The sequence below is a fragment of the Streptomyces xingningensis genome (assembly GCF_054957865.1).
In genome coordinates this window covers 1-57671 of the sequence record NZ_JBDJPF010000019.1, presented here as the reverse complement: position 1 = coordinate 57671, position 57671 = coordinate 1, and the positions used below count along the sequence as shown (strand labels likewise).

Sequence of the window (57671 nt, the reverse complement as noted above, 5' to 3'; positions counted from 1 at the left end):
GCGCTGTGGGCGGGGCTCGCCGCCGGGACCGTCCAGTGCGTGGTCTCCGACCACTCGCCCTGCACCGCCGACCTCAAGGTGCCCGACTTCGGACGGGCCTGGGGCGGCATCTCCTCCCTGCAGCTGGGCCTGCCCGCCGTCTGGACCGAGGCCCGGCGGCGCGGACACGGCCTGCCCGAGGTGGCCCGCTGGATGGCCACCGCCCCGGCCGCCCTCGCCGGGCTGGCCGCCAAGGGCGCCATCGAGCCGGGCCGCGACGCGGACTTCGCGGTCCTCGCCCCCGACGAGACCTTCACCGTGGACCCGGCCGCGCTCCAGCACCGCAACCCGGTCACCGCCTATGCGGGCCGGACGCTGTACGGCGTCGTACGGTCCACCTGGCTGCGCGGCCGCAGGATCCACCACCACGGCGGCTTCACCGAGCCCACCGGCCGACTTCTGGAGAGACCACACTCAATTTGACTTCATCCCCCTCGTAAACGAGGGGGATTCCTACGGCTCGCGCCGTAGGGGTTCCTGTTTCATTGCCGATTGCCCGCCTGGAGAACTCCGTTGAGGTCTTACACCGGCTCCACAGGCCGAAACCGCCAGCCCGGCGGCCTTCAGGTTGCGCGCCGCGTTCACGTCGCGGTCGTGCAGGGTGCCACAGTTGTCGCACATCCATGTGCGCATGTTCAGTGGCATCTTGTCTTGCAGGGTGCCGCAGACAGAGCACAGTTTCGAGCTGGGGAACCACCGGTCCACGGCGATCACCTCGCGCCCGTACCACTGGGCCTTGTACTCCAGCATCGTCCGGAACCGTGTCCACGCCGCGTCGCTGATCGCACGCGCCAGGCAGTGGTTCTTGAGCATGTTCCGGACGGTCAGGTCCTCGATCACGATCGTTTGGTTCTCACGAACGAGACGAGTGGTCAGCTTGTGCAGGTGGTCACGGCGCCGGTCGGCGATCCTCGCGTGGATCTTCGCGGCCTTCCGGCGGGCCTTGGCCCGGTTTGCGCCGTCACCCCTGGCCTTCTTCGCCAGGATCCGTTGGGCCTTCGCGAGACGGGAACGGTCCTTGCGCTCATGCCGAGGGTTGGCGATCTTCTCGCCGGTGGAGAGCGTCAGGAGATGGCCGAGCCCAGCATCGACTCCGACGACTTGGCCGGCGGCGGCCAACGGTGTCACGCCGGAGTCGTCGCACAGCATCGAGACGAACCAACGGCCCGCCGCGTCCTGCGACACGGTCACCATGGACGGCTTTGTCCCCTCGGGCAAAGACCGGGACCACACGATGTCGAGCGGTTCGCTCATCTTCGCCAAGGTGAGCTTGCCATCGCGGAAGCGGAATCCGGAGGTCGTGTACTCGGCGGACTTCCGGGACTTCTTCCGCGACTTGAAGCGCGGGTACCTGGCCCGCTTGCCGAAGAAGTTGGTGAACGCGGTCTGCAAGTGCCGAAGCGTCTGCTGGAGCGGGACCGACGACACGTCATTGAGGAACGTCAGTTCCTCGGTCTTCTTCCACGCGGTCAGCATCGCCGATGTGGCGTTGTAGTTGACCCGCTCCTGGCGCAGAGCCCATGCCTCGCTGCGGGCCTGGAGCGCCAGGTTGTAGACCTTGCGCACACATCCGAACGTGCGCGACAGCTCGGCCGCCTGCGCATCAGTCGGATAGAAGCGGTACTTGAACGCCCGCTTCACGCACCTCGCAGTCACGCCCGCAAACTAGCGGGCCTGCGACTCAAGGCCAAATCTGCGAGTCAGAGCACTGCGATCCGCCCTGGCGGCGAATCGCAGTTCCTTGCCCTGCTCTGCAGGAGTCCGATTCCTCCCCCGCCTGAAGGCGGGGGTTTCCTCGGAGGTATCAGATGACGGAGATACCGGGCAGTTCACGGATTCCCGCCTTCACCGGCGACGCCCAGCCCTACCCCGGCGGCGACCCCTACGCCGACTACCGCACCGCCGACTTCCCCTTCGCCCGCTTCCCCGACCTCGCGGACCGCCGCCTGGGCGGGTCGGTGCTCGCCGCCAATGACGAGTTCTTCGCCGAGCGGGAGAATCTGCTGACGCCCGCCGCCGCCCGTTTCGACCCGGACCGCTTCGGCCACAAGGGCAAGGTCATGGACGGCTGGGAGACCCGCCGGCGGCGCGGTGCGAGCACCGACCACCCCCATCCCACGGACCAGGACCACGACTGGGCGCTGATCCGGCTCGGCGTACCGGGTGTCATCAATGGCCTGGTCGTCGACACCGCCCACTTCCGCGGCAATTACCCCCAGTCGGTCAGTGTCGAGGCCACCGAACTGCCCGGCACTCCCTCGCCCGGGGAGCTGCTCGCGGCCGGGGTGAGGTGGACGGTGCTGGTCCCGCGCACTCCGGTGGGCGGCCATGCGGCCAATGGCTTCGCCGTCGACAGCACCCGGCGCTTCACCCATCTGCGCCTCAACCAGCATCCCGACGGGGGCATCGCCCGGCTGCGGGTGCACGGCGAGGCCGTGCCCGACCCCGCCTGGCTCGCGGCCCTGGGCACCTTCGACCTCGCCGCGCTGGAGAACGGCGGCCAGGTCGAGGACGCCTCGGACCGCTTCTACTCCCCGCCGCTCAACACCATCCGGCCCGGCAGGTCCCACCGGATGGACGACGGCTGGGAGACCCGCCGGCGCCGGGACAAGGGCCACGACTGGGTGCGCTTCCGGCTCGCCGGGCGGTCGGTGCCGCGCGCCGTCGAGATCGACACCGGCTTCCTCAAGGGCAACGCCGCGGGCTGGGCCGCGCTGTCCGTACTCGACGCCACCACCGGCGCCGACCCCGCCGACCACACCACCGGCTGGACCGAACTCCTGCCCCGCACCCGGCTCCAGCCCGACACGGTCCACCGCTTTGTGCTCACCGGCGACCGGGTGGCCACACATCTGCGGATCGACATCCACCCCGACGGGGGCATCGCCCGGCTGCGCGTCCATGGCTCGCTCGCCTAGGTGAGCGAACGGCGGCCCGGGCTCAGTTGAGCGGGCGGCTCATGAAGAGGGCGCACTCCCCCTCGGAGACGGTCCCGGTGTAGAGGGCGCTGTCCAGGCCGGTCACCGTGAAGCCCAGGCGGCGATAGGCCCGCACCGCCGGGGCGTTGATGCTGGTGACCTCCAAGCCCGCGGTGTGCGCGCCCAGTTCGCGTCCCCGGGCGAGGGCCCGCTCCATCAGCTCCCGGCCGATGCCCCGGCCGCGGTGGGCGGGGGAGACCCTGAGGTCGGCGATCCACAGCCGGTTGTTCCACTCCTGGTGGACGAAGGTGATGACGCCGCACGGCCCCGAGCCGTCGTGGGCGACGATGAGGTGGGCGTTCCCTTCGGGGTCGTCGTCGTGCTCCGGATACACCTTGCGCAACGGAGGGTCGACGGGGACGGTGCGCAGCCGGAAGCCGTCCTCGGAGACGGTGACCTCGATGACGGTGTCGGTGGTGAAGGAGTTGTCGAGGGCGGCGATGGCCCGCTTGTCCTCGGGGGTCGCCGGACGGTAGTGGACGGTGAGGTCTTCGGAAATCGGCATACCTGCACCGTACAACGGGGCGGTCATTCCTCGGCCAGGGTGTTCCAGAACATCAACTCGTAATCCTGGAGCAGCCGTCCGTAGCGGTGGGCGAGCCGCTCCGACAGCAGGCCCGCGGCGAGTCCGTCCGCCACCGCGGCGGCCGCGCGCTCGGCGCCCCGTGGATCCGGGGCGGCGAAGAGGTCGAAGAAGCCGCATGCCTCGTCGTCGAGGCCGTAGTGGACGCGCAGCGCCCGGCCGACGGTGGCGCAGTAGCCGCTCCAGGCGGCGAAGTTGGCGGTGATCGCCACCACCGCGTCCACCGGCTCGGCGCCCAGCGCCAGCCAGGCCGTGTACGCCGGATACGCCTGGCAGCCCGCCTTGGGCTCATACGCCCGCACCGCCGCCTCATCCAGCCCGCAGGCCGTGATCAGTGCTGCCAGCCGCTCCAGCGCCAGGCTCTCGCCGTGTGCGAGCGGACGGAAGAAGGCGGCGATCCCGGGCTGCCCGGCGGAGCGTTCGCACAGCCGCCCGTAGCTGCGGAAGTCGCTGGTGATGATGTGGTGTTGCTCCAGTGCGAGGGTGGCGATGACCTCGCGGGGCGCCCGGCCCGCCGCGATCGCCGGGACGAGCCGGTTCGCCCCGGCCCGTGGGGCCGGCTTCCGCACCGCGTCCGCGAGCACTTCCTGGGCCGTACGGGTCATCGCTCCGCCTTTCACAAGGAACGGGCAGCCGGGAACGGGCCGGTGAACGGGCCGGAGAAGTCAGGATATCGGCGGCCCTTATGCCTCGCCGCCCAGATAGAAGAGCAGGAAGAAGAAGGCGGCGATGAAGTGGACGGCGACCAGGTAGATGGCGACCCGGACGGCCATGCCCATCGGGGCCCGGTCCTCTTCCTGGAACCTCTTCGCGGTGTCGCTCACGGTGTCCTCCTTCGGTTCGGCCCGGTGTCGCCGAGGCACAGCTCGGCCACGCCGCTCTGCATCAGCGTGTGCAGGAACAGCAGGTCCACCCCGCCGGGCGAGGCTGCGGCGATGCGGTGCGGGGTGAGCGAGTCGAAGTGCGCCGCGTCGCCGGGGCCGAGCAGATGGGCGGTCTCGCCGAGCGTCAGCCTGAGCCGCCCCTCGGTGACGTACAGCCACTCCTCCCCGGGGTGCACCCGCACCAGCTCCTCCTGGCTGCCCCGGCCCCGGGGCACATGCAGCCGCAGCGCCTGCATCGCCCGGCCCGAGCCGCCCGCCCGCCAGTACGTCCAGCCGCCCGCCCGCTGGGCCTCCATCCGGTCCGCGCGGACGATCGGATCCCGCTCCGGGGCCACCTCGCCCAGCAGGTCGGATACGGTCGTCCCATAGGTGCGCGCCAGCGCGAGCAGCATGGGCAGCGAGGGGGTCCGCCGGCCGGTCTCCAGCCGGGACAGATGGGCGGGGGACAGCCCGACCAGGGCCGCCGCGGACTCCAGGGTCAGTCCGCCGCGCAGCCGCAGGGCGCGCAGCCGCGGGGCCACATCGGGCAGTTGGCCCGCCACGGGGTCGGTCGGTTCGGGTGCGGCGCTCATGGTTCCGGTATAGCCAGCACATGCCTGAGAGGCAAAATTTTTTGCCTCTTTGGTAAATGGTCATGATTGGTGAACGTTGCGGAAACATTAAGCAGTTGTCGTTGACATGACATGTGCTACGCGCGTCATCCTGGGCGCATGAGAATCCCCCATCGCATCGCGCGTACCGGCGTGCTCGCCGCCGTGGCCACGACTCTGCTCCTCGGCACCCCGGCCGTCGCCGCCACGGCCACCGGCTCCGAGGTCGCCTCGGTGGCCACCGTGAAGAGCATCGGGAACGTCTGCTACTCCGCCCTGCCCTCGGAGGCTCACCACACCCTGGACCTGATCGACAAGGGCGGCCCCTTCCCGTACCCCAAGGACGGAACGGTCTTCTCCAACCGGGAAGGCGTCCTGCCCAAGCAACGCAGCGGCTATTACCACGAGTACACCGTGGTCACCCCCGGCGCGCCCACCCGTGGGACCCGTCGGATCATCACCGGCCAGAAGCACCACGAGGACTACTACACCGCGGATCACTACCGGACGTTCCGTCTGGTGAACTTCGGGTGCTGAACCGGTAGTCGACCGACACGGGCTGTGCCGTCGCCTCCCGTGGATGCCATGCTCCGGCATCCGCGGGAGGCCTTGGCGTGTGCCGACACGCCCAAGGGGGACGTATATGTCCGGACAACCGGACCTCCGGACTTCCCGTCAACCGGTCGCGCGGCTACGCTCCCTGCGTGGCGCAGCACCAACCCCTCCGGTTCACCCTCGACCGCGGCAGTCCGATCCCGCTCTACTTCCAGCTGGCGCAGCAGCTGGAGGCCGCCATCGAGCAGGGCCGGCTCGCCCCCGGCAGCCTGCTGGGCAATGAGATCGAGCTGGCGGGGCGGCTGGGCCTGTCCCGGCCCACCGTCCGGCAGGCCATCCAGTCGCTCGTCGACAAGGGGCTGCTGGTGCGCCGCCGCGGCGTCGGCACCCAGGTCGTGCACAGCCAGGTCAGGCGCCCGCTGGAGCTGAGCAGCCTCTATGACGACCTCGAGGCCGCGGGCCAGCGCCCCGGGACCCGGGTGCTGCGCCGGCTCGTGGAGCCCGCCACCGGGCAGGTCGCCGCCGCCCTCGGCATCCCCGAGGGCACCGAGGTGGTGCTCATCGAGCGGCTGCGCCTCGCGCACGGCGAGCCCGTGGCCCAGCTGCGCAACCACCTGCCCACCGGACTGCTCGACCTCGACGGGGGCGTGCTGGAGGAGACCGGGCTCTACCGGCTGCTGCGGACGAGCGGGATCACCCTGCACAGCGCCCGGCAGACCATCGGCGCCCGCGCCGCCACCGGGTGGGAGGGGGAGCTGCTGGCCGAACCGGAGGGTGCGCCGCTGCTGACGATGGAGCGGACGACCTATGACGACACGGGCCGCGCGGTGGAGTTTGGAGCACATCTGTACCGGGCGTCGCGCTACTCGTTCGACTTCCAGCTGCTCGCTCGCCCGTAAGAATGTTCTGACAAACTCTTGACGCAGTGTGGCGTGCGCCACTAGAACTCCGGTACCGCCGAAGCCCCGGCGAACGGCGGTGACGGATGGTGACGGATACTTGGGCGGTTGGGCCCGCAGGACCGGGGTCCGGCTGGTCGTGACAGACAGTGGAAGGGCAAGGCCGCGTGACAAGGGTTCGGACAGGCGTACGTGCGATGAGCGCCGTGCTGGTTGCGGTGGTCGCCGCCACGCTGGCGGGGTGCAGCAGTACGGGCGGCAAGCGCGCGGAGGAGCGGGCCGCCCGGGCCGCCCAGGGGCACGCCGCGGTCGACACCCCCCGGTGGACCTTCGCGATGGTCACCCACTCGGGCGATGGCGACACCTTCTGGGACATCGTCCAGAACGGCGCCAAGCAGGCGGCGGTCAAGGACAACATCAAGTTCCTCTATGCCCACGATGTGGAGGGGAACAAGCAGGCCCAGGACGTCCAGGCCATGATCGACCAGAAGGTCGACGGGCTGGTCGTCACCCTGGCCAAGCCCGATGCCATGAAGGACGTCCTGGAGAAGGCCAGGAAGGCCGGCATTCCGGTGATCACCGTGAACTCCGGCTCCGAGGAGTCGAAGAAGTTCGGGGCGCTCTCCCACATCGGCCAGGACGAGACCATCGCCGGCGAGGCCGTCGGCGACGAGCTCAACAACCGGGGCCGGAAGAAGGCGGTCTGCGTCCTGCACGAGCAGGGCAACGTCGGCCATGAGCAGCGCTGTGACGGGGTGCAGAAGACCTTCAAGGGCACCTTGGAGAAGCTCTACGTCGAGGGCACCAACATGCCCGGGGTGCAGTCGTCCATCGAGGCCAAGCTCCAGGCGGACCAGGGCATCGACGCCGTGGTGACGCTCGGCGCCCCCTTCGCGCCGACCGCGGTCAAGGCCGCCCGGCAGGCGGGCAGCAAGGCGGAGGTGGACACCTTCGACCTCAACGCCAAGGTCGCCGAGTCCCTCCAGGACGGCTCCCTCGGCTTCGCCGTCGACCAGCAGCCCTATCTCCAGGGATATGAGGCCGTGGACCTGCTGTGGCTCTACCGGTACAACGCCGATGTCCTCGGCGGTGGCCGGCCGGTCCTCACCGGCCCGCAGATCATCACCAAGGACGACGCCAAGGCCCTGGCCGAATACACCAAGCGAGGCACCCGATGAGTGCCCCCGCGGTCGACGACCGCCCGCCGCACCGCTCCTCGCTGCGGCGCCTCATCGGCCGCCCCGAGCTGGGTGCGGTGGTCGGTGCCGCCGCCGTCTTCGTCTTCTTCTCGGTCATCGCCGAAAGCTTCCTCCAGGCCTCCAGCCTGTCCACCGTGCTCTATGCGTCCTCGACGATCGGCATCATGGCGGTGCCGGTGGCGCTGCTGATGATCGGCGGCGAGTTCGACCTGTCGACCGGTGTGATGGTGACCAGCTCCGCGCTGATCTCCTCGATGTTCAGCTATCAGATGACGGCCAACGTCTGGGTCGGCATCGGGGTGTCGCTGCTGGCCACCCTGGCGATCGGCTTCTTCAACGGCTTTATGCTCACCCGCACCAAACTGCCCAGCTTCATCATCACGCTCGGCACCTTTCTGATGCTGACGGGCCTCAACCTCGGCTTCACCAAGCTCATCAGCGGCACCGTCTCGACCAAGAGCATCGGTGACATGGAGGGCTTCGACTCCGCCCACGCGCTCTTCGCTTCCCATCTGACGGTGGGCGACGTCGACCTCCAGGTCACCATCCTGTGGTGGTTCGGCCTGGTCGCGCTCGCCACCTGGGTGCTGCTGCGCACCCGCGCCGGAAACTGGATCTTCGCGGTCGGCGGCAACGCGGACTCGGCCCGCGCGGTCGGCGTCCCCGTCACCCGCACCAAGATCGGGCTGTATATGGCGGTCGCCTTCTGCGCCTGGATCTCCGGCCAGCACCTGCTGATGTCCTATGACGTGGTGCAGTCCGGCGAGGGGGTGGGCAACGAATTCCTCTACATCATCGCGGCCGTCATCGGTGGCTGTCTGATGACCGGCGGCTACGGCTCGGCCATCGGCTCCGCGGTCGGCGCCTTTATCTTCGGCATGACCAGCAAGGGCATCGTGTACGCGCAGTGGAACCCGGACTGGTTCAAGTTCTTCCTGGGCGCGATGCTGCTGCTGGCGACCCTGCTGAACGCCTGGGTGCGCAAGCGGGCGGAGGCGAGCACATGACCACGGGCGCTTTGGTGAGGCTCACGGACGTGAGCAAGTTCTACGGGAGCATCCGGGCCCTCGAGGAGGTGTCGCTGGAAGTCCACCCCGGCGAGATCACCTGTGTGCTGGGCGACAACGGCGCCGGCAAGTCCACCCTGATCAAGATCATTGCCGGGTTGCACCGGCATGACGCGGGCACCTTCGAGATCGAGGGCGAGGAGATCCGCCTCGACTCGCCCCGCGAGGCCCTCGACCGCGGCATCGCCACGGTCTACCAGGACCTCGCGGTGGTTCCCCTGATGCCGGTCTGGCGGAACTTCTTCCTCGGCTCGGAACCGACCAAGGGCCGGGGCCCGCTCAAGCGGCTCGATGTGGCGCTGATGCGCGAGACCACCCGGGCCGAGCTGGCGCGGATGGGCATCGAGCTGCACGACGTCGACCAGCCCATCGGCACCCTCTCCGGCGGCCAGCGGCAGTGCGTGGCCATCGCCCGCGCCGTCTACTTCGGCGCCAGGGTCCTGGTGCTCGACGAACCCACCGCGGCCCTCGGCGTCAAACAGTCCGGCGTGGTGCTGAAGTATGTCGCCGCCGCCCGGGACGCCGGCCTGGGCGTGGTGCTGATCACCCACAACCCGCACCACGCCTATCTGGTCGGCGACCGGTTCGTGCTGCTCAAGCGGGGTGCCATGGCGGGCAGCCACGCCAAGTCCGAGATCGCCCTCGAGGAGCTCACCCGCCAGATGGCGGGCGGCAGCGAGCTGGAGCAGCTCAGCCACGAGCTGGAACGGGCACCGGTTCCCGATGTCATCGGGGGCAAGCGGACGGACATCCCCGGCGAAGCCTGAGCCCCCTCGGACATCCCTCGCCGGGACCTGCACGGTTATGCGCCCCACACCGCCGGTGAGGCACAATCGGCCAAGCGGGTACCGGCCCGCGGAACGCACCCACGAGGCTCCGGCCTCCCGAGACCACCGCAGGGACGACGACCTCGTGCGAGCACGCCCCCGTTCATTCGCCATGCCCCACCCTGTGGAGGCCGCACGATGAGCATGTATCGCGAGCGGGTGTACCGGGGCTCGGCCAGAGCCACCGTCCTGCGCACGGTGGGCACCCGCGAGCGGCGATCGCACCTGACCGCGCCGCGCGTCCCCACCGTCGGCATCGACATCGGCGGCACCAAGGTGATGGCGGGTGTGGTCGATGCCGACGGCAACATCCTGGAGAAGCTCCGCACCGAGACCCCGGACAAGTCCAAGAGCCCCAAGGTCGTCGAGGACACCATCGTCGAGCTGGTCCTCGACCTCTCCGACCGGCACGATGTGCATGCGGTGGGCATCGGCGCCGCCGGCTGGGTCGACGCCGACCGCAACCGGGTGCTGTTCGCCCCCCATCTGTCCTGGCGCAACGAGCCGCTGCGCGACCGGCTCGCGGGCCGCCTGGCCGTGCCCGTGATGGTCGACAACGATGCCAACACCGCCGCCTGGGCCGAGTGGCGCTTCGGCGCCGGCCGGGGCGAGGACCACCTGGTGATGATCACGCTCGGCACCGGCATCGGCGGTGCGATCCTGGAGGACGGACAGGTCAAGCGCGGCAAATACGGTGTCGCGGGCGAGTTCGGCCATATGCAGGTGGTGCCCGGCGGCCACCGCTGCCCCTGCGGCAACCGCGGCTGCTGGGAGCAGTACAGCTCCGGCAACGCCCTGGTGCGCGAGGCCCGGGAGCTGGCGATCGCCGAGTCCCCGGTCGCCTACGGCATCATCGACCGGGTCGGCGGCAGCATCTCCGAGATCACCGGCCCGCTGATCACCGAGCTGGCCCGGGGCGGCGACGCCATGTGCGTGGAGCTGCTGCAGGACATCGGCCAGTGGCTGGGCGTCGGCATCGCCAACCTCGCCGCCGCCCTGGACCCGTCCTGCTTTGTCATCGGCGGTGGTGTCAGCGCCGCCGACGACCTGCTCATCGGGCCCGCCCGGGACGCCTTCCGCCGCCATCTGACCGGCCGCGGCTACCGCCCGGAAGCCCGCATAGTCAAGGCCCAGCTCGGCCCCGAGGCGGGCATGGTCGGCGCCGCCGACCTGGCCCGGCTGGTCGCCCGCCGCTTCCGCCGCGCCAACCGCCGCCGAGTGGAACGCTATGAGCGCTACGCCCGGGCAGGCCGCGGGTGACGGGCACCATGGCGGACCGCGAGCGCACGACCGGCCGGCCGGACCGGCCCGGACAGGACGGCCGGCCGCAGCGCCGCTGGCTCAGGCCGGTCCTCGTCTTCCTGCTGATCGTCATCCCCGCGGGCTACCTCTACATCTCCGCGATGCAGAGCCGCGGCGGCGGTGGCGACTACAAGCAGGAGCAGGCGGCTGCCACCGGTCTGGAGGAGGGCTGGCCGTCGCGGCTCCAGCGCCGGCTCTACGAGGTGACCGTGCCGGCCTACGCGGAGAACGTCTCCCACTTCGAGACCAACTCATGGAAGTCCAGCTCGCTGTTCCTGCAATTCACCACGACGCACGAGAAGTTCGAGCAGTGGCTCGCCGAGCGCGGCGTCCATGTCTCGGACCTCGAGAACGGCGAGGTGACCATAGACGAGGACGAGGCGAGCCTGGTCGGCTGGACCTTCGGCGGCAAGCACCACTGGGCGGGCACGGTCCGTGCGGAGGACAAGCCCAGACCCAGCCTGGAGATCACCGCCAATCTGGACAATCCGGAATACCCGCAGGTCTACGTGGTCTCCACAACCGCCCCCTGACGCGAGCCCGTTGACGTCTTATGGGGCGCCGTTCCGCCGCGCCAGCAGGCGGTAGGCGTCGGTCAGGCGGGCGCCGGGCGGGAACCGTCCGGTGAGGTGGTCGGCGAGCTTTGCGCAGCGCAGCAGCGGAGCGCCGAGCCCGAACGCCGCGGTGCGCAGGGCTCGTTGGAGCCGGGTCGGCGGCGCGGGATGCCAGGGTGCGTCCTCCCGTGGCGCGCTGCGGTGCACCAGGAGGAACGCGGCCAGCAGCAGGTTGAGCGGGGTGCCGTTGTGGCAGCGCTGCCGGGCCACCACCGTGAACCCCAGGTCCTCAAGGTGCCGCTGCAGGTTCGCCAGTGGCATCAGGTGCAGGTGCTGCGGCTGGAACCACGGAAACCACCAGCGCCCGAGCAGCCGGGCGAAGCGGCATTCGGGATCGGGTACCTCGATGAACAGGTGCCCCCCCGGGCGCACGACCTGGGCCGCCGCGCGCAGTTCCGCTTGCGGGTGGACGGTGTGCTCCAGGTAGTGCTGCATGCTGACCATGTCGTACTCGTCGGCCAGCTCGGGGGCGAGCTCGGGGAACAGGCCCCGGTAGGCGCGGCCGATCCGGCCGTGCCGGGCCGCCAGTTCCACGCCCTCGCCGCGGTCGAGGCCGTCGAAGGCGGTGCCGGGGAACCGGTCGGCGGCCGCCGCGCAGAAGTGGCCGTGCCCGGTGCCGACGTCCAGCCAGGTCTTGGGCTCGGCGTGGGCCGCGACAAACTCCGCACGCTGCCGGTAGGCCTTCTGCAGTCCCGCGAAGATCCCCTCCATTCTGGCCGCCCCGAAGCCGTCGTAGAAGTCGCGGTAGTAGAACTCCAGGCCCTGCTGGTTCAGTTGGGGATTCTGGAAGATGTGCCCGCAGTCCCGGCAGCGGTCCAGGGTGAAGGTGCCGGGCTTGTGCTGGAGCAGGTCGGTGGTGCGCAGCCGGAGCCGGAGGCGGCCGGATCCGCACCAGGGGCAGCCGGTCCGGCGTGGACCGAGGAATCCGGTCACGCCGCCGGCGAGCGCGGACCGGTAGCAGGCCCGCTGTTCCGCGGTCGGTTCAGGCAGGGGTCGGGACATCGGACGGCTCCCTGGGGACGAGGTGTTCGAGGTGGGTCGCCGCGGCGGCCGCTCCGCCCGCGGCGCGGAAGGACCGGGCCACGCGCCGGGCGGCGGCCCGGTAGCCCGGTTCGTGGAGGACGGCGTCGAGCGCCGCACCGATCCGGTCCGCGGCCGCGCGGCCGTACCGGACCCGCAGCCCCGCCCCCGCCCGGACCACCTGCCCGGCGATCGCGGGCTGGTCGTCCCGGATCGGCGCGAGGACCAGGGGGAGGCCGTGCCACAAGGACTCGCAGACGGTGTTGTGCCCGCCGTGGCAGATCACGGCGGAACACCGTTCCAGCAGGGCGAGTTGGGGAACGCGGGCACATACGAGCACCCCGTCGGCGGAGCCCCGGACGCTGCCCGACGGGTCGACGATCACCGCCTGCAGCCGCTCCGAGCGGCCCCGTACCGCTGTGGCGCACTCGGCGAGGAAGCGGGCCCCGGCGTCGGCGTTCAGGGTGCCGAGCGTGATCAGCACGGTGGCACGCCGCCGGTCCAGCCACCGCCAGGGGAAGGGGCAGGCGGTCGGGCGCGGTTCGATCGACGGGCCGACGAGCCGGACCTGCCTGCCGAAGTGCTCTGCCGGGCCGGTCAGTTCGGCCGTACTGAACACCAGCGCCAGCCGGTCGGACAGGCGCGGATCGGCGCTGCCGTCCGGGGCGCCGATCCGCCGCCGCAAGCCCTGGATGCGCTCGGCGAGCTGGGCCGCCACCTTCGGCAGGTGTCCCAGCACGGTGAGTTCCGCCGAGGTGGTCGCCGAAGTGGCCCAGGGGACACCCAGCTGCTCGGCCACCAGCCCTCCGGCGTAGGCCTGTTGATCGGCGACCAGGACATCGGGCCGGAACCGTTCGACCGCCGCCCGGACACCGGGAGCCATGGACACGGCCAACGGCCCGAGATACCCCTCCCACAGGAATTCCAGTGCCGCCGGTCCGGCCGGCCGCCGCTGGGCGCGCCACGGAGCGCCGGGCCCGTCGGGTGTCTCCGCGGAGCACGGGAACACCAGCGCCCGCTCGCCCACCATCGGTCTCACGGCCTCCGGTGCGCCCGCCCACGCCACCCGGTGACCGCGCCGGACCAGCTCCGCCGCCACCCCGACCGTCGGGTTGACATGCCCGGCCAGCGGCGGCACCACAAACAGGAAGCCGCTCAAGTCCCGGTCTCCCGCAGGCACGACACGACATGGGCGACGACCTCGCCGACCGTGAGGTAGATGATCCCGCTGAGGTCGAGGTCCGCCAGGAAGCCGGTGAAGTCCACCCGCGGGCCGTAGCGTGCGGCCAGCCGGCCGCCCAGGTCCATCAGGTCGAGACTCTCCAGCTCCAGGTCCTTGTGGAGCTGCGTGCTCTCGGTGATCTCCGTGTCGGCGAGGTCCTCGGCGTAGGTGCCGAGAACGGCCCGCAGCATCCCGGCGATGTCATCGAACACCACCGTCGCGTCCACGGCGGCGGAACTCGGTTGTGCCTGCTCGCTGTTCAAGCGTCCTCCTCTTCCCCGGCTCCGGTCGTCCACGCGACGACGTACTCCCTGGCCGGCAGCCCGGGCGGGTTGCCGATGCACCGGCAGTGCACGAGGTATGAGCGTCCTGCGGCTGCCACCCGCAGGGTGTCCGCCCGGGCGGCGGTGACCACGAAGTCCTGCGGGCGCCCGCGCAGACCGGTGCCCTCCGCCTTCGACACCGCCTCCTTCGCGGCCCAGAACCGGGTGAACCACAGGGCCTCCGGCCCGCCCGCGTCCGCACCTGCCGTGGCGAGCAGCCGGCGTTCCGCCACGCCGAGCGCGAAGTCCCGGGTGTGCACCGGCCGTTCGGCGACCTCCTCCACGTCGATGCCGGCGCCCGGGCGCCCGGACCGGGTGCGGGGCCGCACCAGGGCCACCCCGGTCTCCGCGCGGTGGGACAGCGTGACGTCCAGTTCCGGCAGGCTGCGGCCGTGCACACCGGTGACGTACGGCCGGCCGTGCGGGTCGTTGCGGACCTGGATCTCGGCCGGGAAGACGGGCCCCGCGCCGTGCTCCCAAAGCCACTGCCGGACCGCGTCCTTGACCGCGATCCGGCCGAGCAGCCACTGCCCGCGGGCGCGCGGCGACTGCTGCTCGTAGCCGAGCCGTTCGGCGCGGCACAGGTGGTGGCGCATGAACAGGTCGCGGGAGGCGGTGTCCTGCCACCAGTCGTGCAGCAGGACCCAGCCGCCGGGCTGTGGCCGCGAGAGCGTGTACCGCTCGGGGCGGCGTACCGCCTGCCTGGTCTCCGGGCGGCCGGCGAAGCGGCGGTCCTGCCAGCCGGTGATCTCGGCCCACACCCGGCCGTCCGCGACGAGCTGTGCATCGGCCTCGACCACGGCGTCCGTCAGCGAGACGATGCGCACCAGGCACTCCAGCCGGGTACCAGGGCATGGCTGCGGGCCGAAGAAGCGGATGTGCCGCATCGCCACGGGGAACACCATCCAACCCTCGCGGCAGGTCGCCATGATCCAGTAGCCGAGCAGCTGGCCGACGTTGTCCAGCAGCGCGCCGGGTGCGGCGGGAGCGGTGATCACACCCCGCACCTGCCGCTCGCCGATCGCGGTGAGTTCGGTGACCCCTTGGTAGGCGGGGCCGTGGAACATCCAGCGCTCCGCGTAGAGCACGTCCGTGGTGTGGCCGGGAGCCCGTTCCGCCGCCGGGTCCGTGAACCACGGGGCGGGAGGCTGCGGATGGTGCGCGGCCACCTCCACCGTGCCGTGCGCGCTCTTCCCGAAGGCGACGTCGAACCGGTCGCCGCTCTCCCGCGACGGTGTGCCCGTCACGGGAATGTCGACGGGGGCGGCCGCGCTCACCCACCGGGTGAAGCGTGCGTGGTGCACCGCGACGGCCCGGACCCCCGGGAGGTGCCGTTCCGTGGCGTCCATGAGGTGCTGGACGATGGCGGTGGCCGGGACGACGGGCCACCTGTCCGCCAGGTCGGGCCAGCCGTCGCGCTGGGGGAAGAAGCAGTGGTCGAGGAGGTGGGGCATGGCCTCCGCGGACACCCGGAGCTCGCTCCGCCAGGCGCCCCCGCCGGGGGTGCTCGCCGTGATCAGCTCGGCGGCCAGGTCCGCGGTCTCCCGTAGCAGGGCGCCGAGTTCGGCCGCCGGCGGAAAGCGGTCCGCCAGGGCGTCCAGGCCGGCCGAGCCCGCCGGACCCATACCCGCCCGCGTGAACTCCCGGCGCAGCTCCGTCAGTTCCCTTCCGCCCAGGGACACCAGCGTGCTGCCGAGAGCGAGCCGGACCGGGCGGCCGCCGACCCGGGGTGCGGAACCGGACGGCGGGGCAAGCAGGGGGCCGACTGCGGCCCCGTGGCTCCACAGGGCCACGGCCACTCTGCGGAGTTGGGCGATGCCGTCGCGCCGCGGCGAGCCCGCGGCCACCGCGAGATGCGCCCGGTCCCGCAGGGTGTCGGTGACGAGCGAGGTCAGCTGTCCGGTGCCGACCTGGACGAAGGCCCGGAAGCCGGCCGCGTGCAGCGCCTCGACCAGGGCCCGGAAGCGCACCGGCTCCAGCAGGTGCCGGACGAACAGCGCGCGGATCCCCGCAGGGTCCGGCGGGTAGGGGGCGGCCGTGGTGCCCGACCAGACGGGCACGGCAGCGGGCCGCAGCCCCAGGCGGTCCGCGGCCGCGGTGATCGGCGCGAGATACGGGGCCAGCATCGGTGTGTGGAACCCCGACCGGAACGGCAGGATCCGACCGGTCACGCCCTCGGCCCGCAGCCTCGCCACAAACTCCGCGACCTCGGCGCCGGGGCCGCACACCATGCACTGGCGCGGGGCGTTGTCGTGCGAGAGCACCACGCGGCCGTCCGCCCGCTCCGCCAGCGCGGCCTGTGCCCGCCGGGCGGAGGTGCCCAGCACGGCGAAGACGAGGCCGGGCAGTTGCGGGCCGCCGTCCGCCCCGAGGCTGTCGAGCAGCCCGTCGACGGCCTCGCGCGCATACATGCCCGCCATCGCCATCGCGTTCCACTCGCCGACGCTGTGCCCGGCGACGGCATCCGGCACGACCCCCATCCGCCGCAGGGCGCCGTCGAGCAGCCGGCCGACGGCGAACACACCGGTCGCATGCGGCCCGAGATCGCCGGCGCGGACCGGTGCGCCGGGGCGGGCGGCCACCGGGCGCGGCAGTCCGAAGTACTCGGCGACCCCGTCCACCCGGGGCGTGAACTCCGCCTCCAAGCCCGGGAAGACAAAGGCGATACGGCCCGGGGAGCCCGGGCCCAGCAGGGGAGCGGGCGTGAACCAGATGTCGTCCCGGCCGCGCCAGGGACGCCCTTGGGCCACCACCCGGGCGGCCAGTGCCCGTCGGCGGGCGGTGGGGCCCACGATGCCGAGCCGGGCCCTCCCGGTGCCACTCGGGGTCGCCGCCGTCAGGGAGCCGTCCGCCGCGAGCAGCGCCGCGAGTTCCCGCGGGGTGTCCGCGGCCAGGGCCAGTACGCGCTCCGGCTCGCTCACCGCGACCGCGGGCCGACGGGCTCCGCGGCCGGGGGAGGGTGGCTGTTCCAGCACCACATGGGCGTTGATGCCGCCGAAGCCGAAGGCGCTCACCGCCGCGCGGCGCAGGCCGCCGCCCGGGCCGCCCGCCCAGGGTTCCGCCGCGCCGATGGTGCGGAAGCGGGTGCCGGCCAGCGCCGGATGCGGGTCCTCGCAGTGCAGCGTGGGCAGCAGCATCCCGTGGTGTACCGCAAGGGCCGCCTTGATCAGGCCGGCTGCCCCCGCGGCCGGCATGGCATGGCCGATCATCGACTTCACGGAGCCGAGCACGGCCCGCTCCCCGGCCTGGTGGGGTCCGAACACCTCGGCCAGCGTGGCCAGTTCGGCCGCATCACCGGCCGGTGTCGCCGTGCCGTGTGCCTCCAGCAGCCCGAGGGAGCCCGGCTCGCGCGGATCGATCCCGGCGGCCGACCACGCCTGGCGCAGGGCCCGCACCTGGCCGCCCGGATCCGGGGCGGCGAGCCCCGCGGCGCGGCCGTCGCCCGCCACCCCGGTGCCGCGGACCACCGCGTAGATGCGGTCGCCGTCCCGCTGTGCGTCCGCCAGCCGCTTGAGCACCAGGATCCCGGTGCCCTCGCCGATGAGGATGCCATCGGCCTCCCGGTGGAACGGGCGGCTGCGCTCGCTCGGCGAGAGGGCGCGCAGCCGGTCGAAGACGCTCCACAGGGTGATGTCATGACAGTGGTGCACGCCGCCCGCGAGCATGACATCGCACCGGCCGGAGGCGAGCTCCCCGACCGCCTGGTCCACCGCCAGCAGGGACGACGCACATGCGGCGTCCACCGTGTAGGCGGGGCCGCGCAGGTCCAGGCGGTTGGCCGTCCGGGAGGCGGCGAGGCTGGGCACCAGCCCGATCGCCGACTCGGCGCTGTCGGCGCCGAGTTGCCGGGAGAGCGCGGCCCGCACCCGGGCGAGCCGGTCCGGCCCGAGCTCGGGCAGCAGTTCGCCGAGGGTGCGCACGATCTGGCGGGGGACGCACATGCGCTGGTCCTGCTGAATGCGCCCGGCCCCCGGATACCCGCCGCGGCCCAGCACCACCCCCACCCGGTCGCGGTCGGGCAGCCGGTCGTCGCCGCCCGCGTCGGCGATGGCGGCGGCCGCCACCTGGAGTGCGATCAGCTGGTCGGGTTCGGCGCCGGGCACCGAGGACGGCGCGATGCCGAACCGGACGACGTCCACCTCGGCGAACTCGTCGACGAAGCCGCCGCGCCGGCAGGACAACCGATCGGCACGCCGGCCGTCGCCCGGGTCGAAGTACTCGGCGTCGAACCGTCCTTCCGGAACCTCGCTGATCGCATCCGCCCCGGTCACCAGATTCCGCCAGTACGCCGCAAGGTCGGGGGCGCCCGGGAACAGCGCGGCCATGCCGGTGATGGCGACGGGGATCGCCCGGCCGCTCGCCATCGTCACCACCCCGAGGCGGTATGGACGACGGCACCGGACTGCGCACCGCCCGGGGCGAGTTCCCGCAACAGCGCGAGCGCACCCTGGTGCGGATCGATCAGCCCGATGCCGCGCTGCGCATAGGCGCGGCCGAGTTCCGGGGTCACCATGCCCGGGTGCGCGCCGGCGGGCGCCCATGGCCCCCAGTGCACGGTCAGCACCCGGCAGCCGGTGCGGGCCGCCCAGCGGGTGCCGAGCTCCTCCAACGCGTCGTTGGCCGCCGCATAGTCGGCTTGGCCCTTGCTGCCGGCCACGGCGGCGATGCTCCCGAAGAACACGACGAAGGAGGGGAGGGAGGGCAGTTCTCCGAGGGCCGCCAGCAGTGCGGCCGCGCTGTCCGCCTTGGTGTCGAACACCCGCCGGAACGAGTGGGCGGACTTCTCCTCGATCAGCCGGTCCTCGATCACGCCGGCGCCGTGAACGACCCCGTCCAGCCGGCCGTGTTCGGTGTGGATCTCCTTGACCGTACGGTGCACCGCCTCGGCATCCCGGACGTCGACCGAGCGGTAGCGCACCCGGGCCCCCGTGCCCCGCAGGGCGTCCAGGGTGGCGCGGACCTCGCGCTGCGCGAGGATCCGTGCGCTCTCCTGCTCGATCTCCGCGGGAGTGCGGCCGCCCCGGGTGGCGAGCACGGTGCGCAGCTCGACCGGACCGGCTGCCCCGGCGGTGTCCGGATCCTCCGGGCCGGCCGGCTCGGGAGTGCGGCCGAGCAGCTCGATGCGGCAACCGGCCGCCGCGGCAAGGGCGATGGCGCAGCGCGCGGTGATGCCCCGCGCCCCGCCGGTGAGAAGGACCACCGAGTCCGCATCCAGGCCGATGGCCTCGGCCCCTGCCAGGTCGCCGGGGCCGGGCAGCGGGGCCTCCCGGAGTTCCAGGCCCTCCCGGCCGGCGCCGGTGTGCAGCACGGCCGGCGCCTGCTCGCCCCCGGTGAGCAACTCGCCGGTGACGGCGTCGGCGAGGGTGCCCGTGGGCCAGCTGCCGGGCAGTGCCACAAACCGGGCCACGGTCCGCGGATACTCGGTGGCCACGGTACGGAACAGCCCCCGGAGACCGGCCGGCGTCTCACCGAGCGGGCCGGTGGTCCCCGCGGCCAGCAGCCATCGCGGGCCACGCCGCAGGGCGGCCTGGAGCACGGGGAACACCGACGCCGCGGACTCCGCGGCGGGCACGGACAGGATGACCCCGTCCACCGGGCCGTCCCCCTCGGCGAGCAGGTGCCCGGCCGCCAACGCCACGCTCTCGGCGCCGTGTTCCGCCAGCCGGGCCGCGAGGGCTTCGGCGAACCCGCCGCCGCCCAGCAGGGCGAAGCGCTTCCCGGCGAGGGCCGGGGCGTTCGCGTCCGGAAGCCTGGCGAGCGGCACCCGGTGCGGCAGGAGCCGTCGGGGAGCATCGCCGGAGGGCTGTTGCGACACCGGCGGCGCGGCGGACGGCGGGACTGCCGCCGGACCGGCATCCGCGAGCCGTGCGGTCAGCCATGCGGTGACGGCGGCAGCGGTACGGGCCTTGGCGAGCTCGTCGAGCTCTCCGTCGCCGAGGGCCGCCGTGTCCTCGTCGGCGCCGCCCAGCCGCCGGGCGAGCTCGCCCGCGATCTCGGCGCGCTTGATGGAGTCGATGCCGAGATCCGCTTCCAGATCCAGAGCCGGCTCGACCATGTCCGGCGGATAGCCCGTGCGTTCGCTGATGACCTCGGAGACCATCCGCAGCACGTCGCCCTCCGTGCGGGCGGCCGGGACGGTGGCGGCCGGAGCGGGCTGGGGTGCGGGCCGCGACGCGGGCCGGACGGGGGAGGGGCGGCCCAGGGGGTGTCCGGTGGGCCGGTGCGGGCCCTGCGGTGTCCGGTGCGGCACCGGCTCACCCGGCGCGCTGCCGAAGAAGCCCAGCAGCACGTCCCGTTGGGCGGCGATCACATCCCGGCCGGCTCTGAGGAACTCGGAGATCAACTCGTCCGGCCGGCCCTGCGGCACGGGCACGGCCGGTCCGGCGATCCGCCGGGCCGGTGCCAGGCCGCCGGGCACGGGTGCGCCGTCCGCGGTGCGGACCAGCTGCCCGTCGACCGTCCAGCCCGGCCGCTCGGGCGGCTCCGGGCCGGCCTCCACGGCGTCCCGGCCGCGGAAGAGCCACTCGGTGCGCACCGGCAGTCCGGCGGCCGCGAGCCGGGCGAGCGCGTCGAGGAGACCGCGCAGACCGCCCTTGCCGTCCCGCCCCTCGAAGGCGACGGCATGGTGCGGGCGGTCCCCCAGGATCGCCCCGACCAGTTTGCTGAGCACCGTGCCCGGACCCGCCTCGACAAAGGTCCTCGCCCCCGCCGCATACATGGCCTCGATCTGCTCGGCGAAGCGGACCGGTGCTCCGATCTGCCGGGCCAGCTCCGTGCGCAGCACCTCCGGGTCGCCGCGGTGCACGGCCGCCGTGCGGTTGGACCAGACGGGGAACTCCGGCTCCCGCAGCGGGCGTTGTGCCAGCGCTGCCGCGAACCGGCCTTCGGCGGCGGCCACCAGCGGACTGTGGAAGGCACCCGCCACCGGGAGGCGGGTGGCGGAGTGCCCGGCGCCGCGCAGCAGGCCCAGCACCGTGTCCACCGCACCCGCGGGACCGGAGAGCACGCACTGCTCCGGCGCGTTGTGGTTGGCCACGACCACCCGGCCCGCGTACCCGGCCTGCCGCACCGCCCGTTCGACGGCGGCGGCACCGGCCGACACCGCGGCCATGGCACCCGGGCCTTCGGTCGATGCCACGGCGGCATCGTGGATCGCGGCCGCCCGCTCGGCGCTCAGCCCGAGCAGCGTACGGGCGTCCATGGCACCCGCCGCACACAGCGCCACCAGCTCGCCGTAGCTGTGCCCGGCCGCCATGTCGGGGCGCACCCCGGCCTGTTCGAGGAGGGAGTGCGCGGCCAGGCCGGCGATTCCCAGCACGGGCTGCGCCGCCCGGGTGTCGGTGATCCGGGCCTGCTGCTCCGCCCGCCCGGCCTCGTCGAAGGCGGTCGGGGGGTGGAGCAGGTGCGCGTGCTCGCGGTCGAGTTCGAGGTAGCGGTGGAGCGGGGGAAAGGCGACGAAGAGGTCGGCGAACATGCCGGGTCGCTGGCTGCCCTGGCCGGGAAACAGAAAGGCCACCTTGCCGGGGTCCGCCGGCCGCCCTTCCGGGTCGGCCGGATGGACTCCCGGTCCGGGGGCGCACCGGCCGTCGAGCGCCTGCCGCAGCCGGCCGGTCAGCCCGTCGAGATCCTCGGCCACCACGGCCGCCTGCACCGGACCGTTGTCGGCCGCGCAGTGGCGGGAGACGGTGAGCGCCAGATCGCGCAGCCGCCAGGGCCGCCCGGCGGCGTCGTTCGCCTCGGCCAGCCGCAGTGCCTCCGCGATCCCGCGGTGCGCCGCGGCCCGGTCGGCGCCCCGGAAGACGAACAGCTCGGCGGGCCAGGCGTCCAGGCCGTGGGCCGGGGGAGCGCCCTTGCCGTGGGCGGCCAGGACCACATGGAAGTTGGTGCCGCCGAAGCCGAACGCGCTGACTCCGGCGATCCGTTCGGCGGGCGGGGCCACCCAGGGCCGGGCGCCGGGGTGGAAGACGAACGGGCTGCTGCCGGCCCTCCAGAGGGGGGTCGGTTGCACGAGGTGCGCGGTCGGCGGTTTGATGCCGTTGTGCAGCGCCAGCGCGGTCTTGACCAGGCCCGCCAGACCGGCGGCGCACTTGGTGTGCCCGATCTGTGCTTTGACGGACCCGAGCGCGCAGCTCCCCGGGCGGGCGCCGGCAGCGGTGAACACCTCGTCGAGCACGGCCAGTTCGGTCCGGTCCCCGGCCACGGTTCCCGTGCCGTGGGCCTCGACGAGGCCGACGTCGGCGGGTGAGACACCGGCATGGTGGTAGGCCCGCTGCAGGGCGGCCCGCTGGCCCTCGGGGTGTGGCGCGGTCAGGCCGGCGGACCTGCCGTCGCTGGAGCTGCCCACCCCTTTGATCACGGCGTAGATGCGGTCGCCGTCCCGTTCCGCGTCGGCCAGGCGCTTGAGCACCACGCAGGCCACGCCCTCGCCGAGGGCGATCCCGTCGGCCGCGCTGTCGAACGGGCGGCACCGGCCGGTCGGGGAGAGCGCCTGCACCGAGGAGAAGGCCGCATAGTCGGTGATGCCGTTGTGCAGATCGGCGCCGCCGCAGAGCACCAGGTCGCTGGTGCCCGTCGCCAGTTCCGTGCAGGCGGCGTGGACGGCGGCCAGCGACGAGGCACAGGCCGCGTCCACGGTGTAGTTGGCGCCGCCGAGGTCGAGCCGGTTGGCGATCCGGCCGGAGATGACGTTCGCCAGCATGCCGGGGAAGGAGTCCTCGGTGAGTGCGGGCAGCTGTGCCGCCAGGTCCGGGGGGACCGTGCCGAGGTAGGAGGGCAGGACGGCCCGGAGGGTGTAGGTGTGGGACAGGTCGCTGCCGGCCTCGGCGCCGAAGACCACGGAGGTGCGGGAGCGGTCGAAGGCCCTGCCGTCCCGGTCGCCGTACCCCGCGTCGGCCAGGGCGCGGTGGGCCGCCTCCAGTGCGAGCAGCTGCACCGGCTCGATGCTGCCCAGCGAGGCGGGCGGAATGCCGTGGCGCAGCGGGTCGAAGGGGATCCGCGGCAGGAAGCCGCCCCATTTCGAGGCGGTGGCCGGGCCGTTGCCGTCCCCGGTGGCCGTCGCCTGCGCACCGCGGTAGTGGAGGGCGGGGTCCCACCGGTCGGGCGGTACCTCGGTGACGGCGTCGGTGCCGCTGAGCACCTGGGCCCAGAAGACGGCGAGGTCGGGGGATTGGGGGAACATGCCGGCCATGCCGATGACGGCCACGTCCAGCGGCTCCGGAACGGGTCGCCGGCAGGCGCCCGCGGCGGGATCCGCGGCCAGGACTGTGCGCAGCTCTCCGGCCCGCCGCTCCAGGAAGTCCGCGGCGTCCGCCGTGACCGCGCGGTGCAGGGCACCGACCGTGGTGACCGCCGAGCGCAGCACCGCGACATCACCGGCCATGAACAGGCCCTCGGCCAGCTGACGTTGCTCGCCGACCGGCACCAGGCCGCCGTCCGGCCCCCGCTCGACGCCCTTGCTGGCGATCCGCAGCCGTCCGACGTTGATCCGTTCGAGGCTCTCCCAGCGCTCGCGGGCCGGCACGCCCTGGGTACGGAGCTGTTCCCGGAGCTCGCGGAAGTCCTCGGCGTACGGCGTGGCGATGCAGCGGGTGGCGTGCCCCGGGGCGGTCTCCAGCAGCGCGGAGCTCTGGGCCGTCAGCATCTGGCGCTGGAACAGCGGCTGGACGGCGCCGCTGGTGACGGCCTCCTCGGTGAACAGGTAGGCCGTCCCCATCAACAGGCCGACGGCGACCCCGCGCCGCACCAGCGGGGCGGCCAGTGCGGCGACCATGGCCGCGGACCGCTTGTCGTGAATGCCCCCGGCGAAGAAGACCTCGATACGCTCCGGTGCGCCGGATCCGGCCTCGTCCAGGAAGTCCTCGATGGCCGCCGTCTGAGCCTCCCACAGCGGAAAGCTGTTGCGCGGGCCCACGTGCCCGCCGCACTCTGCGCCCTCGAAGACGAACCGGCGGGCCCCGGCCCGCAGGAACCGGTGCAGCAGCCCGGGCGAGGGGACGTGCAGAAAGGCGGCGATGCCTGCCTTTTCCAGGGCGGCGGCCTGGGACGGCCGGCCGCCCGCGATGACGGCATGGCTGGGACGGACCTCCAGGATGGCTTCCAGCTGGGCGTTCCTGACCTCTTCCGGGGCGAAGCCGAGGATTCCCACCCCCCAGGGCCGTCCGCCGAGGGCGGTCCGCGTCTCGCGCAGCAGGGCCAGGGCCCGGTCCCGTCCGGCCAGGGCCAGGGCGATGAAGGGCAGCGCCCGGCCCGCCGCCACGGCCGCGGCGAACGCGGCCCGGTCGCTCACCCGGGTCATCGGCCCCTGGGCGACGGGCAGTTCGGTGCCGAGTGCGGCGGCCATCGGTGAACCGGCGCGCAGCGCCGCGGGGACGGGCCCGGTGGGGCAGCAGTCCCGGACGGCATCCCGCAGAGCGCCCCCAAGGGCCCGTACGGTCCGGTCCACGGTGCCCCATCGGTCGGCGAAGTGCGCGGCGAGAAAGGCATCCTGACCCACCATCAGCTGACCGGTGCGGTCGCCGGGCCGGCCGCGCAGCATCCGGTGACCGTCGACGACCACGGTCTCCGTGCCGTCCGCGGCGCGCAGCGCGGCGGCCGCCCGCCCGTCGAGACCGGACTCGGCGAGCAGGGCCAGCTGGCTGTCCAGGACGACCCCGGTCGCCCCGCCGGCCAGGGCGGCAGCGGCGGTCCGCGGGCCGATGCCGCCGCAGGCCCACACCGGGACGGACACCCCCGGCTCCGCCAGCAGTTGCTGGAGCAGGACGAACGTGCCGAGCGATCCGACCCGGCCGCCGCTCTCGCCGCCCCGGGCGATCACCCCATGCGCTCCGGCCCGCACGGCCGCCAGGGCCTCGTCCACGGTGCCGACCTCGGCCAGCACCCGGTACGGGCCGTGTGGACCGGAGACCGGCCAGGCCGAATCCGGGCCGAGCACCACGGTGTGCGGGGCGCTCTCGCCCTCGGCGAGACCGGTGGTGAGATCGGCGGGCGTGAACCGGCAGCCGGCGCCGACCCGCACGCCGTACGGGCCACTGCCCGCCGTCCACCGGCGGACCTGCTCCAGCGCCTCCCCGGCACTTCGGCCCCCGCTGCCGAGGTCGAGCACGCCGAGCCCGCCGGCGCTGCTGAACGCCGCGACGAGCCTGGCATCGGGTTCACCGAGCGGGCTGATCCCGATGAGAACGTCGCGGAAGCGCGCAGCGGTCACCAAGGGATTCCTCCGCAAGTCTGCGAACGGGGAACTGCGGATTCCATGAGAGCCCGCTGTGCGGCGCAGGCGACAGAGCGCACCGGACGGGCGGCACGCGCACGCCCACGGCTCTGCGCACTTGCGGAATCCCTCAGGTGCTGCGCGGCCGTGCGTACCGGCTCCTGGACGGGAACGGCCTTCGCCGGGTGACGTGGGAGTGGCGGCCCCGTTGCGCGGAGTTGGTGTGCGGCTGCGGAAGGCCACACACCAACTCGATGACCGGCCGGGCCGGTTCAGCTCGTTTCGGCGGTCGGCGCCGAGACGGCGGAGGCGAAGTCCGGCTGCACGCCGAGTTGGGCGAGCATGACGCTCATGCCGACGTAGCAGTTGAACTCCTTGATCTTGCCATCCTCGACATACCAGAAGTCGGCCGTCGGGATGTCGAGCTTGGCGCCGGTCGGCCGGATGGCTCCGGCGGGCGTCTCGAAAGGCCCGGTGAAGCTGCCCTGGATCGTCAGTTCCACGGCGACGGTGTTGCCCATGACGTGGAACCGGTGCAGTTCGCGGTGGATGTCGGGTGCCAGCTCGCCCATGAAGACGACCGGGTCGCCCAAGTGCTCGCCCTGGTAGCTCTCTCCGGCGACGACGTTGTTGAACACGCCGTCCTCGGCGAACAGCGCCTTGAACCCCTGAACATCCAGGACGCTTCCCTCGGCCGCGCGATACGCGGCCCGGACCACCGCTTCTGCGTCGTCGGTCATGACACTTTCCTCCTTCCAACAACGTTACTCAAATGCTTGATTGAGATTGTTGGCGGGCGTCCAGACGTTGTCAAGCAGTCATTTGAATTCTTCTGGTCCCGGCGATGGCCGGCCTGGTCAGACGCTGGCCGGGCGCCCGTGGAGCGCCCCGGCCACCACGGGAACGAGCAACTGCTCGACCTCCTCGGCGGACTTGGGGGCCAGGTCGGCGCCGATGGGCGCCAGCGCCAGCCAGTTCAGCAGTCCGGCCACGCAGCGCGTACGGAAGATCAGCTCCTGCTCGTCGACTCCGGGAAGGTTCACCGTCAGCACCCGCAGGGCGTCGGCCCGGGTCCGCTCGAATTTGCCGGCCAGCCGATCCCACCCCTGGGGCGGGTCGATGCCGACGCGCGCCACGGTCCGCATGAGAGTCAAATCCCGTCCCCCGGCCGCGAGGGCGCGCACCATCGGCCGGGCGAACGCGGCGGCCAGCTCGTCCAGCGTCGAGTCGGGGCCGAGAGGGGCGAGCGCCTGGATCTGCGCATCCAGATACTGCTCCAGAGCGTGCTCGATCGCCGCGTCGCAGAGCGCCTTCAGCGAGCCGAAGTGGTAACTCACCGCGGCCACATTGGCTCCGGCGCCCTGCGCGATCTCGCGCAGGGTCACACCCTCCTGCCCCCGCTGCGCGAGCAGCTCCAGCGCAGCCGCCAGCAGGCCGTCTCGTGTCCGCCGGCCTGCCTGTCGGCGCAGATCCGTCTTCTCCGTCCTCACGGACAGAACTCAAACGCCCGCTTGACTTCATTGTCAAGCGGCCGTTTGAAATGGCGAGAGGGCACCCGGGGTGCCGTGCCGCTACGCCGTCAGGCGGGCGGTGAATCCGGTATACCGGCCCCCTGCTTGCTCTGCAGTTTCCCCAGCGGGGCGGGGTTTTCCTCCAGTGCGGTGGCCGCCGCCTTCCAACTGGTGTCCTCGGGATAGAGGGTGCTGCGCAGGAAGGCCGTGGTGAGTTGCTGGACCAAGGTGACGCGGGCGGGACTCTCATCCGTCGTCTCGGCGACCTCGTATCCAGGGATTCCGCCGAGCGAGTGCTCGGCCTCGAACAGCGTGAGCAGGCTTTTGTTTCCCGGGCTGTAGGTGTAGGGGTCGGTGAACCAGTCCGGTCCGCGCGTGGACAGGTGGGACTGGTCGTTGTCCCCGGCGACGATGAGAGCCGGTGTGGTCATGGTGTCGAAGGACGGCTTCATAAAGGGGAGGTTCTCGGCGGCGAACGGGGTCAGGTCGTCGCCCAGGCCGGTCAGGGCAAGCAGCACACCCGCCTTGACGCGGGGGTCGGACATGTCCTCGCCGGGTACGGCGTCGGAGTCGAGGACGCGCGCGCCCAGCAGCGTGCTCGCCGTCTGGGCTCCCCAGGAGTGGCCTGCCACGGCGATGCGGTCGCGGTCGAGGCGACCGGCGAGGCCCGGCACGGAGGTTTCCAGAATGTCGAGTCCGTCCAGCACGCGCTTGAGGTCCTCGATACGGAAGCGCCAGATCCGCGGCGTACGGGGATCCTCGGCAGGGAGGCCGAGCGTCCTGGAGTCGAGGTGGGTGGGCTGCAGGACCACGAAGCCGTGGGCGGCCCAGAAGTCCGCCAGCGGGGCGTATCCGTTCATCGACCAGCCGAAGCCGTGAGAGAAGACGATGACGGGCAGATCGTTGCCGGTCGCGGGTGCCGACACGCGGACCTGAAGGTCCTCGCCGCGGTCCGGGGCGGACAGAACGACTGGCTTCGCGGATACCACCAGGGTGGGCGCACCCGCAGTCTTCGGCGCGTTCGTGGTGTTCGAGTCGGGCATGGAGGTGCCTTCCGTTCGGTTCTTCGCAGTCTTGGCGCGGTGAGGCCGACGGTCGGTGACGCCGCAGGCCGGGCAGGGCGGGAGCGAGGAGCGTTTCTCTGCGCGGCCGCCCTCTGGTCTGCCATCATGAATGAAACGGAACCTTGTTCCGGTTACGATACGGAACGCTGTTCCGTTTTGCAACACCATGGAAGGACGCCGCGGTGAACAACAACGGCAAAAGCGCGGGAAGTTCGGCCAGGTCCAAGCGCAAGGACGCCCGGCGCAACCAGCAGACCCTGCTGGACGCGGCCGCGGCGGTCTTCGTCACCTCGGGCGTGGAAGCGCCGGTGCGCGACATCGCGGCCAAAGCCGGGGTCGGGACGGGCACGATCTATCGCCACTTCCCCACCCGGGCGGACCTCGTCATCGCCGTCTACCGCCACCAGGTCGACGCCTGCGCCGAAGCAGGCCCAGCCCTGCTGTCGACCAGCCCGACACCCCATGCCGCCCTGGGGCAGTGGGTCGACCTCTTCGTCGACTTTCTGGTCACCAAGCACGGCTTGGCCGCCGCGATGCACGGGGACGGCACCGGCTTCGAGACGCTGCACGCCTACTTCCTCGACCGCCTCCTGCCGGTGTGTACCCAACTCCTCGACGCTGCCGCCGCCTCCGGTGAGATCCGCTCCGGCCTCGACGCCTATCAACTCCTGCGCGGCATCGGAAACCTCTGCGTCAGTGCCGACAGCGACCCTCGCTACGACGCCCGCCGACTGGTCACGCTCCTCGTCGCAGGACTCCGTCAACCGCACTGACCGTGGCGCTCGCCAATAACGGAGCCCTTCCCGACGGAGGCCGGCCAGTACCACAGCACCTTTGCCGTACAACAGCCGTACAACATCTGGCGGACCGACCACCGCATCCCGATGTCCCCGCGCGGGATCGCGGTGAAGCAGAAGTTCGCGTACCACCTGCACCACAACTTCTAAGTCACCACCAGCTGATACCCGGCGCCCGCGCACCGCAGCCGCATGCCTCGGAGTGCCCGGCGCAGCCGATGTGCCGTGGCTCCGTACCGGCACCGAGCGCGCACTCCCTGTCCTTGCACACCAGGACATAGTCGGTGAGATCCGTTGAGATGACCAAGCCGGTCCCCGACGATGTATTGCGGGCCACCCGGACTCCCCAGTGCCTGCTGGCCCGGTGCATCGAGCAGTTGACCGGGCAGGTTCGGGACCCGGAACAGCGCCTGGCCCGGCTCGTCGAGCACCAGGCCCCGCAGCTGCTCGCCCGGTGGGCATTGGCCCGGACACGGCCGTCACGTTGTTGATCACGATGGGGGACAATCTGGAGCGCCTGAGCTGCGAGGCGTCCTTCGCCGCGCTGTGCGGGGTCAGCCCCATTGAGCACTCCTCGGGCTGCCGTCATTACCGTCGGCTCAACCGCGGGGGCGACCGGCAGTCAATGCCGCCCTGCACCGGATCGTGCACACCCGGCTGCGTTTCGACCCGCGCACCCGTGACTGCTGTGCGTGAGCGCCGCCTCAAGGAGGGCAAGACCCGGCGCGAAATCGTCCGATGCCTCAAGCGCTACGTCGCCCGGGAGGTCTTCGACCTGGTCAGACCCTCACCACCCTGCCCCCCGTCATAGGGGCAGCTGATACATGAGAGGGTCTGGCGGGTGAGTGAGACACCGGTGAACACCCTGCAGTACCGCTTTGACGGGCCAGAAGACGCTCCGGTCCTGATCCTGGGGCCCGCGCTGGGTACCACATGGCATATGTGGGACCGGCAGATACCGGAACTGACCCGCCACTGGCGCGTACTGCGCTTCGATCTGCCCGGCCACGGCGGCGCGCCCCCGCTGCCCACCGCCACCGTCGGGGAACTCGCCGACCGGCTGCTCGCCACCCTCGACCAGCTCGGCATCGAGCGCTTCGGCTACGCCGGCTGCTGCATCGGCGGCACTCTGGGCGCCGATCTCGCGCTGCGGCAGCCGCAGCGGCTCGCCTCGCTCGCCCTGGTGGGCTCGGCCGCCCGGTTCGGCCCGGCCGAGGGCTGGGGCGTACGGGCCTCCGAGGCCCGGGCGCACGGGCTCGGCCCGGCCGCCAGGTCCGCCCCCGAGGGCTGGTTCACCCCGGCGTTCGCCGCGGCCCAGCCCGCCATAGTGGACTGGGCCGTACAAATGGTCCGTACGACCGATGTCCTCAGCTATGCGGCCGCCTGCGAGGCGCTCGCCGCCTTCGACATCCGGGCCGGGCTCGACCGCATCGGCGTGCCCACGCTGGTCCTGGTGGGCGCCGAGGACCAGGTCACCCCGCCCGCCGACGCCAGGGTGCTGGTCGCGGGCATCCATGACGCGCGACTCGCCGTGGTGCCCAACACCCGCCATCTGGCTCCGGTCGAGCAGCCCGCGGCCGTCACCGATCTGCTGGTGCGCCACTTCACGGCGACGCAGCCGCCGGTGCCTCCGCGGACGGGTGGGTCTGCTCAGCCGCCGCCGTCCGCCGTGATGCCGACGGCGCTGCTGACGCCTCCACCGGCACCGGGTGCGCGTGGGGCTACCGGGGCGGAGGGCGGCCCCGTGGTGCCGGGTGCGGCTGCCGGGCCCGGCTTGCCGGACATGTCCGGTGCGCAGGGCGCCCCTGGCGCGCCCGCCGCCTTTGGCGCGGACGGCGCCTCCGGGATGCCGTCCGCCGTCTCCGGCGCACCCGATGCCGCCGCACCGTCGGCCTCCTCGTTCGTCGGCGGCCCGCCGGTGGGCTGGCCGCCCGGCGGGCCCGCCCCTGCCGGGCCGTTCGCCGGCGGGCTCGCGTCCGAGCCCGCACCGGAGGGCAGCGGCCCGGGCGGCCATGCCCCGGTGCCCCCGCCGGCGGGTGTGTTCGGCCCGCCGCCCGTCACCGGTGTGCCCGGCCCGGCCGCGCCCGGCGACGACCAGGCCCAGGCCGGTCCTCCGGTGTTCCCGTCCCACGGGCCCGCACCTACGACCCCGGGCCGGATCCGGCCGGCCGTCCCGGACGACGGATCCGCCGTCCCGGCTTCGGAAGCGACCGCGTTGCTGGGCATCACCCCGGCCCGGACGGGAACCCGGCCGCCCACGCCGCAGGGCCCTTCCGGCCCCGTGGCGGAGGCGTTCGGCCCGGCCCCGGCCGGACCCGGCGCAGATCAGCCCCGAACGCCCGCGTCGTACGAGGCACCCGTCGTCCCCGCCCCGGAGGCGACCGCCCGGGAGGATGCCGAGGCCGACGCCTACCGCCGCGGCATGCGGCTCCGCCGCCATGTGTTCGGGGACGCCCATGTCGACCGGGCCGAAGCCGACAAGGACGGCTTCACCGCCGACTTCCAGGACTTCGTCACCCGCTCCGCCTGGGGTGAGACCTGGGCCCGGCCGGGGCTCGACCCGCGCACCCGCTCGCTGCTCACGCTGACCGCCCTCACCGTCGGCGGGCATCTGGAGGAGCTGGCCCTGCACACCCGTGCCGCGCTGCGTCTCGGCGTCACACCCGACGAGATCAGGGAGACGCTCCAGCACACCGCCCTCTACTGCGGGCTCCCCGCCGCGAGTGCGGCCTTCGCGGTCGCGCGACGCACCGTGACGGAGGAGGCGGAGCGGACGGAGCCGCGGGAGCGGCAGGCGTAGCAGGATGGGGGCCATGAAGCTGACCAAGCACAGTCACGCCTGTGTCCGCCTGGAGAAGGACGGACGGACGCTCGTCATCGACCCCGGCGTCTTCAGCGAGGCGGACGCCGCCGTCGGTGCCGATGCCGTGCTCATCACCCATGAGCACCCGGACCACTTCGACGAGGACCGGCTGCGGGCCGCCCTCGAGGCCGACCCGGCCGCCGAGTTGTGGACACTGCGCAGCGTCGCGGAGCAGGTGTCGGCGGCCTTCCCCGGCCGGGTGCACACCGTCGGCGAGGGCGATGCCTTCACCGCCGCGGGCTTTGACGTCCAGGTGCACGGCCGACTGCACGCCGTGATCCATCCTGACCTTCCGCGGATCACCAACGTCGGCTATCTCGTGGACGGTTCGGTCTTCCACCCCGGCGACGCGCTGACCGTTCCCGGGCAGCCGGTGGACACCCTGATGGTGCCCGTGATGGCGCCCTGGAACAAGGTCGCCGAGGTCGTCGACTACGTCCGGGAGGTCCGGCCGCGCCGCGCCATCGACATCCACGACGCGCTGCTCACCGACCTCGCCCGGCCCATCTACGACCGGATGCTGGGCCCGGACGGGCCGGGGGTCTCCGGCGCCGGGCATGCGCGGCTGGCGGCGGGGCAGAGCATCGACCTGTGACGGCCGGAGAGCCGGGCGCCGCAGACCTGACGGCCGGGGAGCCGCGACTGTCCGACCCGGCCGTTAGGGTGGCCGCATGCGCATCGCCACCTGGAATGTGAACTCGGTCTCCGCCCGTCTCCCCAGGCTGCTGGCCTGGCTGGAGAGCAGCGGCACGGACGTGCTGTGCATACAGGAGACCAAGTGCGCCGCCGATCAGTTCCCCACCGAGGAGCTGCGTGAACTCGGCTATGAATCCGCGGTCCACGCCACCGGCCGGTGGAACGGCGTGGCACTGGTCTCCCGGGTCGGGCTGGCGGGCGTGGTCGAGGGGTTGCCCGGCGGTCCCGCGTATGAGGGCGAGCAGGAGCCGAGGGCCATCTCCGCGGACTGCGGCCCGGTGCGCGTCTGGTCGGTCTATGTGCCCAACGGCCGTGAGGTCGGCCATGACCACTATGCGTACAAGCTCCGCTGGCTGGAGTCGCTGCGTGCGGTGGCCGCCGCCGAGGCGGCCCGGGAGCGGCCGTTCGCGGTTCTCGGCGACTTCAACATCGCCCCCACCGATGAGGACGTCTACGACCCGGCCGTTTTCGAGGGCGCCACGCATGTCACGCCCGCCGAGCGCGCCGCGCTCGCGGCCCTGCGCGACGCCGGCCTGTCCGATGTGGTGCCCCGCCCGCTGAAGTACGACCACCCGTACACCTACTGGGACTACCGTCAGCTGTGCTTCCCCAAGAACCGGGGCATGCGCATCGACCTCGTCTATGGCAACGCCCCCTTCGCCGAGGCGGTCAAGGACGCCTACGTCGACCGGGAGGAGCGCAAGGGCAAGGGCGCCTCGGACCACGCTCCGGTCGTCGTCGACCTGGAGATCCAGTCGTCGACCTGAAGATCTGAGGACCCGGTCTCCCGGCCCTGCCCGGGCGCCCGCCCGCTACACCAGCTCGTGCAGGTCCACGGCGTCGGCGAACACCTTCATCCCGGCGTCATTGGGGTGCAGATGATCGCCGCCGTCGTAGCGCGGCAGCATCCGGTCCGGGTGTTGTGGGTCGCGGATCGCGGCGTCGAAGTCGAATACCGCGTCATAGGTCCCGGAGTCCGCCCGGATGTCGGCGTTGATCGCGGAGCGCTGTGCCTCGGCCGCCTCGGTGCAGTCGTGGAAGCCACCGCAGGGTGCGATGGTCGCGGCGATGACCCGGATGCCGCGCTCGTGCGCGCGCGCCGCGACCGACCGGAGCACGGCGATCACCTGGGAGGCCTTGGTGTCCGCCCGGATGTCGTTGACGCCCTCGAAGACGATGACCGCGCGGGCCGTGGTCTGGGCCAGCACATCGCGCTCCAGCCGGTGTCCCGCGCTGACTCCGCTCAGCGTGCCGCTGGCCCCGTTGCCCGGGTAGCGGTCCTTGACCACCTGGTTTCCCGAGATCCCGCTGTTGAGCACCCCCAGGGCGGGCACCGCGTGCTGCGCCCGCAGCCGGCGTGCCAGCAGGTCCGGCCAGCGGCCGTTGGCCTCGGGCGTCGAGCGCTCGCCGTCGGTGATCGAGTCGCCCAGTGCCACCACCGACCCCGGCCCGCCGCCGACGTCCACCCCGGTCAGCAGCGGCCAGGTGGACAGGGTGCCGGGGTAGCCGGCGGCGCCCAGGTCGGCCGTCCGGTCTCCGCTGTCATCGGCCGAGAGGAAGGAGCGCTGGTTGGTGTAGTTGTGCAGCGGCACCGCCCGTACCGTCCCCGGCAGGTGGATGCTCACCAGCAGGTTGGCGTCCGGGGGCACCCGGAATCCCACCGGGTCGCTGAACTGCTGGGCCCCGGCGGGGATTTCGGCCTGTGCCCGGCCGTCGAAGGTCAGTGCCCTGGGCCGGTCCACGGCCGCCGCACCCTTCCGCTGCAGGGCCACGGTCGCATGGCCGATCCGCACCGGCTGCGGGGCAAAGGTGTTCTCCAGCCGGATACGGGTCCGGGGGCCGCCCGCGCTGCCGTGCACCACCAGTCGCAGGGTCCGGTTGGTCCAGGGTCCCACCGTGGTGTACCCGGAGGTGGGCGCCGCCCAGCTGCCGGTCCACCCGTTCGTGGGGGCGCGCAGGGCCATGGAGAAGATGTGCAGGCCGGGCGCGGTGGGCAGCACCAAGGAGTCGATCTTCCGGCCGCGTGCGACGGGCACCGTCACCGCGTACAGCCGGGTGGTCTCCTTGCGCTGGCCCTCGCGCGCATTGAGGTGGGGGAGACCGATGGCCTTGGTGGTGAGCGGACCGCGGCGCCAGTCAGGCGCGGCCAGCCGGTAGCTGCTGTGTGATCCATCGGCGTAGCGCACCGTGCCGGTGCCGCTCGTCCCGCCGCCCGGTCCCGCCTTGGTGGCGCTCGCCACCAGGAAGGAGAGCGCCTCTCCGCTGCCGCTCAGCCGCACGGGCTGTCCGGCGGCGCGTACATTGTCCGGTTTCCCGGCGGGGGAGCGTGGCCAGCGCAGTGGTGCGCCGTCGATGTGCAGTACGCGCCCCGGCGTCCATCCGGCCGCCCTGAGGTCCTGGGCGGAGAAGGAGTCGCCCGCACCGTCGAAGTCCGCCGTCCGGGGGCGGGCGTTGTCGCTGACCGCCGCATTGTCGAAGAGCCGCTCCAAGGGGAGCGGCTCTGCTCGCTGTTCGGCGGTGCCGGCGAGGGCGGGAGCGTTCGCCATGGCAATGGCGCAGCCGGTGGCCGCCGCGACGACCGATGTGGCCGTCCACCGTCTGCGGCGTGTTCTTCCGATCGTCGATGCCCCGAGCATGTGCGTCATGCCTCCCGGCGTTCCCGGCTCCGACAGTGGCGGGATGAAGCTAGGGAGACATCGGGGGAACGTCAAGGAGGCCGAACGGTCATGCACTCCGCAGCGTGCCGGTGGTGGGGCCATCTGCGCGAGTGCGATCCTGGCAGTATGAACATTCCCTTTTTGGACGGCTGGCGCAAGCGGCACGGCATGGCGCGTGGGGTGGCCGTGCCCGCCTCCGGCGACTGGGACCCGGAAGGCCTGGGCGGGTTGCTGTCGGAGTGCGAACTGCTGCGCGCGCAGGCGCAGTCGGCGGGCGTCGCGCTCGATGACTCGCCGTCGTCCTTGGAGGCGCTGGACCAGCTGCAGCCGCGCTGGCGGGAGGACGAGGAGCTGCAGTCCTGGCTGGGCAATGACGCGGGCCTGTATCTGGGCACGGTCGTCGTCCGTACGGTCACGGGCGCCGCATGGCAGATCTGGTCCAATGGCCAGCCGGTGGTGCGGCTGGCCAACGGCCGCGAGATCGATGTCGTCGAGGCGGGCCACGCCTGGGCGGCGGACGGCGCCCCGGAGCTCTCGCAGCTCTATGCGGAGCTTTCGGAGAACTGAGCGGCCGCGTCCCGCGCCTCCCTCAGCTGATGAACCGGATGGTGTACTCCAGCTGCCAGCGGTCCGCGCGGACCACGATGTCCGAGGTCTCCACCGCGCGGTCGTCGCCGTCGAAGTGGGTGCGCTCGACGACCGTGACGCACTGGCCCGCGGCGCAGCCGAGCGCCTCGGCCTCGGGCGTGGTCGCCGGCCGCGAGCCCACCAGCTCCCGCGCCCGCACCACCCGGATCCCGATGGCCGCCAGCCGTCCGCGCACCCCGCGCCGGGCGTACGGCCCCCGCTCGGGGTGGACCACATCGGTGCCCTCGGTCACCGAGAGCGGTTCCCAGCTGGTGGCGAGCTGCACCGGATGCCGGTTGGCCAGGTATTCGTACTCGGTGCACAGCACGGGCTCGCCCGGCGCGATGCCCAGCCGGTCGGCGATCGGCCCCGGGGCGGGGAGCTGGCTGGAGGAGGCCTCCCAGGTCAGGGCGGCGCTCCTGATCATGGCGCGGTCCGGGGAGCGGAGCTCCACGGCGTCCTGTCCCTGGTATCCCCGGATCTCCGCGGCGAACGGCGAGTCGACCGCGCCCGTCGAGCGCAGCAGGGTGCCCAGCGGGGAGCGGTCGCTGACGAACACGCCCCGCCCGAACCGGCCTTCCGCGTAGCCGGCGGCCTTGAGCACCCGCACCGCGCGGTCCACGGTCTGGTCGCTGGCCGCATAGGCCCGTTTGAGCTCGGAGCGGGAGGGGATCTTGGCGCCCACCGGGAGCGAGCCCTCGTCGATGCGCCGCCGCAGGTCGTCCGCGATGCACAGATATACGGGCCTGCTGTCGCCCACGCCGGGCTCCCTTCCCCCATGTTCCCCCAACCGAACCCACAGGCTAGGTACCCAGGCTCGGTCTGGGTACCTAGGGCAAATGGCGGTCAATACGGCTTTGATCCCCTATTCATGCGTGTCACCGGTGAAGTCCCGTATTCGGGTGGATAGTTTGCTCCGACTGCGAGAGGGCGAGCGCCGAGAGTGAGTAGCTGAGCATGGCCGTCGACCCGCTGATCGAACTGCGTGGCGTCAACAAGCACTACGGAAGCCTGCATGTCCTGCAGGACATCGACCTCACCGTCGGCCGCGGGGAGGTGGTGGTGATCATCGGCCCCTCCGGTTCCGGCAAGTCCACCCTGTGCCGGACCATCAACCGGCTGGAACCAGTGGACTCCGGCACCATCACCCTCGACGGGCAGCCGCTGCCCGCGGAGGGCCGGGCGCTCGCCCGGCTGAGGGCCGAGGTCGGCATGGTCTTCCAGTCCTTCAACCTCTTCGCCCACAAGACCGTGCTGGCCAATGTCTCGCTGGCCCAGGTCAAGGTCCGGGGCCGCGGCCGGGAGGAGGCCGACGGGCGCTCGCGCGAACTGCTGGAGCGGGTCGGGCTGCTCGCCCACGCCGAGAAGTACCCCGCCCAGCTCTCCGGCGGCCAGCAGCAGCGGGTGGCGATCGCCCGCGCGCTGGCCATGGACCCCAAGGCGCTCCTCTTCGACGAGCCGACCTCCGCACTGGACCCGGAGATGATCAACGAGGTGCTGGAGGTCATGCAGCAACTCGCCCGGGACGGCATGACGATGGTCGTGGTCACCCATGAGATGGGCTTCGCCCGCTCCGCCGCCAACCGCGTGGTCTTCATGGCGGACGGCCGGATCGTCGAGGACCGCACCCCCGAGGAGTTCTTCACCGCCCCCGAGAGCGACCGGGCCAAGGACTTCCTCTCCAAGATCCTCAAGCACTGAGCGGGGTGACGACACAGATGACGACACAGATGACGACACGGATGAGGCCCGTCCGCCGGTGCGCCGTCCTGGCGCTCACCGCACTCGCGCTGCTCGCCGCCGCCTGCGGCAAGTCGGGCAGCCCCCCGGTCAAGGGGCCCAAGCCGGAGAGCCTGCCGGTCTACCGCGTCGACACCGGCTTCCGGCTGGAGTCCTCGCCCACCTGGCGGGCGGCCAGGAACCGCGGCCATCTGGTGGTCGGGGCCAAGGAGGACCAGCCCTATCTGGGCGAGAAGGACCCGGCGACCGGCGTCTACTCCGGCTTCGACATCGAGATCGCCAAGATGATGTCCGCCTCGCTCGGCTTCGCTCCCCGGACCATCGCCTTTCGCACCATCGCCTCCGCCAACCGCGAAACCGCCCTGCAGAACGGCCAGATCGACTACTACGTCGGTACCTACACCATCAACGACCTGCGCAAAAAGCAGGTCGGCTTCGCCGGCCCGTACTACATCGCCGGGCAGTCGCTGCTCGTCCGCAAGGACGAGCACGGCATCAACGGGCCGCAGGACCTGGCCGGAAAGCGGGTCTGTTCGGCCGTCGGCTCCACCCCGCTGATGCGCATCCAGCGCGACTATCCCAAGATCCAGGCCGTCGCCTATGACACCTACTCGATCTGCGTGGACAACCTCCTCAGCTACCAGGTGGCCGCCGTCACCACCGACGACACCATCCTGATGGGCTTCGCCGCCAAGGCCCCCGACGAGCTGAAGCTGGCCGGCCGGCCCTTCTCCAAGGAGCCCTACGGCATCGGCGTCCCGCGCGGGGACACCGCCCTGCGATTCGCCCTGGACGACGCCATCGAGACCCATGAGAAGAACGGCGACTGGAAGAAGGCGTACGACGCGACGCTCGGCCTGTCCGGCGTCCCCGCCCCGCGGCCGCCCGCCGTCGACCGCTACCCGGCGAGCTGAGGCCCCAGTGAACGTACTCACCGACAACTACTCGCTCTATGGCAAGGGCCTGCTCGGCACCGTCGAACTCACCGTCTACGCCTCGCTGCTGGCGCTCGTCCTCGGCTTCGCGATGGCCTCCTTCCGGGTAGCCCCGGTCGCCTCGCTGCGCGCCCTCGGCACCGCCTGGGTGGCGGTGCTCCGCAACACACCGCTGACCCTGCTGTTCTTCGCGGTGCTGCTCGGGCTGCCGCGCTTCGGGCTGGTGCTGCCCTTCCAGCTGTTCGCGGTGCTCGCCCTCGGCTGCTACACCTCGGCCTTCATCTGCGAGGCGGTCCGCTCCGGCATCAACACCGTGCCGGTGGGCCAGGGCGAGGCGGCCCGCAGCCTGGGGATGACCTTCGGGCAGACGCTGGGCGCCGTCGTCCTGCCGCAGGCCTTCCGCTCGGTCATCCCGCCCATCGGCTCCACGCTGATCGCGCTCGCCAAGAACTCCGCGATCGCGGGCTCCTTCAGCGTCACCGAACTGCTCAGCACCTACAAGACCTTGGGCGAGCTGGGCTACAGCACCATCTGGACCTTCGTCTGGATCGCCGTCGGCTATCTGATCGTGACCCTGTCCATCAGTGCGGTCTTCAACGTGCTGGAGAAGCGCTGGGGAGTCGCCCGATGACCGGTACCGCCCTCTATGACGTCCCCGGCCCGCTGGCGGTCCGCCGGCACCGGCTCTACGGAGTGCTGGCGACCCTGGCCATCCTCGCCCTGATCGGCTATGTGATCCATCTCCTCCTCGTCACCCACCAGTTCACCGCCGCCAAGTGGACTCCCTTTGAATACCGGGGAATTCAGGAGCTGTTGCTGCGCGGGCTGGGCAATACGCTCAAGGCCTTCGGCTATGCCGCAGTGCTCTCCCTCGCCCTCGGCGCCGTACTCGCCTGCGGCCGGCTCTCCGACCACCGGGTGCTGCGCTGGAGCGCCACGCTGCTGGTGGAGTTCTTCCGGGCGATGCCGGTGCTCGTGATGATCTTCTTCGTCTTTGTCGCCCTGCAGGTCCAGCCGTTGCCCGCGCTGGTCACCGGGCTGACGCTGTACAACGGCTCGGTGCTCGCGGAGGTCTTCCGCACCGGCGTCGACTCCGTGGAACGCGGCCAGCGGGAGGCGGCGTTCGCGCTGGGCATGCGCAAGACACAGGCGATGACCCATGTCCTGGTGCCACAGGCGGTGCGGGCGATGCTGCCGACGATCATCAGCCAGCTGGTGGTCGCGCTCAAGGACACCTCGCTGGGCTTCCTGATCACCTATGAGGAGTTCCTGCACGCGGGCAAGCTCATCGCCGGCAATCTCGACTACGACCTGCCGTTCATCCCCGTCGTCATGGTCATCTCCCCGATCTACATCGGGATGTGCATGCTGCTGTCCTGGTTCGCCACCTGGGTGGCCAGGCGGGAGCGGCGCAGCCCCAAGACCGAGGCGGTGGAGGTCGCCCCCGCCGAGCCGGGCACCCTGCTGGTGGGCCCGGCCGGGCACCCGCACACTCAGGACCCGGAGGGGTGACTCCGATACTCCGGATGTGGTGTCCGATTCGTTCAAGACGCGATGGATCTTCCTGACTAGCGTCCAGGGCATGCGCGAATTGTCACTATCCCGGGCCGAGTCGGAGCCGGCTGTGAAAACCGTCAAGATCGGCATCGGTCTGCCCAACGCCATCCCCGGCCGTCCGCCCCAGGAGATCGCCCGCTGGGCCCGGGACGCGGAACGCCTCGGCTTCCACTCCCTGGGATCCATTGACCGCCTGGTCTACGACATCCTCGACCCGCTGGCGTGCCTGGCCATCGCGGCCACGGTGACCGAGCGGGCCCGGTTGTTCACCAGCGTGCTCAACGTCGGCTGGCGCAACAACCCGGTCCTGCTCGCCAGGGAGCTCGCCACGGTCGACCTGGTCTCCGGCGGTCGGCTGACCGCGGGCCTGGGTATCGGCGGCTGGCCGGACGACTTCACCGCTAGCGGCACACCGTCGGCGGGTCACGGCAAGCTCTTCGACGAGGCCCTGCTGGAGATGCGCCGGGTGTGGGACGGCGAGGTGAAGAGCGTGGCGGGCACCATGCCACGGCCCGCGGCCGGACGGCCCCGGCTGCTCATCGGCGGACTCGTCCGGCCCGGCTACGCCCGGGCCGCCCGCTTCGGCGACGGCTGGGTCGCCCCCGGCCAGGGCCACGACCTCCTGACCGCCGGCATCCGGGGCGTCAACGAGGAGTGGGCCCGGGCGAACCGCCCGGGCCGGCCCCAGGTGTTGGTCGGGCGTTACGTCTCCTGCGGTCCCGACGCCGAGGCCCAGGCGACCGAAGCCATCGCGCACTACTACGGGTCACCGGAGTCGCCGATGTACCCCCCGATGCGCGCCGCCGCCCTGGACTCGGACGAGCGGCTGCGCACCGAGCTCATCGCCCTCGCCGAGGCCGGTGCCGACGATCTGCTGCTGTTGCCCTGCTCCGGCTCGCCGGACCAGGTACGCCTGACGGCCGAGGCACTGGAGCGGGTGGGCGCCCGCCGCAACCCCACCTTTGAGTTCACGGTCTGAAACGGTCTGAAATGGAAGGAGCTTGTGTGATGGCCGGGTTGACAGGTGTCGAGGGCCCCGTGTTCCGTCCCGGGGACCCCGGATACACCGAGGAGGCCCAGGCCTTCGACCGGTCCGTACGGCATCGGCCCGCGCTGATCGTCGGCGCGACGAGTGCAGGTGATGTGGTGGCCGCGGTCCGCTTCGCCCGGGACCACGGCCTGGGGGTCGCGGTGCAGAACACCGGCCATGGCGTGGCGCTGCCCGCCGACGGCGCCCTGCTGATCTCGACCCGGCGGATGAACGGGTACCAGGTCGACCCCGAGCGGCGTACGGTGCGGCTGGAGGCGGGCGTGCTGTGGCAGGACGTGATCCCGGCCACGGCCCGGCACGGCCTCGCTCCGCTCAATGGCTCCGCGCCGTTCGTCGGTGCCGTCTCCTATGTGCTGGGCGGCGGACTCGGGGTCCTTTCCCGTCTCCATGGCTACGCGGCCGACCATGTGCGCCGGCTCGATGTGGTCACCGCCGACGGGGAGTTGCGAAGGGCCTCTCCCGAGGAGAGCCCGGATCTGTTCTGGGCGTTGCGCGGCGGCAAGGGCAACTTCGGGGTGGTCACGGCACTGGAGCTCGGGCTCATCGAGGTGTCCCGGCTCTACGGCGGCGGACTCTACTTCCCCGCCGAGGCGACCCGGGACGTCCTCCATGTCTACCGGGACTGGGCCACCCGGATGCCGGACGAACTGAGCTCGTCCTGGGTGATGATGCCGTTCCCCGACGCGCCCGAGGTGCCCGAGGCGCTGCGCGGCCGCTTCGCGACCCATCTGCGGCTGGCGTATCTCGGCTCCCCCGAGGAGGGTGCCCGGCTGATCGAGCCGCTGCGCCGGGTGGCCACCCCGCTGCTCGACACGGTCACCGATATGCCCTACACGGAGGTCGGCAGCATCCACAACGACCCGCCGATCCCGGGTGCGTACCACATCAACACCTTCCAGCTGACCCGGCTGGACCACGGTACGGTCGAGGCCCTGCTGCGGCTCGCCGGGCCGGGTACGGACAGCCCGGTCGGGCTGGAGATCCGCCAGCTCGGCGGCGCGCTCGCCCGGCCTCCGCTGGTGCCCAACGCGGTGGCCCACAACAAGGCCGGATTCCAGGTCTATTCGGCCGGTGAGCTGGGCGTGGGGAACGACGACGCGGTCCGCGCCGCCCAGGACCGGGTCGTCGAGGAGCTGCGGCCGTGGAACAGCGGCGGACGCACCCTCAACTTCCTGGCCGGGGTCGCGCACACCGACCCCGAAGACGTCCGCCAGGCGTTCACCGAGGAGGCCTACCGGCGGCTCGTCAAGATCAAGTGCCAGTACGACCCGGGCAACACCTTCCGTTTCAACCACAACATCCCGCCCGTCAACTGAGCCCCAGTCACCCCCTAGAGTGTGGCCATGGCCGAAGGGACGTACCAGCTGCCGCCGGACATCGCCAACTTTGTGAACCGGCACGACGAGCAGGCGCGGGCCTGCCGGGCCGCCGCGGAGCGGAACGGGCAGGCCCGCCCGCTGGTGATCACGCTCAGCGGACTCTGTGGAAGCGGCAAGACGGAACTGGCATTCCGCATCGCCCGGAAACTTTACGAGGACTACCAACCCGATGGAGTCCTCTATATCGACCTCGACGAGCTCCGGCGCGGCGGAGTCGTGGAGACCGCCGATGCCCAGGGCAAGTTGCTCGGGTCCCTGGGAGTGCGGGGGGAGTTCCTTGAACAATCGTTCGCGGCCCGGCACCGGCAGTACTGGGATCAGACGGGCCGGAAGCGGCTGGTCGTTGTTGTCGACAACGCGCGTTATGGCACTGAGCTGCTGCCCCTGCTCCCGTCATCCAGCGAGAGCGTGGTGATCGCCGCCAGCCATGGACAGCTGCGGGACCTGGAGAACGGCGCTGCCGTCGAACTCCCGCTGCGCCCCTTAACCGATGAGCACGCCAGGGAACTGTTGCACCGTATTGTCGCGGATCCCCGGCTGGCCGAGGAACCCGAGGCGGTGGAGGGGTTTGTGCGCCTGTGCTCCGGACTGCCCGTCGCCCTGCATGTCGCGGGCCGCTGGATGCGTAACCACCGCCGCCGCTCCCTCTCCCGGCTGCTCACCGAACTCGCGGCCGAAGTGGAGGAGAAGGGCCTGCCCGAGGTCGATGTCGATGCGGTATGGAACATCGTCTATCGAGAGCTGAGCCGCGAGGCCGCCCGGCTCTACCGGCTGCTCCCGGAACACCCTGGATTGTCCCTCTCGGCCGAGGCTGCCGCTGCGCTGTTGGATCAGGGCAAGGATGCCGCCGACGACGCCTTGGACGAGCTTGAGTCGGCCGGACTGGTGGAGATCAGGGATGGGCGGCTGCGCCTGCACGAACTGCTGCGCGCGCACGCTCGGCGGTGCGCTCGACGCGATGGCGACGCGGCAGAGCCGGCCGACGCCCGGCGGGTGCTGGTCCGTTGGTATCTCCGTCAGGCACAGCGTGCGGACGCGATGGCGGCGGGCGAACGCCTGACTTTCGGCATGCCTGTTCCGCATACTCCGTCCGCTCCCGATGTGACCTTCGCCGGGAAGCCGGATGCGTTGCACTGGCTGGAGACCGAACGCCATGCGCTCTACGGTTGTGTGGCTCTCGCCCACGCACTGGGGATGGACGAGGAGGCATCGGCCCTGTGCGAACCCGTGTGGACGCACTACCTGGACCATCCGCACTACGCCGATGTCCTCGACGCCTTCCGTACCGGCCTTGCGTCGGCCCAGCGCGCCGGGCGGTCGGCATTCACCATCCGGATGCGCTGTCAGCTGGCCCGCCCGCTATGGGAGCAAGGGCACTTCGTGGAGGCCGAGGCCGAACTGCGGCGCGCAATGAACGGGCTGAGCCTGCTGGGGAGTTCCGAGAGGGAGCGCAAGCTGGGCGGGTCAGTGCTGGAGTTCCGCGGGAGGCTGCGCTTCGCCCAGCGGGACTGGACCGGCGCGGCGCAGGACTTCGAGGCGTCCCTCGCGGTGCACCGCGCGCTGAAGAATGCCTACGGTGTGATGCTCCAGCAGCACCAGCTGGGACAGGCACTCGCCGCTCTCGGCCAACCGGAACGGGCCGTGGCGCTGTTGGAGCAGGCGCACCGGGCGGCGCGGGAACTCGGCCGTGAGCGCATGACCGCGCGCACCGGGTTCGAACTGGCCCAAGTGCTACGGCGTCTGGGGCAGCTGACCGAAGCGGGTGGGCTGTATACGGCGGCCCTGGATGCGGCGCGAGCGCGCGGATCCGAGTACGACCAGGCGCGGATCCACGATGCGCTGGGCGTCCTCGCCGAGGAGACCGGGGACGAGGCCGGGGCACGGGAGCACCAGGACGCGGCCCGCGCCATCCGCGAGCGGTGCGGAGCACTCGTCCGGCCCACTCAGTAAACCTGTTGTCCGGCCTCGTCTGCCTCGGCGGTCCTGAGCCGGACTCGGAAGGGACGGCCGCCGGTCACACAGACGAGGGTGGATGGCAGCTCCGAGTCCGTGCTCAGCCAGGTGTGGACGGCCGAGAGCACAGCGGCCGGGTCGGCGGTCAGGACGCGGCCGTTCTGCTGCACCCAGGGCTCGATGTGGACCGAGAGCAGCGTGCCACGGTGGGTGCGTGCCACACACAGGGCGGGTGTCAGGACGGCCGCCGCCAGTCGGCAGGCCGGGTACTCGGCCAGTACCTGGGCGGTCCATCCGGTCGCGGTCCAGGACGCGCCATGCGCGGCCGCCGGGCGGGAACGGGCCCGGAGGTAGAGCAAGGCGGCGCTCTGGAGCTGGCGTTCACCGGCCGTGCCGTACTCGGCGGCCAGGTGCTGGGCGGGTGCACCGAGATGGGCGGGGAAGCGCTCGACATGCACCTCGTTCCCGCTGATATGGGTGCGGATGGCGAAGGCGGTGGGCTCCCGGGCGGGTGGTGAGGGCTTGGGCAGGGGGCGGATGTCCACTGGTCCGGGCGGTGGAGTGAGGCCGAGCCGTCCGTACAGCTCCTTGCGCAGTCGCTCCAGCGCTCTTCCCTGTTCGGCGAACGCGGATTGGGCCAGCGCGTGTACGGTCCCGGGGCGGTGTGCTTGTAGCGCGGCCTCCAACCGTTCGGGACCGACCAGGCGGGGGCTGTGGGCCAGGAGTTTGGCCATGGGGCTGCCCGGGATCAGTTCAGCGCCCCCATCGCAGGCCACGATCAACGGGCGGTCCAGGGCCGCGGCGTAGAGCGCCGTCGAGCCATGGTCGGTGATCACCGCATCGGCCGCGATGAGCACCGCGCCCCAGTCCTCATACGGCCTGGCCAGGATCATCCCGGCATCGAGCGCCGGGGCCAGCTGCTGGGAGAGGTCGAAAGTCCCGATCCTGCTGTGCTCGTTGGGATGCAGTATCAGAGCCGACTGGTAGTCGTCGTGGGGCAGTTGGGAGGCCAGCCGGGCCGGCAGGTCCGGGCGGCGAGCCAGCAGTGACTCGGGGCCCCAGGTCGAGGTGAGGACTATCAGCTTCCGCCCGCCGGTGCCCAGGGCCGCCCGGTATCCGTCGCGGTGAGCGCGGGATTCCAGGATCCGGTCGAGCGTGGGGTCGCCGACCACGGCCGCATGGGTCGCGGCTGGTGGGCAGTGGGCAGCCAGGCGGGCGACTTGGCTGGGGTGAGCCAGCGCGTGGAGGGTGGCCATGGCGTGACCGTCCGACAGCAGGTGGGCCGGGTCGAGCCCGGAGGGCAGGCCGTATGAACCTTCCTGGTCCACGGTCTTGTTGAAGCCGGCGCCGTGCGGGAGCAGCACGCGCGGCCCCCGCAGCAGCCGCAGTTCACCCTTGGGGCTGGCCGCCAGGATCAGGTCGAACGAGCGTCGGCGGGCCGTGGCCCAGGGGATGGTGCGTGCCCGGGTGTGTTCGATCGCGGCCAGGGCCTGAACGTCGAAGTCGGAACCCGGGACGAGGGTGAAGAGGCGCTGGATGCGATCGTCACCGGCGAATACCGGGAGGACGTCCAGCAGCCGGTGGAGGGCGGTCGCCGACCGAACGGCGAACAGCACGGTCCTGCTGCCTGCTGCCTGCTGCCCGCTGCCCGCTGCCCGCTGCCCGCTGCCCGCTGGGTCAGTGTTCATGGTAGGGCAGGGGGTTTCCGCGTGTATGCCTTTTCTGCAGATCGGCGAGGGTATCAACGGGTCGGACGGCGGCATGCCGGAGATCGTACCCGTGGGGATCAGGCGGGGATCAGGGGAGTTGGCGCCGCAGGGCCGGGCGAGCAGAATGCGCCCATGAGTGACTGGGGGATCGCATTGATCGCGGCGGGTTCGGCGCTGGCCGGCAGTGTTGTCACGGGGTTGTTCGGGCGCAGCGCGGGTGACCGGCAGGCGGAGGCGGCCCGGGCCACGGCTCGGATGACGCTTGAGGAGCAGCGGGCCGCACGGGTGCTGGAGCTGCGGCGGCAGACCTATGTGGGGTTTCTGCAGGCGGCGGAGGCCGTGTTGCTGACGCAGCGGACGGGGGAGGGGCTCCGGAGCGATCGCGCCGATCTGCAGCGGGTGCTGGGTGCGGTGTCGTTGGAGGGGCCGGAGGAGGTGGCCGGGGCGGCGCGTGAGCTGGTCGACCGCTATCAGCGGGGCCGTTCGCCGGACGAGCTGGAGGAGGCGAGGGCGGACTTCGTCCGGGCCGCCCGGGGCGCCCTGAGGGACGAGTGACTGCATAAATCGAAAACAAGGCCGAAGCTCGTGAGATTGACAGGCAGTCCTGGCCCGGCGAACCTGGCTGGCGGTGATCGGTGGGTGATCGGCGACAGGAGAGCCGGACGGCCGTCGAGCACCGCTGATGTGACGTCCCGGCGTTCGCCGGGTTTCCTGGATTTCTCGGAGGCAGTGGTGACAGAGGCACGCACGCACGGCGGGCGGTATGGAAAGGCGCTGGCGGCGATCGGCGCGGCCACGGCCCTGGCGGCCGTGGCGGCGGCCCCGGCGGGCGCCGCGACCCCGGCCCGTGGTGGTGAGCGTTATGTTGCCCTCGGTGACTCCTACACCTCCGGGCCGGGCATCCCGAGCCAGAGCGGCGGCGACTGCGCGCGGTCGAGTGTCAACTACCCGTCCCTCACGGCCAAGGCGCTGAAGCTGAAGTCCTTCAAGGACGTCAGCTGCAGCGGTGCGAAGACCGATGACATGTGGCGTGCGCAGGGTGCCAACGCACCCCAGCTCAATGCTCTCGGCAAGCACACCAGGATCGTCACGGTGGGCATCGGCGGCAATGACATCGGCTTCAGCGAGATCATCGGGACCTGTGTGAAGCTGTCCGTCACGGACCCGGCGGGCGCCCCCTGTCGCAAGCAGTACACCGCGGGCGGCACCGACCAGCTCACCGCGCGGGTCAACCGGGCCGCGCCCAAGGTCGCCCGGGTGCTGAAGGCCATTCACCAGCGGGCGCCGCACGCCCGGGTGGTACTGGCCGGCTACCCGTCGATCATGCCGGACAACGGGGTGGGCTGCTTCCCGTCCGTGCCGGTCGCCGCCGGTGACGTCCCCTACCTCCGGAACGCCGAGAAGCGGCTCAATGCGATGCTCAAGGCGCAGGCGGGCAAGGCGCACGTCCGCTACGCCGACACCTACCGGGCGACCGTCGGCCATGACGTCTGCCAACCGCAGGACAAGCGCTGGATCGAGGGCGCCCGGCCCGGCCGTCCGGCCGCGCCCTTCCACCCCAACGCCGACGGCGAGCGGGCCATGTCGCGGCCGGTGCTCGCCGAGTTGCGCAAGCACTGACCCCCGCAGCGCGTGCCACCTGTCGGTGAGCGGGCCCCGCGAGTAGGCTCCGGGACCCATTCGCCGACAGGGGAGGCAGCAGCGATGGCCGGTACCAGACCGACCGGATTCCGACATCTGCCCGTGCTCGCCGCGACGGTCACACTCGTCGCCGGGGTGGGCATCGCACCGTCCGCCCTCGCCCGGGGCATCAGCGGTGAGGTGCCCGCGCCCGCCAAGTCACCGCTGGCCGTCGGCAGTGGCGGGGCGGTGGCGAGCGTCGACGCCAATGCGTCGGCGGCCGGCATCGAGGTGCTGCGCAAGGGCGGCAATGCCGTCGACGCCGCGGTGGCCACATCCGCCGCGCTCGGGGTCACCGAGCCGTACTCGGGCGGCATCGGCGGTGGCGGCTACCTCGTCTACTACAACGCCAGATCCCACCGGGTCTTCACCATCGACGGCCGGGAACGTGCCCCGCTCACCGCCACCAAGGGCCTCTTCCTGGAGAAGGGGCGGCCGATCCCCTTCGACGACGCGGTCACCAGCGGGCTGAGCGTCGGCGTTCCGGGTACGCCCGCCACCTGGGACACCGCCCTGCGCAGCTGGGGCAGCAGATCGCTGGGGCAGCTGCTGAAGCCCGCCGAACGGCTGGCCCGCAAGGGCTTCACGGTCGACGAGACCTTCCGGCAGCAGACCGCCGACAACGCCAAGCGCTTCAAGGACTTCCCGGCCACCGCCAGGCTCTTCCTGCCGGGCGGCAGGCCTCCGGCCGTGGGCTCGACGCTGAAGAACCCCGATCTGGCGCGCACCTATGAGCTGTTGGGGAAGCAGGGCATCGGCGCCGTCTACGGCGGTGAGCTGGGGCGCGATCTGCTCAGGACGGTGCGCAGGCCGCCGGTCGACCCCGCGTCGGGGCGGCCGGCCCGGCCGGGCCGGCTGACCGAGCGGGACCTGCGGGCGTACTCGGTCAAGCGGCAGGCGCCGACGCACACCACCTACCGCGGTCTCGATGTGTATGGCATGGCCCCGTCCTCCTCCGGTGGCACCACGGTCGCCGAGGCGCTCAACATCCTGGAACGGGGCAACCTCCACCGGCTGGACCGGCAGACCTATCTGCACCGCTATCTCGAGGCGAGCCGCGTCGCCTTCGCCGACCGCAACCGGTGGGTCGGCGATCCGGCTCAGGAGAAGGTGCCCACCGGCGAGTTGACCTCCAAGCGGTTCGCCGATGCCCGCTCCTGCCTGATCAGCGACAAGAAGGCGCTGACCAGCCCGCTCGCCCCCGGTGACCCGCGCCACCCGGCGCCCTGCGCGGCGCACCGCCGGGCGGCGCCCACCCCCTATGAGGGGCAGCAGACCACTCATCTGACGGTGGCCGACAAGTGGGGCAATGTGGTCGCCTACACCTTCACCATCGAACAGACCGGCGGCAGCGGAATCACCGTCCCCGGACGGGGATTCCTGCTCAACAACGAGCTGACCGACTTCTCCTTCACCCCGGTGAGCCCGGGCGTCCACGACCCCAACCTGCCGGGGCCGGGCAAGCGCCCGCGTTCGTCGATCTCGCCGACGGTGGTTCTCGAACACGGCAGGTTCGCCTTTGCGCTCGGCTCGCCCGGTGGCGCGACGATCGTCACCACCGTGCTGCAGACCCTGCTCAACCATGTGGACCGCGGTATGCCGCTGGCGGCCGCGATCGCCGCGCCGCGCGCCAGTCAGCGCAATGCCGCGGTCACCGAGCTGGAGCCCGCCCTGTGGGACAGCCCGGTGCGCCGTCAACTGGAGGCCAGGGGCCAGGTGTTCAAGCTGAATCCGGAGATCGGTGCCGCCACCGGCGTCCAGCGATTGCCGGACGGCCGGTGGCTGGCCGCCGCCGAGAAGGTGCGGCGCGGTGGTGGTTCGGCGATGGTGGTCAGCCCAGCAGGGCGATGATCGCGTCCGTGCTGTCGGTCTCGGCCAGCCGGGGCAGGCTCTTCTCGACGCTGACCCGGTGCGCCTCGGGGTCGAGGTCGGTGACGGCATCGGTGGCGACCGTCACGTGGTAGCCGTGCTCATGGGCGGCGCGGGCGGTGGATTCCACCCCGGCGCTGGTCGTGATGCCCGCGAGCACGATCTGGGTCACACCCCGGCGGCGCAGCTGGAGGTCCAGGTCGGTGGCGTGGAAGGCGCCCCAGGTGTGTTTGGTGATCACGATGTCGCCGTCCTGCCGGTCGAGTTCGGACCGCAGGTCGGCGAAGTCGGCCGGGGGCTCGCCACGGCGCAATGGCGCCTCCGAGCGGCCGGGGGCGCCGGGGCCCACGACGCGGACCAGCACCACCGGCAGGCCGTGCTCGCGGAAGGAGGCGGCCAGCCGCGCGCCGCGGGCGACGACCTCGTCGGCGGGGTGCACGGTGGGGAGGGCGGTGATGCCCTTCTGAAGGTCGATGAGGACCAGGGCGGTCTGTGGATCGAGAGTGGTGGCAGACATGACGCCACCCTAAAATAAAGAAAGGAAAACTTGCAAGATTCGCTGTTGAAGCTGTCGAGGTGGAACGCGCCCGCCCGTCACCCGACCACCACCCCTCATGGACGGCGCTACGCGCCGACCCGTTCTCCTCGCGCCGGTCTTGCCTCGGCGGGTGGCGGGTCCTACGGTCGCATCCACACGTGGATCTACGCGCGTCAGCCCGGCCGAATCCCCGGCAGAGGAGCAGCTTGTGACCCAACTCGTCCGCGCCGCACTGGTCCAGGCCACCTGGACCGGCGACACCGAATCGATGATCGCCAAGCATGAGGAGCACGCCCGCGCCGCCGCCGCCCAGGGCGCGAAGGTGATCGGCTTCCAGGAAGTCTTCAACGCCCCCTACTTCTGTCAGGTGCAGGAGAGCGAGCACTACCGCTGGGCCGAGCCCGTGCCCGACGGGCCGACCCTGCGCCGGATGCGTGAACTCGCCCGGGAGACCGGCATGGTGATCGTGGTGCCCGTCTTCGAGGTCGAATCCTCCGGCTTCTACTACAACACCGCCGCCGTCATCGACGCCGACGGCAGCTATCTGGGCAAGTACCGCAAGCACCACATCCCACAGCTCAAGGGATTCTGGGAGAAGTACTACTTCAAGCCGGGCAACCTCGGCTGGCCCGTCTTCGACACGGCCGTGGGCAGGGTCGGCGTCTACATCTGCTACGACCGCCACTTCCCCGAGGGCTGGCGGCAACTCGGCCTGAACGGCGCCCAGCTGGTCTACAACCCCTCCGCCACCTCGCGCGGGCTCTCCGGCCACCTCTGGAAGCTCGAACAGCCCGCCGCCGCCGTGGCCAATGAGTACTTCATCGCCGCCATCAACCGCGTCGGCCGGGAGGAGTACGGGGACAACGACTTCTACGGCACCTCCTACTTCGTCGACCCGCGCGGCCAGTTCGTCGGGGCCCTCGCCAGTGACAGCAAGGAGGAACTGGTCGTCCGCGACCTCGACTTCGCCCTCATCGACGAAGTGCGGCGGCAGTGGGCCTTCTACCGCGACCGCAGGCCCGACGCCTACGACGGGCTGGTCCGGCCGTGACCTCCCTCCATGAGCGCCACCGGGCCGTGCTGCCCGACTGGCTCGCCCTCTACTACCGTGAGCCCCTCGAACTCACCCGGGGCGAGGGCCGGCACGTCTGGGACGCCGAGGGCCGGCGCTACCTCGACTTCTTCGGCGGCATCCTCACCACCATGACCGCCCATGCGCTGCCCGGGGTCACCCAGGCGGTCAGCGAGCAGGCCGGGCGCATCCTGCACACCTCCACCCTCTATCTCGACCGGCACCTGGTCGAACTGGCCGAGCGCATCGCCGCCCTCTCCCGGATCCCCGACGCCCGCGTCTTCTTCACCACCTCCGGCACCGAGGCCAATGACACGGCCCTGCTCCTGGCCACCACCCACCGGCGCTCCAACCAGGTCCTGGCGATGCGCAACAGCTATCACGGCCGCTCCTTCTCCGCGGTCGCCATCACCGGCAACTCCGCCTGGTCACCCACCAGTCTGTCGCCGCTGCAGACGCTGTATGTGCATGGCGCGGTGCGCTCGCGCGGCCCCTATGCCCACCTGTCCGACGGGCAGTTCATCGAGGCCTGCGTCGCGGACCTGGAGGATCTGCTCGGCCAGACCCATGGCAGGGTCGCCGCGCTGATCGCCGAACCCGTGCAGGGCGCCGGCGGGTTCACCGCGCCGCCGGACGGGCTGTACGCGGCGTTCCGCGAAGTCCTCGTCCGGCACGGCATCCTGTGGATCACCGATGAGGTCCAGACCGGCTGGGGCCGTACCGGCGACCACTTCTGGGGCTGGCAGGCACACGCCGAGAACGGCCCGCCCGATCTGCTCACCTTCGCCAAGGGCATCGGCAACGGCATGTCCATCGGCGGGGTCGTCGCCCGCGCCGAGATCATGAACTGCCTGGACGCCAACTCCATCTCGACCTTCGGCGGCAGCCCCGTCACCATGGCGGCCGGCCTCGCCAACCTCAACCACCTGCTGGAGCACGACCTGCAGGGCAACGCCCGGCGGGTGGGCGGCCTCCTCATCGAGCGGCTGCGCGCCGTCGCCGCCGGGCTCCCGGTGGTCCGCGAAGTGCGCGGCCGCGGCCTGATGATCGGCGTCGAGCTGGTGGAGGAGGACGGCACGCCCTCTCCGCACGCCGCCTCCCTCGCCCTGGAACACGCCCGTGAGCTCGGCCTGTTGCTCGGCAGGGGCGGCCGCGAGGGCAACGCCCTGCGCATCGCCCCGCCGCTGAGCCTCACCGTCGCCGAGGCCGAGGAGGGCGCGGCACTGCTCGAGGAGACCCTGCGCCAGGTGCAGTACACCATCGGCGGAAAGGAACTGCCATGACCAGGATCCTCATCCGGGGCGGACTGGTCATCACCGCCGCCGAGGAGACCCCCGCGGACGTCCTCGTCGAGGACGGCAGGGTCGCGGCGCTGGCCGCACCCGACAGCACCTGGGCCCAGGGCTGGACGGCCGACCGCACCATCGACGCGACGGGGAAGTACGTCATCCCGGGCGGGGTCGACGCACACACCCACTTCGAGCTCCCCTTCGGCGGCACGTCCTCCTCCGACACCTTTGAAACCGGCACCCGCGCCGCCGCCTGGGGCGGCACCACCACCGTCGTCGACTTCGCCGTACAGACCCGCGGCCAGGCCCTGCGCGAAGGGCTGGACGCCTGGCACGCCAAGGCCGAGGGCAACTGTGCGATCGACTACGCCTTCCATATGATCCTCTCCGATGTGAACGAGAACTCGCTCAAGGAGATGGACCTGCTGGTCTCCGAGGGATGCACCTCCTTCAAGCTGTTCATGGCCTACCCCGGCGTCTTCTACAGCGACGACGGACAGATCCTGCGGGCCATGCAACGCGCCGCGGGCAACGGTGGGTTGATCATGATGCATGCCGAGAACGGCATCGCCATCGACGTCCTCGTCGAGCAGGCCCTCGCCGCGGGCCGCACCGCACCCCGCCACCACGGGGAGGTCCGCAGGACGCTGCTGGAGGCCGAGGCCACCCACCGCGCCATCCAGCTCGCCCGGGTGGCCGGCAGCCCCCTCTATGTGGTCCATGTCTCCGCCGAGGAGGCCGTCACCGAGCTCGCCCTGGCCCGCGACCGGGGACTGCCGGTCTTCGGCGAGACCTGCCCGCAGTACCTCTTCCTCTCCACCGACAACCTCGCCGAGCCGGGCTTCGAGGGCGCCAAATACGTCTGCTCCACACCCCTGCGGCCCCGGGAGCACCAGGAGGCGCTCTGGCGCGGACTGCGCACCAATGACCTCCAGGTGGTCTCCACCGACCACTGCCCCTTCTGCTTCGCCGGCCAGAAGGAGCTCGGCCGGGGCGACTTCTCCAAGATCCCCAACGGGCTGCCCGGGGTGGAGAACCGGATGGACCTCCTCCATCAGGCCGTGGTGGACGGGCATATCAGCCGCCGCCGCTGGATCGAGATCGCCTGCGCGGCGCCCGCCCGGATGTTCGGCCTGGCTCCCGGCAAGGGCACCATCACCCCCGGCGCGGACGCCGACATCGTCGTCTACGACCCGCACGCCCGGCAGGTCATCTCCGCCGGGACCCACCATATGAACGTCGACTACTCGGCCTACGAGGGCAAACGGATCACCGGACAGGTGGAGACCGTCCTCTCGCGCGGCGAAGTCGTCATCGACCAGCGGCAGTTCACCGGTCACGCCGGACACGGCCGCTATGTACCCCGCGCCACTCTCTCCCTGTAAGGAGCACCAGCGTTGGACTTCGGCCTCGTTCTGCAGACCGACCCGCCCGCCTCCGCCGTCGTGGAACTGATGCGCCGCGCCGAACGGGTCGGCTTCCGCTACGGCTGGACCTTTGACTCCGCCGTGCTGTGGCAGGAGCCCTTCGTCATCCACAGCCGGATCCTGGAACACACCGAACGGCTCATCGTCGGGCCCATGGTCACCAACCCCTCCACCCGCACCCCCGAGGTCACCGCCTCCACCTTCGCCACGCTCAACGACATGTACGGCAACCGCACGGTATGCGGCATCGGCCGCGGTGACTCGGCGATGCGGGTCGCCGGGCGCAGGCCCAACACCCTTGCCGCGCTGCGGGATTCCCTGCGCATCATCCGCGACCTGGCCGAGGGGCGGGAGGCGGACATCGGCGGGACGCGGCTGCGGCTGCCCTGGGTGCGAGGCGGGCGGCTGCCGGTGTGGATGGCGGCGTACGGGCCCAAGGCGCTGGCCCTGGCCGGGCAGGAGGCCGATGGGTTCATCCTCCAGCTCGCCGACCCCTTTCTGACCGAATGGATGATCAAGGCGGTACGGACCGCCGCGGCCGACGCGGGCCGCGACCCCGCCTCCCTCACCATCTGCGTGGCCGCCCCCGCGTACGTCGGGGACGACCTGGCCCATGCGCGCGAACAGTGCCGCTGGTTCGGCGGCATGGTCGGCAACCATGTCGCCGACCTGGTGGCCCGTTACGGCGAACACTCCGGCATGGTGCCGGAGGCCCTCACCGCCTACGTCAAACGGCGCGCGGGCTATGACTACAGCCACCACGGGCGGGCCGGGAACCCGTCCACGGACTTCGTACCCGACGAGATCGTGGACCGCTTCTGCGTGCTGGGACCGCTGTCCGCACACCGGGAACGGCTGGAGCGGCTGCGGGAGTTGGGGGTGGACCAGTTCGCGCTGTATGCGATGCACGATGCGAAGGAGGCGACCATCGACGCGTACGGGGGGCTCATCGCGGAGCTGGGGTAGCGGGGCCCGCCCGGGGACACCCCCTACGGCACCCGGGCGGTCCACTCGGGGGAGCTGAACTTCGCCGCCGCCAACTCCTCGGCCCGGGCCAGCTCTTCGGGGCTGACGGAACCCTCCGTCAGCCCGTACCGCCCCCGGAAGGACTCGATCATCTTCTCGATGACCGCCGTCCGCGGCAGCCCGGTCTGCCGGCGCAGCGGATCCACCCGCTTCTTGGCGCTCCTGGTGCCCTTGTCCGACAGCTTCTCCTGGCCGATGCGCAGCACCTCGAGCATCTTGTCGGCGTCGATGTCGTACGCCATGGTCACATGGTGCAGCACGGCCCCGGCACCCCCCACCAGCCGCTTCTGCGCGGCACCCGCGATCTTCCCGGACTCGGTGGCGATGTCGTTGAGCGGCTGGTACCAGGCCTTGACGCCCAGGCCCGCCAGGGCGCCGAGCACCCAGTCGTCCAGATACGCGTAGCTGTCCGCGAAGGACAGCCCGTGCACCAGCGCCTCCGGTACGCACAGGGAGTAGGTGATGGTGTTGCCCGGTTCGCAGAACATCGCTCCGCCGCCGCTGATCCGGCGCACCACCGTGATGCCGTGCCGGGCGGCGCCCTGGGGATCGACCTCGTTGCGCAGTGACTGGAAGCTGCCGATGACCACCGCGGGGGAGCCCCACTCCCACACCCGCAGGGTCGGCGGCCGCCGGCCGGCCGCCACTTCCGCGGTCAGCACCTCATCCAGCGCCATGTGCAGGGCGGGGGACTGCGGCCCGTCGTGGATCAGTTGCCAGTCGTAGGTGTGCATGCGGTGCAGCAGGGGACGCCAGGTTTCGCCGAGGGGGGTTTGCGGACCCGACGCGGACTCAGTGGACTCGTGTATCACGACACCACCCTAAGCCGGGTCGCCGGGTCCAGCCCCTGGCGGACGTCCTCGACAGCGTGGTCCGACTCATGGCTGTAGAGCCATGTCACCCTCCCGTCGCGCTGCTGGTCGAGGACGACCTGGGTGTTCTTCTCCGAGACGCCGTGCGGACGTGCGGCTCCAGTAGCCCGCGCCGGCCGTAAACGGCTGGCGCGGCATTCGGATACGGCGGATGATTCGCAAGGTCCGGCTCGCTGAGACCCTCTCCACCTCTCTGGGGGAAATCGTGATGACCGTTGCCGTGTCCGAGCCGCCCGGACCCCGGCCCGAAGTCCGCGCAGAGGCCGGGGTGCTGCGGGGCAGCCGGGAAGCGGGTGTGGCGGTCTTCCGCGGTATCCCGTTCGCCGAGCCTCCGGTCGGCGTGTTGCGATTCGCCGCGCCGCGGCCGGTACCGGGCTGGAGCGAAGTGCGCGAGGCCGTCTCGTACGGTCCGCCGCCCCCGCAGGCCGGTCTGTTCGGCATGGACGCGCTGTCGCAGGACGCGCTGGGCCACGACTGGCTGACGGTCAACGTCTGGTCGCCCGAACCCTATCCGGGCGCAGGGCTGCCGGTGATGGTGTGGATCCAGGGTGGAGCCTACGTGTTCGGCATGTCCGGCCTCCCCGAGTACGACGGTGGCCGACTCGCTCGGGACGGTGACGTCGTGGTGGTGACGTTCAACTACCGCGTGGGTATGGAGGGCTTCGGGAAGATCGAGGGGGCTCCCCCCAACCGGGGTCTCCTGGACCAGGTTGCTGCTCTGGAGTGGGTGCGCGACAACATCCGGGCCTTCGGCGGTGCCCCCGACCGGGTCACGGTCTTCGGCCAGTCGGCGGGTGGGGGATCGATCGCCGCGCTGCTGGCGATGAGCCGTGCGGCCGGACTTTTCCGACGGGCCGTCGCGCAGAGTGTGCAGGGCACGTTCTTCTCACCGGAGCTTGCCTCGGATATCGCTGCCGCCTGCGCCGCCGAACTGGGGCTGCGGCCCACGGTGGCCGACCTGTCCGGCGTTGCCCCGCACCAGCTGTCCGCTGCGGGTGACGTGCTCAGCGCCAAGATGGACCAGTGGGCGGAACGCTGGGGGCTGCCCGCGCACAGGACGATCCCCTTCTCGCCTGTCGTCGATGGCGAGGTCCTGCCCTGCACCCCGTGGCAGGCCCTGTCCGACGGCGGCGGTCGCGATATCGAGCTCCTCGTCGGCCACACCCGCGAGGAGCACCGCCTGTTCACCGCGATCACCGGCCTGCTCGGCGGGGTGAGCGAGGAGCAGGCGGTGTCCGCCCTCCGCGTCTTCGCCCCGGGCCCGGACGGCGCGCGCCGCTACCGCGATGCCTTCCCGACGGCGGGCCCGGACGAGCTGTACGAACTGGTCCATTCTGACTGGCTGTTCCGCATGCCGACGCTCCACCTCGCCCAGGCCCAGGCGGCCGCCGGCGGCCGCGTGCACGTTTACGAGCTGACCTGGCTGGCCCCGGGCATGGGCGGCACCCTTGGCGCCTGCCACGGCCTCGATGTCCCCCTCGTCTTCGGCAACCTGGACCGAGGCCAGCCTGCCATGCTGATCGGTGAAGCGCCTTCCCCGGAGGCAGAAGCCCTGTCCACCCACATGCGCGCCGCATGGACGTCATTCGCTGCCCACGGCGACCCAGGCTGGCCCGCGTACGACACCGATCAGCGCCTCGTTCAGCTCTTCGACACCAGACCGGCTGTCGCCGCCTATCCGGAAGAGCCCTCCCGCCTGATCTGGCAGAACCACACCTTCCCCGTGCTGCCGCTGATCAGCCGGTAGCGCCGGCCGGCCTGAACAGAGAGGGTCCCGGAGACCTGGTCATCCTGGACTGGGAAAGTTACGGCGCCGCCAATCAGCGAGTACCTCGGACGACTCAGGCCGCCCACGGGGGGTTTGCGGACCCGACGCGGACTTCGTGGACCTGTGTATCACGACACCACGCCAAGCCGGGTCGCCGGGTCCGACTCGTGGGTACCGAGCCATGCCAAAGGCCTCGCCGTCAAACGCCATCCCCAGGGCGAAACGCCCGGATGCTGAACGGAAAATCGATCTTCGGGAGGGCAGACGGCAGCATCCGGGCCGC

The 57671-nt window shown here is 71.7% G+C and carries 48 protein-coding genes and 2 pseudogenes (1 of these 50 running past the window's edge); 32 read left to right on the top strand and 18 right to left on the bottom strand.

Annotation, left to right across the window (positions count from 1 at the left end):
* On the top strand, positions 1-462 hold the 3' end of the coding sequence (allB, locus tag ABCR83_RS12735; protein ID WP_462695046.1) for an allantoinase AllB. Its footprint begins 882 nt before the window's first position; only the last 462 of its 1344 coding nucleotides appear in the window; its start codon lies off the left edge, out of view; the stop codon is at positions 460-462.
* A 30-nt stretch (positions 463-492) separates the two neighbouring features.
* Here allB and ABCR83_RS12730 read toward each other — a convergent pair whose 3' ends face one another.
* A complete protein-coding gene (locus ABCR83_RS12730) occupies positions 493-1695 on the bottom strand; it encodes an RNA-guided endonuclease InsQ/TnpB family protein (RefSeq protein ID WP_462695045.1) in 1203 nt (400 codons plus the stop codon).
* Positions 1696-1847: 152 nt separating this feature from the next.
* Between ABCR83_RS12730 and alc the strand changes: the two genes are divergently transcribed.
* A complete protein-coding gene (alc, locus tag ABCR83_RS12725; protein ID WP_462695044.1) occupies positions 1848-2957 on the top strand; it encodes an allantoicase in 1110 nt (369 codons plus the stop codon).
* A 22-nt stretch (positions 2958-2979) separates the two neighbouring features.
* On the opposite strand, the gene ABCR83_RS12720 is transcribed toward alc, so the two are convergent.
* The 4 genes from ABCR83_RS12720 to ABCR83_RS12705 form a co-directional block, all read right to left on the bottom strand.
* The gene (locus ABCR83_RS12720; protein WP_462695043.1) at positions 2980-3522 is read right to left on the bottom strand and encodes a GNAT family N-acetyltransferase; all 543 of its coding nucleotides are present in this window, start codon (positions 3520-3522) and stop codon (positions 2980-2982) included.
* 23 nt (positions 3523-3545) lie between these two features.
* The gene (locus tag ABCR83_RS12715; RefSeq protein WP_462695042.1) at positions 3546-4205 is read right to left on the bottom strand and encodes a thiaminase II/PqqC family protein; all 660 of its coding nucleotides are present in this window, start codon (positions 4203-4205) and stop codon (positions 3546-3548) included.
* 78 nt (positions 4206-4283) lie between these two features.
* Positions 4284-4424, bottom strand: coding sequence for a DUF6126 family protein (locus ABCR83_RS12710; RefSeq protein ID WP_462695041.1), 141 nt, complete (start codon positions 4422-4424; stop codon positions 4284-4286).
* On the bottom strand, positions 4421-5056 hold the full coding sequence (locus tag ABCR83_RS12705) for a helix-turn-helix domain-containing protein (RefSeq protein ID WP_462695040.1): 636 nt from the start codon (positions 5054-5056) through the stop codon (positions 4421-4423). Before ABCR83_RS12705 ends, ABCR83_RS12710 begins: the two co-directional genes overlap by 4 nt.
* Positions 5057-5194: 138 nt before the next feature.
* Here ABCR83_RS12705 and ABCR83_RS12700 point away from each other — a divergent pair, with 138 nt between their 5' ends.
* From ABCR83_RS12700 to ABCR83_RS12670, 7 genes are all read left to right on the top strand, one after another.
* Positions 5195-5611 carry a guanyl-specific ribonuclease gene (locus ABCR83_RS12700; protein WP_462695039.1) on the top strand — a complete coding sequence of 139 codons (417 nt, stop codon included), beginning with the start codon at positions 5195-5197 and terminating at the stop codon, positions 5609-5611.
* Between the two features lie 167 nt (positions 5612-5778).
* Positions 5779-6528 carry a GntR family transcriptional regulator gene (locus tag ABCR83_RS12695; RefSeq protein WP_462695038.1) on the top strand — a complete coding sequence of 250 codons (750 nt, stop codon included), beginning with the start codon at positions 5779-5781 and terminating at the stop codon, positions 6526-6528.
* A 167-nt stretch (positions 6529-6695) separates the two neighbouring features.
* Positions 6696-7706: a sugar ABC transporter substrate-binding protein gene (locus ABCR83_RS12690; protein ID WP_462695037.1), complete on the top strand. Its 1011-nt coding sequence runs from the start codon at positions 6696-6698 to the stop codon at positions 7704-7706.
* Positions 7703-8734, top strand: a complete 1032-nt coding sequence (locus ABCR83_RS12685; RefSeq protein ID WP_462695036.1) for an ABC transporter permease — start codon at positions 7703-7705, stop codon at positions 8732-8734. Before ABCR83_RS12690 ends, ABCR83_RS12685 begins: the two co-directional genes overlap by 4 nt.
* Positions 8731-9561 (top strand): ATP-binding cassette domain-containing protein, encoded by an 831-nt coding sequence (locus ABCR83_RS12680; RefSeq protein WP_462695035.1) that lies wholly within the window; start codon positions 8731-8733, stop codon positions 9559-9561. The genes ABCR83_RS12685 and ABCR83_RS12680 overlap by 4 nt, the downstream gene beginning before the upstream one ends.
* 198 nt (positions 9562-9759) lie before the next feature.
* Entirely contained in the window at positions 9760-10881 is a 1122-nt protein-coding gene (locus ABCR83_RS12675) for an ROK family glucokinase (protein ID WP_462695034.1), read from the top strand.
* Between the two features lie 8 nt (positions 10882-10889).
* On the top strand, positions 10890-11456 hold the full coding sequence (locus tag ABCR83_RS12670; protein WP_462695033.1) for a hypothetical protein: 567 nt from the start codon (positions 10890-10892) through the stop codon (positions 11454-11456).
* Between the two features lie 18 nt (positions 11457-11474).
* Here ABCR83_RS12670 and ABCR83_RS12665 read toward each other — a convergent pair whose 3' ends face one another.
* The 8 genes from ABCR83_RS12665 to ABCR83_RS12630 form a co-directional block, all read right to left on the bottom strand.
* A complete protein-coding gene (locus ABCR83_RS12665) occupies positions 11475-12539 on the bottom strand; it encodes a class I SAM-dependent methyltransferase (protein WP_462695032.1) in 1065 nt (354 codons plus the stop codon).
* Complete coding sequence (locus ABCR83_RS12660; protein WP_462695031.1) at positions 12520-13716, bottom strand: glycosyltransferase; 1197 nt, start codon at positions 13714-13716, stop codon at positions 12520-12522. Before ABCR83_RS12660 ends, ABCR83_RS12665 begins: the two co-directional genes overlap by 20 nt.
* A complete protein-coding gene (locus ABCR83_RS12655; RefSeq protein WP_462695030.1) occupies positions 13713-14042 on the bottom strand; it encodes a phosphopantetheine-binding protein in 330 nt (109 codons plus the stop codon). The genes ABCR83_RS12660 and ABCR83_RS12655 overlap by 4 nt, the downstream gene beginning before the upstream one ends.
* Complete coding sequence (locus ABCR83_RS12650) at positions 14039-18466, bottom strand: beta-ketoacyl synthase N-terminal-like domain-containing protein (RefSeq protein ID WP_462695029.1); 4428 nt, start codon at positions 18464-18466, stop codon at positions 14039-14041. Before ABCR83_RS12650 ends, ABCR83_RS12655 begins: the two co-directional genes overlap by 4 nt.
* A gap of 2 nt (positions 18467-18468) precedes the next feature.
* Positions 18469-25308, bottom strand: a complete 6840-nt coding sequence (locus tag ABCR83_RS12645; RefSeq protein ID WP_462695028.1) for an SDR family oxidoreductase — start codon at positions 25306-25308, stop codon at positions 18469-18471.
* Positions 25309-25580: 272 nt separating this feature from the next.
* Positions 25581-26048: an ester cyclase gene (locus tag ABCR83_RS12640; RefSeq protein ID WP_462695027.1), complete on the bottom strand. Its 468-nt coding sequence runs from the start codon at positions 26046-26048 to the stop codon at positions 25581-25583.
* A gap of 117 nt (positions 26049-26165) precedes the next feature.
* On the bottom strand, positions 26166-26798 hold the full coding sequence (locus tag ABCR83_RS12635; protein ID WP_462695026.1) for a TetR/AcrR family transcriptional regulator: 633 nt from the start codon (positions 26796-26798) through the stop codon (positions 26166-26168).
* Positions 26799-26887: 89 nt separating this feature from the next.
* Positions 26888-27862 (bottom strand): alpha/beta hydrolase family protein, encoded by a 975-nt coding sequence (locus ABCR83_RS12630; protein ID WP_462695025.1) that lies wholly within the window; start codon positions 27860-27862, stop codon positions 26888-26890.
* A 203-nt stretch (positions 27863-28065) separates the two neighbouring features.
* On the opposite strand from ABCR83_RS12630, the gene ABCR83_RS12625 reads away from it, so the two are divergent.
* From ABCR83_RS12625 to ABCR83_RS12595, 7 genes and pseudogenes are all read left to right on the top strand, one after another.
* Entirely contained in the window at positions 28066-28656 is a 591-nt protein-coding gene (locus tag ABCR83_RS12625; protein ID WP_462695023.1) for a TetR/AcrR family transcriptional regulator, read from the top strand.
* 323 nt (positions 28657-28979) lie between these two features.
* On the top strand, positions 28980-29171 hold the full coding sequence (locus tag ABCR83_RS12620; protein ID WP_462695022.1) for a hypothetical protein: 192 nt from the start codon (positions 28980-28982) through the stop codon (positions 29169-29171).
* A 5-nt stretch (positions 29172-29176) separates the two neighbouring features.
* Positions 29177-29491, top strand: a complete 315-nt coding sequence (locus tag ABCR83_RS12615) for a transposase (protein WP_462695021.1) — start codon at positions 29177-29179, stop codon at positions 29489-29491.
* A 30-nt stretch (positions 29492-29521) separates the two neighbouring features.
* Positions 29522-30463, top strand: a pseudogene (locus ABCR83_RS12610) (alpha/beta fold hydrolase); the annotation flags it as partial.
* Positions 30464-31480, top strand: a complete 1017-nt coding sequence (locus tag ABCR83_RS12605) for a carboxymuconolactone decarboxylase family protein (protein WP_462695081.1) — start codon at positions 30464-30466, stop codon at positions 31478-31480.
* Positions 31481-31493: 13 nt separating this feature from the next.
* Entirely contained in the window at positions 31494-32138 is a 645-nt protein-coding gene (locus ABCR83_RS12600) for an MBL fold metallo-hydrolase (RefSeq protein WP_462695020.1), read from the top strand.
* A 76-nt stretch (positions 32139-32214) separates the two neighbouring features.
* Positions 32215-33006, top strand: a complete 792-nt coding sequence (locus ABCR83_RS12595; RefSeq protein ID WP_462695019.1) for an exodeoxyribonuclease III — start codon at positions 32215-32217, stop codon at positions 33004-33006.
* 45 nt (positions 33007-33051) lie between these two features.
* On the opposite strand, the gene ABCR83_RS12590 is transcribed toward ABCR83_RS12595, so the two are convergent.
* On the bottom strand, positions 33052-34884 hold the full coding sequence (locus ABCR83_RS12590; RefSeq protein ID WP_462695018.1) for an SGNH/GDSL hydrolase family protein: 1833 nt from the start codon (positions 34882-34884) through the stop codon (positions 33052-33054).
* A 138-nt stretch (positions 34885-35022) separates the two neighbouring features.
* Here ABCR83_RS12590 and ABCR83_RS12585 point away from each other — a divergent pair, with 138 nt between their 5' ends.
* The gene (locus ABCR83_RS12585; protein WP_462695017.1) at positions 35023-35463 is read left to right on the top strand and encodes a DUF6278 family protein; all 441 of its coding nucleotides are present in this window, start codon (positions 35023-35025) and stop codon (positions 35461-35463) included.
* A 22-nt stretch (positions 35464-35485) separates the two neighbouring features.
* Here the strand turns inward: ABCR83_RS12585 and ABCR83_RS12580 are convergent, their stop codons facing one another.
* Positions 35486-36283: a GntR family transcriptional regulator gene (locus tag ABCR83_RS12580; RefSeq protein ID WP_462695016.1), complete on the bottom strand. Its 798-nt coding sequence runs from the start codon at positions 36281-36283 to the stop codon at positions 35486-35488.
* Between the two features lie 197 nt (positions 36284-36480).
* Here ABCR83_RS12580 and ABCR83_RS12575 point away from each other — a divergent pair, with 197 nt between their 5' ends.
* From ABCR83_RS12575 to ABCR83_RS12545, 7 genes are all read left to right on the top strand, one after another.
* Positions 36481-37224 carry an amino acid ABC transporter ATP-binding protein gene (locus ABCR83_RS12575; protein ID WP_462695015.1) on the top strand — a complete coding sequence of 248 codons (744 nt, stop codon included), beginning with the start codon at positions 36481-36483 and terminating at the stop codon, positions 37222-37224.
* Positions 37225-37253: 29 nt separating this feature from the next.
* Positions 37254-38177: a glutamate ABC transporter substrate-binding protein gene (locus ABCR83_RS12570; RefSeq protein WP_462695014.1), complete on the top strand. Its 924-nt coding sequence runs from the start codon at positions 37254-37256 to the stop codon at positions 38175-38177.
* Between the two features lie 7 nt (positions 38178-38184).
* Positions 38185-38829, top strand: coding sequence for an amino acid ABC transporter permease (locus tag ABCR83_RS12565; RefSeq protein WP_462695013.1), 645 nt, complete (start codon positions 38185-38187; stop codon positions 38827-38829).
* The gene (locus ABCR83_RS12560; protein WP_462695012.1) at positions 38826-39710 is read left to right on the top strand and encodes an amino acid ABC transporter permease; all 885 of its coding nucleotides are present in this window, start codon (positions 38826-38828) and stop codon (positions 39708-39710) included. The genes ABCR83_RS12565 and ABCR83_RS12560 overlap by 4 nt, the downstream gene beginning before the upstream one ends.
* Before the next feature lie 112 nt (positions 39711-39822).
* Positions 39823-40734: an LLM class flavin-dependent oxidoreductase gene (locus tag ABCR83_RS12555; protein WP_462695011.1), complete on the top strand. Its 912-nt coding sequence runs from the start codon at positions 39823-39825 to the stop codon at positions 40732-40734.
* Positions 40735-40763: 29 nt separating this feature from the next.
* On the top strand, positions 40764-42122 hold the full coding sequence (locus tag ABCR83_RS12550; protein WP_462695010.1) for an FAD-binding protein: 1359 nt from the start codon (positions 40764-40766) through the stop codon (positions 42120-42122).
* Between the two features lie 27 nt (positions 42123-42149).
* Positions 42150-44135, top strand: coding sequence for an NB-ARC domain-containing protein (locus tag ABCR83_RS12545; RefSeq protein WP_462695009.1), 1986 nt, complete (start codon positions 42150-42152; stop codon positions 44133-44135).
* On the opposite strand, the gene ABCR83_RS12540 is transcribed toward ABCR83_RS12545, so the two are convergent.
* Positions 44129-45826 (bottom strand): translation initiation factor 2, encoded by a 1698-nt coding sequence (locus ABCR83_RS12540; RefSeq protein WP_462695008.1) that lies wholly within the window; start codon positions 45824-45826, stop codon positions 44129-44131. The two genes, ABCR83_RS12545 and ABCR83_RS12540, sit on opposite strands and share 7 nt — an antisense overlap.
* 153 nt (positions 45827-45979) lie before the next feature.
* Between ABCR83_RS12540 and ABCR83_RS12535 the strand changes: the two genes are divergently transcribed.
* The 3 genes from ABCR83_RS12535 (at position 45980) to ggt (ending at position 49378) form a co-directional block, all read left to right on the top strand.
* Positions 45980-46402, top strand: coding sequence for a hypothetical protein (locus tag ABCR83_RS12535; RefSeq protein ID WP_462695007.1), 423 nt, complete (start codon positions 45980-45982; stop codon positions 46400-46402).
* A 177-nt stretch (positions 46403-46579) separates the two neighbouring features.
* Positions 46580-47467 (top strand): SGNH/GDSL hydrolase family protein, encoded by an 888-nt coding sequence (locus ABCR83_RS12530; protein WP_462695006.1) that lies wholly within the window; start codon positions 46580-46582, stop codon positions 47465-47467.
* Positions 47468-47551: 84 nt separating this feature from the next.
* Positions 47552-49378 carry a gamma-glutamyltransferase gene (ggt, locus tag ABCR83_RS12525; protein WP_462695005.1) on the top strand — a complete coding sequence of 609 codons (1827 nt, stop codon included), beginning with the start codon at positions 47552-47554 and terminating at the stop codon, positions 49376-49378.
* On the opposite strand, the gene ABCR83_RS12520 is transcribed toward ggt, so the two are convergent.
* A complete protein-coding gene (locus tag ABCR83_RS12520) occupies positions 49359-49913 on the bottom strand; it encodes an isochorismatase family protein (protein ID WP_462695004.1) in 555 nt (184 codons plus the stop codon). The genes ggt and ABCR83_RS12520 overlap by 20 nt on opposite strands.
* A gap of 229 nt (positions 49914-50142) precedes the next feature.
* Between ABCR83_RS12520 and ABCR83_RS12515 the strand changes: the two genes are divergently transcribed.
* From ABCR83_RS12515 to ABCR83_RS12500, 4 genes are read left to right on the top strand one after another with little or no spacing between them, the layout of a single operon-like run.
* Positions 50143-50985, top strand: coding sequence for a nitrilase-related carbon-nitrogen hydrolase (locus ABCR83_RS12515; protein WP_462695003.1), 843 nt, complete (start codon positions 50143-50145; stop codon positions 50983-50985).
* Positions 50982-52289: an aspartate aminotransferase family protein gene (locus ABCR83_RS12510; protein WP_462695002.1), complete on the top strand. Its 1308-nt coding sequence runs from the start codon at positions 50982-50984 to the stop codon at positions 52287-52289. The genes ABCR83_RS12515 and ABCR83_RS12510 overlap by 4 nt, the downstream gene beginning before the upstream one ends.
* Positions 52286-53680 carry a dihydropyrimidinase gene (gene hydA / locus ABCR83_RS12505; protein ID WP_462695001.1) on the top strand — a complete coding sequence of 465 codons (1395 nt, stop codon included), beginning with the start codon at positions 52286-52288 and terminating at the stop codon, positions 53678-53680. Before ABCR83_RS12510 ends, hydA begins: the two co-directional genes overlap by 4 nt.
* 12 nt (positions 53681-53692) lie before the next feature.
* Complete coding sequence (locus ABCR83_RS12500) at positions 53693-54688, top strand: TIGR03842 family LLM class F420-dependent oxidoreductase (RefSeq protein ID WP_462695000.1); 996 nt, start codon at positions 53693-53695, stop codon at positions 54686-54688.
* A 23-nt stretch (positions 54689-54711) separates the two neighbouring features.
* On the opposite strand, the pseudogene ABCR83_RS12495 reads toward ABCR83_RS12500, so the two are convergent.
* Positions 54712-55473, bottom strand: a pseudogene (locus ABCR83_RS12495) (lipoate--protein ligase family protein); the annotation flags it as partial.
* A gap of 355 nt (positions 55474-55828) precedes the next feature.
* Here ABCR83_RS12495 and ABCR83_RS12490 point away from each other — a divergent pair.
* Positions 55829-57367: a carboxylesterase/lipase family protein gene (locus ABCR83_RS12490; RefSeq protein ID WP_462694999.1), complete on the top strand. Its 1539-nt coding sequence runs from the start codon at positions 55829-55831 to the stop codon at positions 57365-57367.
* Positions 57368-57671 lie beyond the last annotated feature (304 nt).

Bases quoted from the DNA above. Each gene is read 5' to 3' on its own strand.
- alc (WP_462695044.1), top strand. From the start codon at position 1,848: ATGACGGAGATACCGGGCAGTTCACGGATTCCCGCCTTCACCGGCGAC.
- ABCR83_RS12720 (WP_462695043.1), bottom strand. From the start codon at position 3,522: ATGCCGATTTCCGAAGACCTCACCGTCCACTACCGTCCGGCGACCCCC.
- ABCR83_RS12715 (WP_462695042.1), bottom strand. From the start codon at position 4,205: ATGACCCGTACGGCCCAGGAAGTGCTCGCGGACGCGGTGCGGAAGCCG.
- ABCR83_RS12705 (WP_462695040.1), bottom strand. From the start codon at position 5,056: ATGAGCGCCGCACCCGAACCGACCGACCCCGTGGCGGGCCAACTGCCC.
- ABCR83_RS12700 (WP_462695039.1), top strand. From the start codon at position 5,195: ATGAGAATCCCCCATCGCATCGCGCGTACCGGCGTGCTCGCCGCCGTG.
- ABCR83_RS12685 (WP_462695036.1), top strand. From the start codon at position 7,703: ATGAGTGCCCCCGCGGTCGACGACCGCCCGCCGCACCGCTCCTCGCTG.
- ABCR83_RS12680 (WP_462695035.1), top strand. From the start codon at position 8,731: ATGACCACGGGCGCTTTGGTGAGGCTCACGGACGTGAGCAAGTTCTAC.
- ABCR83_RS12675 (WP_462695034.1), top strand. From the start codon at position 9,760: ATGAGCATGTATCGCGAGCGGGTGTACCGGGGCTCGGCCAGAGCCACC.
- ABCR83_RS12670 (WP_462695033.1), top strand. From the start codon at position 10,890: ATGGCGGACCGCGAGCGCACGACCGGCCGGCCGGACCGGCCCGGACAG.
- ABCR83_RS12665 (WP_462695032.1), bottom strand. From the start codon at position 12,539: ATGTCCCGACCCCTGCCTGAACCGACCGCGGAACAGCGGGCCTGCTAC.
- ABCR83_RS12650 (WP_462695029.1), bottom strand. From the start codon at position 18,466: ATGGCGAGCGGCCGGGCGATCCCCGTCGCCATCACCGGCATGGCCGCG.
- ABCR83_RS12640 (WP_462695027.1), bottom strand. From the start codon at position 26,048: ATGACCGACGACGCAGAAGCGGTGGTCCGGGCCGCGTATCGCGCGGCC.
- ABCR83_RS12630 (WP_462695025.1), bottom strand. From the start codon at position 27,862: ATGCCCGACTCGAACACCACGAACGCGCCGAAGACTGCGGGTGCGCCC.
- ABCR83_RS12620 (WP_462695022.1), top strand. From the start codon at position 28,980: ATGACCAAGCCGGTCCCCGACGATGTATTGCGGGCCACCCGGACTCCC.
- ABCR83_RS12615 (WP_462695021.1), top strand. From the start codon at position 29,177: ATGGGGGACAATCTGGAGCGCCTGAGCTGCGAGGCGTCCTTCGCCGCG.
- ABCR83_RS12605 (WP_462695081.1), top strand. From the start codon at position 30,464: ATGTCCGGTGCGCAGGGCGCCCCTGGCGCGCCCGCCGCCTTTGGCGCG.
- ABCR83_RS12600 (WP_462695020.1), top strand. From the start codon at position 31,494: ATGAAGCTGACCAAGCACAGTCACGCCTGTGTCCGCCTGGAGAAGGAC.
- ABCR83_RS12595 (WP_462695019.1), top strand. From the start codon at position 32,215: ATGCGCATCGCCACCTGGAATGTGAACTCGGTCTCCGCCCGTCTCCCC.
- ABCR83_RS12590 (WP_462695018.1), bottom strand. From the start codon at position 34,884: ATGACGCACATGCTCGGGGCATCGACGATCGGAAGAACACGCCGCAGA.
- ABCR83_RS12585 (WP_462695017.1), top strand. From the start codon at position 35,023: ATGAACATTCCCTTTTTGGACGGCTGGCGCAAGCGGCACGGCATGGCG.
- ABCR83_RS12575 (WP_462695015.1), top strand. From the start codon at position 36,481: ATGGCCGTCGACCCGCTGATCGAACTGCGTGGCGTCAACAAGCACTAC.
- ABCR83_RS12570 (WP_462695014.1), top strand. From the start codon at position 37,254: ATGACGACACGGATGAGGCCCGTCCGCCGGTGCGCCGTCCTGGCGCTC.
- ABCR83_RS12560 (WP_462695012.1), top strand. From the start codon at position 38,826: ATGACCGGTACCGCCCTCTATGACGTCCCCGGCCCGCTGGCGGTCCGC.
- ABCR83_RS12550 (WP_462695010.1), top strand. From the start codon at position 40,764: ATGGCCGGGTTGACAGGTGTCGAGGGCCCCGTGTTCCGTCCCGGGGAC.
- ABCR83_RS12545 (WP_462695009.1), top strand. From the start codon at position 42,150: ATGGCCGAAGGGACGTACCAGCTGCCGCCGGACATCGCCAACTTTGTG.
- ABCR83_RS12540 (WP_462695008.1), bottom strand. From the start codon at position 45,826: ATGAACACTGACCCAGCGGGCAGCGGGCAGCGGGCAGCGGGCAGCGGG.
- ABCR83_RS12535 (WP_462695007.1), top strand. From the start codon at position 45,980: ATGAGTGACTGGGGGATCGCATTGATCGCGGCGGGTTCGGCGCTGGCC.
- ggt (WP_462695005.1), top strand. From the start codon at position 47,552: ATGGCCGGTACCAGACCGACCGGATTCCGACATCTGCCCGTGCTCGCC.
- ABCR83_RS12520 (WP_462695004.1), bottom strand. From the start codon at position 49,913: ATGTCTGCCACCACTCTCGATCCACAGACCGCCCTGGTCCTCATCGAC.
- hydA (WP_462695001.1), top strand. From the start codon at position 52,286: ATGACCAGGATCCTCATCCGGGGCGGACTGGTCATCACCGCCGCCGAG.
- ABCR83_RS12490 (WP_462694999.1), top strand. From the start codon at position 55,829: ATGACCGTTGCCGTGTCCGAGCCGCCCGGACCCCGGCCCGAAGTCCGC.